Below are 55040 nucleotides of genomic sequence, written 5' to 3'. Positions count from 1 at the left end.
TCGCGCCGGACCTCCCCTGCGAGGACGAGAGCGCCGGGCTGCCGGAGTTCGCGGACGTCGTCGTCGAGGCGATCGGTGATCGCCGCACCCGCCGCGACCTCGTCGTCGTCGGGCATTCCTTCGGCGGCTTCACCGCACCGCTGATCGCGGACCGTCTGCCGGTCGCGGAGCTCGTCTACGTCGCCGCGATGATCCCGGCTCCCGGCGAGCGCCCCGGCGGCTGGTGGGCCCGCACCGGCTACGAGGCGGCGGTCGCGGAGCAGGCGGCCCTCGACGGCGGACTGACCGGGAACGAGGACCCGTACGTCAGCTTTCTGGGCGGGGTGCCCGACGAGCTGGCACAGGAGGCGATGCACCGGTCCCGTGGGCAGGCCGACGCGTCCTCGGCGGCGCCGTGGCCGCTCGCCGCGCATCCACAGGTGCCGACCCGAGCACTCGTCGCCCGGGATGACCGCTTCTTCCCTGCCGACTTCCTGCGCCGCGTGACCCGCGAGCGTCTGGGGATCGAGGCCGAGGAGATCCCGGGCTGCCACTGCGCCATGCTCAGCCATCCCCGGGAGCTGGCCGCTGCGCTGGAGCTCAGCCTGCGCTGAGCAGGGCGACGAGTGCCGCGAGCACGTCGTCGCGACTCCCCCGCCCGTCGATGCGTCGCATCGCGGGACGGTGCGCGAGCACCACCTCGATGGACCGCACGAGATCCGCGGCATCGACCGGCCCGACGAAGCGGTCGTTCGCCGCCTGTTCAGGACGGTCCGGCGCCGCCCGCCTGCCCGCGAGCCGCTGTGCGAGGGTCTCCTCGTCGACCACGAGCGCCGCCTCCACGAACCGCGCCCCGCAGTCCGCGGCGAGCTGCTCGAGCTCCTCGAGGAACGCGGTGCGCGCGAGGTACTGCCCGAGGATCACGTCGTACCCGTCGGCGAGGTGCTGCCGGATCAGTGCGACCGCGAGCCGCCGGGCCTGCAGCCCGGACGCCTGCAGGTCCTCATCCCATCCGCCGAGGGCGTGCTTGAGCGTGTCGATGTCCAGGGCGAGGGCCAGCGGGCGCTGCGCCACGAGCAGCGCGGCGAGGGTCGACTTCCCGCTGCCGGGGGCACCGCTGAGCAGCACCAGGGCCGGGACCGAGGCAGAGGCAGAGGCAGAGGCAGAGGGCGAGATTAGCGAGTTCTGGGTCATCTCAGGCCTCCGAGACCACGAGCACGAGCGAACCCTCGTACTGCGGGAGATTGCGCAGCTCGCCGTGCTTCGCATCCCAGGTGCCCTCGAGGAGGTCCACGGTGAGCTGCTGGGTGAAGCGGGCGATGACGGCAGGCTCCACGAAGCTCCACGCCGAGCAGGCGAGCTGCGCCTCGACGTCGAGCAGGCGCTCCGGGCGTCCGTAGTAGGCCTCGGTGAACCCGTCGGTGCAGGCCTGCGGGATCGCCACCACATTGCTCGAGACCTTCCCGCCGAGCCCTTCGGCGAGTGCCTCCAGAGAGGGATAGCGACGCGCCTCGACAGCGAGCACCTCGGGCGCGTACTCGCGCACCCAGAACTCCTCGACCCTGGTCGGATCGCAGGTCAGGATCACCACGGGGCCACGGGTCACGCGGCGCATCTCGCGCAGCCCCGCGCCGACGTCCCGCCATTGGTGGACGCTGAACGTGGCCATCGAGGCGTCGAAGGAGTCGTCGGCGAACGGCAGCTGCTCCGCGGTGGCATCCACCGCGCGCGGCAGCTCCGCGGGTCGCTGGGCGCGCATCACCGCCGAGGGCTCCACCGCGGTCACCTCACGGCCTGCGGGCTCATAGGACCCTGCTCCCGCCCCGACGTTCAGCACGGTGCGCGCCTCCCCGAGCGCGTCCGTGATCACGGAGGCGACCCGCGGATCGGGCCGCCGGTATCGGGAGTACGAGGAGCCGATCTCCCCATAGTCCGCGTCGCCTGCGCTGCCATCTCTCGCTCGTGTGCCCATGCCGCTCACAGTAGCCACCGGGGCGTGCGCAGTCAGCGGCGCTCGGCGATGAGCGCGGCGTGGGGGCGGGCGCCGGGGTCCTCGCGGCGCTCGAGGGAGACGACGTCGAAGCCTGCGTCCTCGAGCAGCTGCGCCATCGTCTCCGCCGGCCAGAACCACGCCGGGGCCATCGCATGCGCGAAAGATTCCTGACGGCGGCCGTCGAAGAAGCCCAGCAGCAGCGATCCCGCAGGCCGCAGTGCTGCGCGGAGCTGTGCGAGGACGTCCGCGAGCTCTCCCGGCTCGAGATGGATCAGCGAGTACCAGGCGAGGATCCCGCCCCACGATCCTGCGTGCACGGTGCGCAGGGACCCTCCCGCCAGCTCCGCGAAGGACCCGACGTCGTACCCGATCCCAGGATGGTTGCGGCGTGCGATCTCGACGAACTCCGGGACCGGATCGATCCCCCGGGCCTCGTGACCGAGGGCGGCCAGATGCGCGGTCCAGTGACCGGGCCCGCAGCCGGCATCGAGGATCGGCCCCTCGACGGCCGACGCCCAGGAGTCGATGCGCACCCGATCCTCGGGTGCCATCGCCTCGATCGTGCCGAGCAGGTCGGCGTACTCCTGCGCGCGGGTGGCGTAGGCCTCGATGGTGGTCATCGGAGTCCCCCGATTCTTACAACCTGCTCCCAGAGGATCTCGGCACAGCGAGCCGGCGACGCCGTCTCCGGGGTCCTCAACAGACGCTCCGCCGGAAGGAGTGAACGCAGTACCGCGGCATCCGTGGCGGCATCCGCGATCAGGGCATCATGCTCGCCGCGGGAACGCAGACGGTCGGCACGTACAGAGTCCTCCACCTCCCATCCGAGCAACGCAGGATCTGCAGGCTCGTCGACCCCGGGAACCTGGTCCAGCAGGACGACGGGGAAGTCGGCGCGCGTGACGAACCCGGCGATCTGGGCCCAGAGGCGGTTGTAGGCCGGCCAGATGTGCGCAGCCGCCGGATCGGCGATGGGGACGCCGAGCAGTGCCCCATCCTCGAGGATCTCGTCGATGTCCGCGACGACCGCACGACCGCGCGCGACCTCCACGAGGTGCGGCAGCACGGTGGACTTCCCCGTCCCCGGCGGCGCCGCGATGCGGATCAGGCTGGGAAGCTTCGCAATGGGGTGCGATGTCATCGGCCGTTTCCCTCCGGTCCTGCCATCGTCTCCGCGCTCGGAGATCCGTGCTCCTACAGTAGTGCGATGACCGAGCACCCTGAGCTGGCTCTCGACGGCGGCAATGCGACCGAGGGCGTGGTGCGCGTCGGCGACACCGTGCGCAAGCCCTGGGAGCCGACCACGCCCGCCGTCCAGGAGCTGATGCGCACCGTCGCGGCGGCGGGGATCGACGTGCCCGAGCCGCGGGGCCGCGACGACCGCGGGCGACAGATCCAGGAGTTCGTGCCCGGATCTCTCGCTCTGCACTCACCCCCGCTCACCCTCGCCGAGCTGGGCCGCGTCGGCGCGCTGATCCGCGCGATCCACGACGCCTGTGAGGGGTTCATGCCGTCGGCCCCCGCTCCCTGGGAGCCGCTGCTCCCCATGCCCGGAGGAGAGACGGATCTGGTGTGCCACGGGGACCTCACCCCGTGGAACCTGATCCTCGGCGAGCGCTGGGTGTTCATCGACTGGGACGGCGCGGCCCCGAGCACCCGGCTCTGGGATCTCGCCTACTCGGCGCAGGCCTTCACCCTCAACGACGCCTCCGCCGAACCCGAGGAGTCCGCCGTGCGCCTCGCGGCCCTCGTGGACGGCTACGGGGCGGGCGAGGAGCTGCGTGCTGCCCTCCCCCGCGCGATGGCGGAGCGCACCGAGGCGATGTTCGAGCTGCTGCGGAGCTCGAACATCGCCGATCGCGACCCCTGGGGATCGATGTTCACCCAGGGCCACGGCGAGCACTGGCGCCGGGCCGCGGACTACGTCGCCGAGCATCAGGCCCGCTGGGCTAGCGCCCTGAGCTGTTAGGGCCGACGGGCCCCGTCAACCCTCAGCCCACGCTCGCCCGGGGCGCTCCGATCCCCGGATCGATCTGCGGCACCTCGCCCGCTCCGGGCCGGATGTCGATGTCGAAGATGTCCAGCGGCAGATACACCGTCGCGCAGGCGTTGGGGATGTCCACGACCCCGGAGAACCGGCCCTCGATCGGAGCGGCGCCGAGCAGCAGGTAGGCCTGTTCCTTCGACCAGCCGAACATGGACAGATAGTCGATCGCGTGCAGGCAGGCCCGCTGGTAGGCGAGGTGCGAGTCGAGATAGCGCTGCTCGCCGTCGAGGGTCACCGAGGTGCCCGAGAAGGAAAGCCACTGGCTGTGCTGCGGCGCCGTGTTGCCGGGCATGAAGATCGCGTTCTCGGAGACGTTGTACTTCTCCATGCCTCCCTTGATGACGTCGACATGGAGGTCGAGGAAGCCGCCCATCTCGATGCCGCCGCAGAAGGTGATCTCCCCGTCGCCCTGACTGAAGTGCAGATCGCCCACGGAGAAGTTCGCGCCGTCCACGAACACCGGATAGAAGATCCGGGTGCCCTTGGTGAGGTTCTTGATGTCCTGGTTGCCGCCGTTCTCGCGCGGCGGGGCGGTGCGGGCGCCCTCCCCGGCGACCCGGTCACGGTCCCCCTCGCTCACTCCGCCGAGGATCGCGCCGTCCGGCTCTGGCGGCAGGGCGAGGGCGGGGACGCGGTCCGGCTCGGTGGCGATGAGCGCGCCCTCACGCGCGTTCCAGGTTGTCAGCAGCTCCGGGGAGGGCGCGGTGCCCATGAGCCCGGGATGGATCATGCCGGTGAACTCGACGCCGGGGACGTGGCGGGAGGTCGTGCGGTCGCCGCGGAAATCCCACACCGCCTTGTACGCATCGGGGAACTCGTCGGTGAGGAAGCTGCCGCCGTTGCGCTTGGCGAAGATGCCCGTGTAGCCCCAGCCCTGACCGGCCAGCGGCCCGGAGTCCTCCTGCGGGATCGGGCCGACGTCGAGGATGTCCACCACGAGCAGGTCGCCGGGCTTGGCGCCCTCGATGCGGAACGGGCCGGAGAGGGTGTGGACCGTGTGCAGCGGGGCCGAGGCGATGTCCTCGGCGGAGTCGTCGTTCTTGATGTAGCCGTCGAACCATTCGCGGCAGTCCACGCGGAAGGTGTCCCCGGGGCGCACGCTCACCGCGGGCGGGATGTCGGGGTGCCAGCGGTTGTGTCCCAGGATCTTCTGGTCGGTGAAGGGCTTGGTGGAATCCAGCGGGAAGACGTTCTCGGGCATGATCTCTCCTTCCACAGCGATGGGCCGCGGGCCGGCGCCATCAGGTCCAGGGGCGCCTCAGGGGCGCGGCAGCCGCGCGTGGCGCGGATCGTGCGTGGTGCGGGCGGGGCGCGGGGCTCCGCGTCCGGGCACCTGGTCGACGACCGTGGGCGCGTGCGCACTCGACTCGGTGCGGTCGATGAGCTGGGCTCGCGCGGAGCCGAGATGGCCGAGCGCCGGTGAGCTGATCAGCCGGGTCGCCGCGCTGCCGCACTCGGGGCATGGCGCACTGCGCTCCGACGCCGCCATCGACAGCAGCAGTTCATGCAGGTGGGAGTTCTCGCAGCGGAATTCGTAGAGGGGCACGACGACCTCCATGTGATGCAGTTCATAGATGACGCCCACCGTAGCCCGTCCGGGTCGGCGCCGGGCGGAATTCGGCGCTGGCACCGCTCGCCCGCCAGCCCCGTTCGTCTGTCGGACCCCCTGCGTAGGTTCGCGACATGACCACGACAGGACCGGTCCTCGCGCACCCCTCGACAGGCGGCACCGCTCAGGACGAGCGGGAGCAGATTCGCGCCCTCCTCCTCGAGCGGCGTCCGGAGCTCGCCCAATACCTGCAGGTCGGCCCGAGCGGCGCCCTGCTCCTGCCCATGTCGGCTGGTCGCGGGATCGAGATCGGGAGGATGCGCCGACGGGGGCGGGCGCGCTGGGTCGTCGTGGTGCCGGAGGCCGACGGGGCACGTCTGCGGGAACCCGCGTCCGTGCTGGCCGCGGCGCGCATCGCCCTCGCCGCGTGGGATCAGGAGTCGGGCGGGCGCCTCAGCGTCCGGTGACGAGGTCCGCCAACAGCTCGACCTGACTCGCGAGCAGCTGCTCGCCCACGGCGGCGGCATCCGCCCCCAGCTGGCGGAACACGTGGGCGCTGATGACTCCGACCAGGCTGCTCCACGCGGTCACGGCCCGCACGCCGACCTCGGCGTCGGCCTGCACGCCGAACTCGGCGAAGTGGGCTTCCAGCAGCGTCTGCACCTCGGGGTCGACGTACAGGGTGCGGTGCTTGTCGGCAGAAGTTCCAGCGCCTGACGCACCCACTGCCACTGCCCCTGCGCCTGCGTCTGCGTCTGCGTCTGCGTCTGCCGCGATCATGAGCATGCGCGCCATGACCCGGGTGCCATCGGCGTTGGTGCTCTCCGCCGGGGCGTCGTAGCCGCTCACCGGCGTGCCGTACAGCAGGGTCCAGCGCTCGGGGTGCGCGAGGGCCCAGCGGACCATCGCCGTGGCCAGCGCATGGAAGCGCGCCTGCGGATCAGCGCCGACTTCCGCCTCCGAGCCAGCTTCCACCTCGGCGAGCGCCGCGTCGACGGCGTCGGCGAGGTCGGTGTAGGCGTCGACGATGAGCAGCGTGAGCAGCTCGTCCCGACAGCTCACGTAACGGTAGACCGCAGAGGAGACCATGCCCAGGCCGCGCGCGATCTCGCGCACGCTGAGCTCCCCCGCCCCGCACTCGGCGAGCTGGGCGTTCCCGAGCTCGACGATGCGCGCCATCGTGCGCTCCCGAGCCACCGCTCGCGGCGTGGCCGACTTTCTCGTCGCAGTCCCGTCGGCCGTCGTCGCAGTCCCGTCAGCAGTCATGTCGACATCCTCCCACACATCGAGAGCACTGCTCTCGACTCTCAACCGAGAGCAGTGTTCACTGTTATCGACAGCACCGAGAGCAGTGCTCACACTTGAGGAGTCACCATGCATCATCTCGTCATCGGAGAAGGACAGATCGGCCGCGCGATCATCGAGCGCGCCCTCACGGACGGCGACAGCGTCACCGTGCTGCGACGCAGCGAGGTCGCCCCGACCCCGGGCATCGACCGTGTCGCGGGCGACGTGCTCGACCCGGCTGCCCTCCAGACCGCGCTCCTCGGAGCCGACGCCGTCCACGCCACCTTCCACGCCGCCTACGACGCCCGCATCTGGCGACGCGAACTGCCTCCACGCGAGCTCGCCGTGCTCGAGGCCGCCGCCGAACGGGGCATCCCCGTCGTCTTCCCGGAATCGATGTACGCCTTCCAGGGTGGGGCCTCGAATCTCGCCGAAGGGGCGGATCGCACGCCGCTGGATGCGAAGGGCGAGGTGCGCGTCGCGCTGCTCGAACAGCGCCGGCTCCATACCGCGCGCACCCTGAGCCTCGTCGCCTCGGACCTCGTGGGCCCGACCGCCGTGGGCACCGGCGCGGCCGTGGCCAGCGCCATGGTCATCGAGCGGATCGCCGCCGGGCACCGTCCGATCGTGGCGGGCGCTCCCGACGCCCCGCACACGCTCACCCACATCCCAGATCTCGCGCGCGCCATGCTCCACGCGGCGCGGCACGCCGAGCGCCTCGCCCCGACGGGGGACGCGGTGCTCCACGCCCCGTCGGCCGCAGCACGTTCCCCGCGTGAGCTCATCGCCCTCGCCTCGGACCTGCTGGACCAGCCGGTCCGTCGGCCGCTGCGGATCCCGCTGTTCGCCCTGCGCACGCTGTCCGGGGTGGTCACCTTCGCCCGAGAGCTGTCCGGCATCTCGAAGCTCTGGTATGAGCCCTCCGTGCTGCAGCCCGGCATCCTCACCGCCCAGGAGGGCCTCGAGCCGACGCCGTGGCCCGAGGCCGTGCGGGCCACGGCAGAGCGTGCCGCAGCGGTGACGTCCGGGGCCGTCACGACACAGACCTCCTCGAGCGCCCCCTTGGCCTCGTGAGCCACCCGCCCGAGGGAGGCGACTGCTAGCGTCACGGCCATGAGCGAGCACACCGGCACCACAGCGGACGCAGCGACGACTCGAGACACCGCGACGCACGACGAATCCGCGACGCACGACGATTCCGTGACCCCCTCGGGCGGCAGCGCATCGCGTCACCTCGACGTCCTCATCGAGCGTCCCTGGCGCGCCGTCTACGAGTACGCGAGCGATCCGCGGAACCTCCCCCGCTGGGCCGCCGGCCTCGCCGGCAGCGAGGTGCAGCGCGAGGTCTCCCAGTGGTCGATGAACTCCCCGATGGGGAGGGTGCTGGTGAGCTTCGTGCCGGAGAACGAGTACGGGGTCCTCGATCACACGGTCACCCTCCCCACCGGCGAGTCCGTGCTGAACCCGGTGCGGGTGCTGCCGCTGGACGACCAGCGCAGCGAAGTCGTCTTCACCCTGCGTCGAGGCACGATGACCGATGCAGAGTTCGCCGACGACGCCGAGGCCGTCGCGGCGGACCTCGCGACGCTCAAGAGCATCCTCGAGACGAGCTGAGGGCAGCTCGGAGCTCCGGGCCGCTGTCGATCCTGCCGATCCCGTTCGACGACAGGGTGAGGACGGCGAGAGACGCCGCCTCGCAAGGAGGATGACCCTGATGGCCCGTTGCACCGAGACGCCGGCGCAGCCGATCGACCAGCCAGCGCGCCCCAAGGCCCAGCAGCCCGTCGCCGCGCCCCCTGTCGTGGGCCGCGACGACTTCGAGGAAGCGCTCGCCGCGCAGGTCACTCTGGAGAAGGAGGTGACCCGGGCGAACGATCGCGCCTCCGCCGCGCGTCGCCGCCTGCCCATGGTCGAGGTCCCCGACTACGAGTTCACCGGCGAGGACGGTCCCGTGCGCCTCTCGGAGCTGTTCGCCGGGCGCTATCTCCTGCTGGTGCAGAACGTCATGTACGGCACCCACTGGGACGAGGGCTGCCCGAGCTGCACCTGGGCGGTGGACAACCTGCCGGCGAACATGGGCCGCCTGGACGAGGAGGAGATCTCCTTCGCGATGATCTCCGAGGCGCCCATCGACAAGCTCCGCGCCTGGCGCGAGAAGCAGGGCTGGCCGCACACCTGGGTCTCCTCGGCCGGAACCGGCTACCACGGGGACTGGGGATGGACGCTGACCAGCAAGGACGACAGCTATTCGGGCCCCGTCCCCGGCTACTCGTACTTCCTGCTGCGTGAGGGGACGGTCTACCTCACGTACGCGACCTATGCCCGCGGCACGGAGGCGATCCTGCCGGTCCCGCACATCATGGATCGCACCGTCTACGGCCGCCAGCAGGCCTGGGAGGATTCCCCTGCCGCCTGGCCGCAGTACCCCACCTACGGGTGAGCACACCCGGGCCGGGAAACGGCTGCGGGCGGCGGGCGGCGGGCTGCGGGCTGCCGCCGAGATGCTGGCGGGTCATGTCGGCAGATGTCGGGCCAGCCCGACAATTCCTGACCGGGTGACAGGATGGGGCCGACGACGGTCCGACGACAGAGTTGAGACATGAACACCATGACCATGACCCCACCTGTCGACGCCCCGTCGGCCCAGCGCTGGTCCGTCGGCCGCTGGGCGGCGCGGATCGGCCGCGTCCTGCTCTACGTCATCATCTCCTTCGTGCTCGGGACCCTCGGGTTCAGCGTGGTCCTCACCCTGCTGGCTCTCGGCGCGGGCACCGCCGTGATCTGGATCGGACTGCCGATCCTCGTCGGCGCCGTGCTCACGACCCGCGGCTTCGCCGCCGCCGGCCGCACCCTCGGCTCCAGCCTGCTCGGCACGGACCTGCCGACGCCGGCTCCCAAGCAGGCACCGGAAGGTGCTGGCTGGGGCCGACGTCTGGTCACCCCGCTCACCGACCCTCAGTCCTGGCTCGATGCGCTGTGGATCCTGACGAACTTCCTGCTGTCCCTGATCACCTTCCCGCTCGCACTGCTGTGGACCCTCGGGTCGATCGCCGTCGTCGGCGGCCCCGTTTCCGCGCTGGTCCTGGACCGCACGCTGCCGGACTCGGGCAACAACGGTCTCGGCGCGCTGATGGGGTTCACCGGTCAGTCCGCCCTCGCCGCCGACATCGCCGTGCAGTTCGCGGCTGGCCTGTTCTTCCTGCTCACCGTGGGCCTGGTGATGCGGGGACTCGGCGCCGCCCACGGTGGGCTCGCCCGCGGCCTGCTCAGCTCCCGCTATGAGACGCAGCAGCGCCTGCTGCGCACGCAGGAGTCCCGCGCCGCCGGGCGCACCGCAGAGTCCACCGCGCTGCGCCGCCTCGAGCGCGACCTGCACGACGGACCTCAGCAGCGCCTCGTCCGGGCCACGATGGACCTGGCCCGAGCCGAATCCCTCGCCGCCGAGAATCCGGAGAAGGCCGGCGAGGTGATGCGCGGGGCCCGCGAGCAGCTGGGTCTGACGCTCGATGACCTGCGTCGGCTCTCGCGCGGCATCGCCCCGCCGATCCTCGTGGACCGGGGCCTCGCCGCCGCGCTCACCGAGCTCGCCGCCATCTCCCCGGTGCGCACCACGATCGAGTGCCCGGACCTGAAGCTGCCCGAGCATGTCGAGATCGGCATCTACTACGTGGTCTCGGAGTCGCTCACGAACGCCGCGAAGCACTCCGAGGCGCAGAAGATCCAGGTGGAGGTGGCCCGGATCGGGGATGATGCCCGGGTGAGGATCGAGGACGACGGCCGCGGCGGGGCCGAGCTGCGCACCGGCGGCGGGCTGGCCGGGCTGGCCGGCCGGGTCGCCTCCCTCGAGGGCACGTTCCGCGTCGACTCTCCCGTGGGTCACGGCACCCGGGTGGAGGCGGTGATCCCGTGCGCATCGTGATCGCTGATGATTCCGCACTGCTGCGCGAGGGCCTGAGACTGCTGCTCGAGGATGCCGGACACGAGGTGGTGGGCACGGCCGCCACCGGCACCGAGCTGGTGGTGCGCGCCCTGGAGATCCGCCCGGACCTGGTGATCTCCGATATCCGGATGCCCCCGAGCCATACCGACGAAGGACTGCGGGCCGCGCAGGAGATCCGACGTTCGTGGCCGGAGGCGCCGATCCTGCTGCTCAGCCAGTACGTGGTGGTCAGCTATGCGACCGAGCTGATCGAGACCGGCGAGAGCGCCACGGGCTACCTGCTCAAGGACCGCGTGTTCGACATCCGTTCGTTCCTCGAATCGATCGAGCGCGTCGCCGCCGGCGGTGTGGCGATCGACCCGGACGTGGTGGGCCAGGTGATCTCCTCACGCCGGCGCACGCCGCTGGACGACCTCACCCCGCGCGAGCGAGAGGTGCTCGAGCTCATGGGCGAGGGCCTCACCAACGCCGGGATCTCCGAGCGGCTGTTCATCAGCGGCGGAGCCGTGGAGAAGCACACCCAGCGGCTGTTCGCGAAGCTCGGCCTGAGCGAAGGGTCGAGCGTGCACCGGCGGGTCACGGCCGTGCTGACGCTGCTGGGGCAGTGACCCCAGCCCGTTCAGAGCTCACCGGTCGGGCCGCCCTGCAGATCTTCCGGGGCGAACTGCATATCCTCCGGGGCGCCCCGCAGAACTTCCGGGGCGCCCCGCAGAACTTCCGGGGTGCCCCCGCAGATCTTTTGGGGCGATCTGCGGGCCATGCGCGGCGTCAAGGGCGTCACTCGTTCAGGCATTCTTTCCTCCCCACCAGAAGTTATCCACAAATCCCCGTGGTCCCGCGTGGAGAAACGCACCAGCTCCCTGGCGCGGTGCGGGTGGCCCACAAAACATACACTTACATACGCGACACATAGACAGAACATTCATGCAGGCAGATCGCCCATTAGGTGGATCCGGCACTCCTGATCCCGTGTCGCCTCGCTCTGCACAGCGCTCTGACCTTTCCTCCACACACCCCTGTTATCCACAAACTTTATCCACACCATTCTCGTCATCCACATTCCGGCTCGAGCACTTCCTTCGCCCCCAAGAAACACCTACGCTCGAGATATGGAAGAACGACCCGCAGGAGAGCAGGCCGACGAGGAGCCCGGATCGGGCGATGACCCGTCGGCCGGCGATCTCCTGTGCGACGTCGCCGCCCATGTCGCCGCCCTCGAGGCGAGTCCCGGGGCCCGGAACCTTCTCTCCGAGATCCTCGCGGCCACGCTGCAGGCCTTCACTCGGACCACCTCGGTCCGTGACCCCCTGCCCGCCACGGCGCCGCACTCCGCGGAGGAATCGCTCGCGATCCTCGGCGGTCTCGATCACCTGCGATCGTCGCTGGCCGCCATCGAGGCCACCTGGCAGGTCCACGCCGAGCAGAGGATCCGTGAGGCGGATCGACGTGAAGGGGCCTCCACCGCCGCCCAAGGGAAGGGTGCGGCGTCCGAGGTAGGGATCGCCGGCCGTGTCTCCCCGGCGTCGGCGTCCTTCTCCCTCGCGTCGGCCCACAGATTGGTGCAGCACCTGCCGGGCACCTTCGGCCGGCTCTGGGACGGGCGGCTGCCGGTCCGTCAGGCTGCCACGGTGGCGAGCACGCTCGCCGCCGCGGATCCGGAGACCTGCGCAGCTATCGACAAGCTGATCAGCGAGGACCCGCTGTCCTTGGCCGGGAAGGGCGACCGTCAGCTGCGGTCCGACCTCCAACGCATGATCCAGCAGCTGGAACCGGAGAGATCCCGCGATCGTGCTGAGCGCGCCGCCCGCGCCCGGCACGTCACGATGACTCCGCTGGCCGACGGCATGGCCCGTGTGAACGCGGTGCTGCGTGGTGTCGACGCGGCCGGCCTGATGAAGTCCCTGCAGCGAGGCGCCGAGTCCCTGCGCGCCGCAGGGTCCAAGCACTCCGTGCCCGCACTCGAAGCGGACCTCCTCGTGGGCGCCGTGCTCGAGCGCTCCGACCCTCCACCCGCTGGCGAGGATCGCGTTCGCAGGTCACCCGGTCTCGAGCTCGGCATCGTCATCACGGACACCGCGCTGCTGGGTCGCGACAACGAGGCCGAATCCGCTCAGCTCGAGGGCTACGGCACGATCCCGGCCCACGTCATCACCGACACCCTGCGCGGTACTCCCCCGGGCCACCTGCGCAGCTCCGCAGAGGACCATCCCGACGAGGAGGTCAGCGCCTTCTACCGGCGCCTCTACACCTCCCCGAGCACGGGTGAGCTGGTGGGGATGGAGTCCCGGGCCCGCGCCTTCCCGGCTGGACTGGCCCGGATGATCCGGTGGCGCGACGTCACCTGTCGCACGCCCTGGTGCACCGCGATCATCCGCCAGATCGACCATGTCGAGCCGCATCACCGCGGCGGCCCGACCAGCTATGCCAACGGCCAGGGGCTGTGCACACGATGCAATCTCGCCAAGGAGCTCGGACTCTGGACGCTGACACCCTGCGACACGCCCCCGGCACCGGAATCTCCCGGAGCCGGCTGGGCCTGGAGCAGTCCCCACGGCGCGTACGGTCTATCCCCCATGCCTCGACTGATCGACCGGCAGGAACCAGCCGGCACCCCACCTCCGGCGAATCCACCTGCCACGACACCCCCGACGGAGGACCCCGACCCGCCGGATCCCGCAGCAGGGTCAGGACCCTCGGAGCCGCCGGAGAGCCCTCCGGCTCCTGTCGCCGCCTTCCACCGAAGGGAATCCCAAGCCACGGCCACCATTGATACGAATCCTGGGGGCCAGGGCGGCCGGAGTCGCAACCGCGACCGCATCGCAGTGCGGAACTGTCCATCGACAGAGCCTCCGGACGGCCGAAGGGTCGCCATGAGGCCTCGGAGACCTAGAACGCGTGGGAGGCCTGGCCCGCGTGGGGGACCTGGTCCGCCAGGGTCACTGAGAGTCAGCCCAGCTTCCGGGCGAGGGTCGTGATGACGTGCCAGTGCTTCTTGTCGGCCAGGAAACGGCCGTCCTCATCGCGCACGGTGCGGTCGATGATCTGGAAGCCGCGAAACATCGCGTCGATCTCGTGCAGCGGGAGGGTCGCGATGTCGGGACGGTCGGCCCAGGTGTCGTTCGTGCCGAACAGGTCCACAGCCATCACTCCTCCGCGAGGGAGCGCCGCCACCAGCTTCGTCCAGGTCCGTGCCAGGGCGTCACGCCCGAGCAGGCCGAGGGTGTAGGTCGAGTACACGATCTGCGCGGTCGGGAATTCCTCGACGTCGGCGATATCGACATGATGGAAGTCCACCGAGCCGCTCATCCGCTCGTTCTCGATGAGGCGACCCGCGATCGTGTCATCGGTGTCATAGGCGTGCACGGTCCAGCCGCGTCGCGCGAACTGCAGCGAATCCGCTCCGGCACCAGCACCGAGGTCGAGGACGGTGCCGGGTTGTCGATCGCCACCAGCCGCAGCGATCGCTTTCGCTACGAGACGGCGAGCAGGACGGCCCGCCGCGTGGACGTTCAATGCAGCCCAATCCACTTTCTCCGCCGTATCCATGCTTCTCAGGCTGGACGACCGTTAGCCCGGTTTCAACTTCCCGTGACGCAGGACGCCCTGTGTTTCGTCACGGGCGAACATTCGGCGCCCCCAGGTCACACCGTCAGCACCCCATGTCGCCGCCTAGGATGCTCCCATGTCTGTCGTCCCCTTGCGCATCGCCGCGATCTCCCTGCACACCTCGCCTCTCGAGGAGCCTGGTGGAGCCGACGCAGGCGGGATGAACGTCGTGGTCCTCGAGCAGGCCCGAGCGCTGGCCCGGCTCGGCCACGAGATCGATCTGTTCACCCGCCGTCGGGATCCCGACGCGCCCGCCGTGGTCGAGGTGGAAGCCGGCATCCGTCTGCACCATCTCGATGCCGGTCCGGCGCGACCGATCGCCAAGAGCGCGATGGAACAGGCGATCGGGCCCTTCCGTGACGCCCTCGGCTCGGCGCTCGCCGAGGGGTCCTACGACCTGGTCCATTCCCATCATTGGTTCAGCGGTGTCGCGGCGCTGCCCGTCGCCTGCGAGCTCGGACTCCCCCACCTGCAGTCCTTCCACTCCGTCGCCGCCCCCGACGGCTCCGAGGGCCTCGACGCCGGTGAGCCCGCAGAATCCGTCGGCCGCATCCCCGGCGAACGCTTCGTGGCCCAGGGCTCCGACCTCGTCGTCGCCGTCTCCGAGGCGGAGGCACGCACCGTCGCCGAGCGCTATGGCGTACCCGGCGACCGCCTCACGGTGGTCCGGCCCGGGGTCGATGTGGACCGTTTCCGTCCCTGCGACGACGTCGACGCCCGTCGGGAGCGGCCAACCCTCCTGTTCACCGCACGCCTGCAGCCGCTCAAGGCCCCCGATCTCGCCCTCGAGGTGCTCGCCCATCTCGACCCCGATCTCGGAGCACGCCTGGTGCTCGCCGGCGGCGTCTCCCAGGACTTCGAGGACTACCTCGCCGAGCTCCAGGACCGGGCCCGCGAGCTGGGCCTCGAGGACCGCGTCGAGTTCGTCGGCTCGTTGGGCCGCGACGAGCTCGCCGAGGCGATGCGCTGCGCCGGGGCCCTGCTGCTGACGAGCTGGTCGGAGACCTTCGGCCTCGTCGCTCTCGAAGCGCAGGCCAGCGGGACCCCGGTCATCGCCTGGCGCTGCGCCGGAGGGGTGCAGGAGGCGGTCGGCCCGGAAGGGGTCGTGCTGGGCAGCCGTGACCCCGACGTCTGGGCCGAAGCCGTCCAGAATCTGCTGGCCGACGCCGACACCTACGCGAGCGCTGTGCGCTCCGCCCGCGAGTTCGCCGCCTCCCGCACCTGGGACGCCGCGGCCGAGACCCTCTCCGCGCTGTACACCAGCGTGCTCGACACCGATCCCGTCGTGGGAGGCACCGCATGACCACTGATCCCTGGATGCTCCTCGAGGACGCCGCCACGGTGCTCGCCGTGCATGCCCATCCTGATGACGAATCCCTTTCCACCGGAGCTCTGCTGGCCTCGCTCGCCGGCGCCGGGACACGCGTGGAGCTCCTCACCGCGACCCGCGGCGAGGAAGGGGAGGTCGTCCCCGGCTCCGTGCCGCCCGAGGACACCCGGCCGCTCGAACAGATCCGCGACGCCGAGATCGACGCCGCCACCTCGATCCTCGGGATCGCGGCCCGCTGCATGCTCGGCACCGCGCCCGCCCTCGCCGCGGGCGTCGCACCGCGCACCTACCGCGATTCGGGCATGCAGTGGATCCGCGAGGGGCTCGCCGGTCCCTCCGACACCGCCGGCGCGGACAGCTTCACCCATCGACCGCTCGAGGAGGCGGTCGACGACCTCGTGGCCCTGATCCAGGAGCGCCGGCCGGATGCCGTCATCGGGTACGACGACGAGGGCACCTACGGGCATCCCGATCACGTGCGCGCCCATCACGTCACCGCGGCGGCCTGCGCGCGCACCGGGACTCCGATGATCGAGGTCTCCAGCGCACCGGATCCCGCGGCCGACGCCGGCTTCACCTGGCGGGATCACCCTCGCGTGGCCGACATCGTCCGCCGCGCCGTGGACTCGTACCGCACCCAGCTCACGGTCGTGGGCTGGGCCGACGAGGAGCAGAGCGCCGGCGGGACCGAGAGCGCCGGCGGAATCAAGAGCACGACCGCAGGCGAGAACAAGAGCACGACCGCAGGCGAGAAGACGGGTATCTCGATCCGTCATGTCGGCGGCCAGGACGACGTCGTGCTGCTGCGGACGGGACTCCGTGTGCGGCGGTGAGCACAGCCTGCGGGGGGGGGTGAACTCAGCCTGCGGGAGCGAACTCAGCCTGCGGGAGCGAGTGTTCTCAGAGGGTGATGTCCAGCAGCGTCGGGCGGTGATCCGATGCCCCGGACAGTCGGTCCTCATCGACCCGGCGGGTCGAGGTCACCGCCCGCGCGTCGCGCACCGTCACCCCCGGCGTGGTGAGGATGGCGTCGATGCGTCGCACCGGCCCACGGGCCGGGAAGGTGTGCTCGCTCTGCGGAGCCGGATCGGTCAGCAGCGGCTCGAGCGCGGAGCGGGCCGGACCGTCGGCCGTCTCGTTGAGATCCCCGCCGACGATCGCCGGCGTCCCCGCACCGCGCACGAGCTGCGCGAGATGGGCGGCATGGCGCAGGCGGTTGTCCTCCTGCAGGGCCAGATGCGTCGAGAGGACCATCACCGACCCGCCGCCGGGCACCGAGAGCCGTACTGCGGCCACCCCGCGGGGGTAGGTCGAGTTCAGGTCCGTGATGGTCTGCTCGACCGCGTGGGTCCCCCGGCGGATCACCTGCGCGGCGACCTCATCGGTCGCGAGGATCGCGAGGCCTCGACCCCCGAACCCACCCAGCAGGATCTTCCGGTCGATCTGCCGCGCGAACCAGGACAGGCGCGTGGTCGGCAGCACGAACCGGGGCGCCTCCTGGACCAGCAGCACATCGGGCTCGAGGTCCTGCACCGCCTCGATCAGGGCCGGCAGGTCCCCCCGCAGCTCCCAGAGGTTCCAGGACACGATCCGCAGATCCCACGGGCCCGATGTGCTCAGCATGCTCAGTCCTCTTCCTGGTCGATCCGCGTGCAGCTCAGTTCGCGTGCTGTTCAGTGTTCCTCCTGCTCAGTCCGCGTGCTGCTCAGTCGGCGTTCTGCTCAGTCGGCGTGCTGTTCAGTCCTCGTCGTCGGCCGGGGCGGTCAACGATCCGAGCAGCCGGTCGATCAGGCCCCTCAGCTCGTCGGTCTCGTAGCCGGGCCAGCCGAACAGCACGCGGCGCCACTCCGGCGGCACGGCCTTCGGTCCCAGCGCAGCACCGATCAGAGCCCCGGTGATGCACGCGACCGTGTCCGTGTCGTAGCCGGCGCGGGCCGCGGACTCGAGCGCCGCGACCAGCGTGTCCCGCTGCGCGAACTTGTCCTCGGGCAGCGGCATCACCCCGGCGATCGCCGCCCAGGACGCCTGGAACGCCCCGACCACCCAGCCGTTGCGTCGGAAGAACGCGGGGGTGCCCCGCTCGGCCTCCTCGATCCGCGAGGTCCACAGGTCCCGGCGCTCCGCATCCAGCCGATCCAGGCCGCGGCGCACGTCGATCTCGCCCGTGAGGACCGCGTGTCGCACCGCGAAACCCCACAGCATGCAGGCCTCGGTCGCATCGGGATGGACATGTGTCAGACGACACACCGCGTCGATTCCCGCGGCTGCGTCGTCGTCCGAGGCCAGCAGATAGGGCATCACCGCGGCATGGGTGCGCATGAGCGAACCGTTGCCCGCCGAGGCCTCCAGCTCCTCGTACGCCGAGATCGCCGCCGCTCGGAAGTCGCGGGCCCGCGGGGCGTAGTGGTCCTCGGTACGGGCGCGGTCGGTGGCCCGCCGGATGACCTGCGAGGTGAGCGCACCGATATCGGGAGTGCCCAGCGACCAGGAGTACCACTCGCGGGCGATCTGGTCCTGCGCGGACTCGACCCGCAGGTCATGGCGGTCCGAGGCCGAGACCGCCGCTTCCAGCACCACGATCGCCATCGACGTGTCGTCCGTCCACTCCCCCGGCTGCCAGTCGAGGATGCCGCCGCCGATCATGTCGATGTCCTCGGACTCGACCACCGGGGCCTGGAACTCATAGGGGGCGCCGAGCGCATCCCCGGTGGCCGCGGCGATCACGGAACCGGCGGCGCGCCGACGCTGCTCAGGGGTCAGGCCCGTCTCCGTGTGCGGTGCGGCATTGATCATCACCTGATCATCGTTCCACACCGTCCTGGGGCACCCTGACCCCAGTACCCTGGTGAGGACTTCGAAGGAGCTCCATGACCGACACCCCCGGCACCCCCGGATCCACTGATCCGCACCGCGCCGATCAGCAGGCTCATCCCCACGCTGATGCCCCTGCCGACTCCCCTGCCGATCTCCACGCCGATCCGCATACCGATCCCCATGCCGATCCCCATGCCGATCCGCATGATCACACCGGTCACGACCACCCGCCCACCGGGGCGGACCTCGTGCGGGACCTCGTCAAGAGCCTGTCGGTGCTCGCGCTGGTGATCCCGGTGATCGGGGTGCTCCTGCTGATCGCGATCCTGCCGTTCGCGCCCACCAGCCCGGTGGTCCTGCTGCTCGGCATCGCCCTGGGCGCCGGCCACCTCGCCTCCCTCGTCGCGACCAGCCTGTTCGTGGCCCGCACCCGCACGCAGCTGGCTGTGAACCCCGGCCTGCTCGCCGTGCGCAGCGGCGTCGAGGAGGCCCTGCGCCTCGCGGCCGTGCTGCTGGCCCTGCTGCTCTGGCCCGGCGACATCCGCGCCGAGCTCGGCGTGTGGATCGGCGCCGGTGCCGCCCTCGTCTGGATCGCCCTGGCCACCGCTCAGACCGTCTCCACACGGCGTCGCATCGCCCGCCCCTCGGACTGGTCCAAGGACGCCGTCTCCACACTGCTCAACGAGCGCGTGGGCGCCCGCTCGACCATGCTGATGCGCCTGCTGGACATCGTCGGCACCGTCACCTTCCAGGTCGGGGCGACAGTCCTCGTGATCCTCTCCCCCGTGCTGGTGATCGGCACGGCAGTCCTCTCGATCGCCTCTGGTCTGTCCACCCTCGTGCTCCAACGACGCTCCCCGGCAGAGCGGGCCCGCACCCCCTGGGCGTACGCCCCGCTCACGATCGGGCTGCTCACCCTGGCGCTCGGATCGCTGGGCCTGATCACCCTCTGATCCTTCTCAGATCTTTCTCTCTGATCCTTCTCAAATCCTTCTCTGATCCGCAGTTCTTCCACCCCTCGACCACGCAGGAGCCGATGATGACCGCTGCACCCACCGAACCGACCCGCTCGGGACTCGCCCTCACCGAGATCGACCCCGACATCCGCCTCCAGGACGATCTCTTCGGCCATGTCAACGGACACTGGCTGGCCACCCACGAGATGCCCGCCGATCGCTCGAGCGACGGCGCCTTCCACCAGCTGCGGGACCTCTCCGAGGAGCGGGTGCGCGAGATCATCGAAGAGGCCGCTGCTGATCTGGGCGACAGCACGGGCGACGCGAGCGACCAGAGCGACCTGAGCGATGGGATCGTGCCGAGCACGGACCACGCCCGCGTCGGCGCCCTGTACCGGATGTTCATGGACACCGAGGCGATCGAGAGCGCGGGCATCGCGCCGCTCGAGGAGCTGCTGGCCACGATCGGCGCGAGCGCGGACCTCGCGGCCATCACCCGCACCATGGCCGCCCCGGATTCCGGTGCCAGCGCCCTGCTCGCCTACGTCTGGACCGACGACCACGACTCCACCAGCTACCAGGTGAAGCTCCACCAGGGCGGCCTGGGTCTGCCGGACGAGTCCTACTACCGCGAGGAGCACTACGCCGAGATCCGGGAGGCCTACGTCGCCCATCTCGCGAACCTCGCCGCTCTCGGCGGCCTGCCGGGCCGCGAGGGGCTGCTCGCCGGGGACGCCGCCGCCCTCGCCGCCGCCGTGATGGACTTCGAGACCCGCCTGGCCGCCTGCCACGTCGACGTGGTGCGCCTGCGCGACAGCGAGAAGTCCTACAACCCGATGGACGCCGCCCAGCGCCGCGAGCTCGCCCCCTCCTTCGAGTGGGACGCGTTCATCGAGGGCACCGGCGCCCCGACGACGGCCTTCGAGGTCGTCTCCGTCGGCCAGCCGGAGTTCGTCTCCGCCGCGGCCGAGCTGCTCGCCGGCGAGGACCTCGACGTGCTGCGCACCTGGCTCTCCGTCCACACGGTCTCCGGCTACGCCCCCTACCTGCCCGCCGCTCTGGTCGAGGAGGACTTCGCCTTCGCCGGGCGGGTGCTCTCCGGCGCCGAGGAGCTGCGCGAGCGCTGGAAGCGCGGCGTCTCCTTCGTGGAGGGCGCCGTGGGCTTCGCCGTGGGCAAGGAGTACGTGAGCCGTCACTTCCCACCCGCCCACAAGGAGCGCATGAGCGTGCTGGTCGACGCCCTCATGGACGCCTACCGCAGCTCGATCCAGCAGCTGGAGTGGATGACTCCGGCGACCCGCGAGAAGGCGCTCGCGAAGCTCGAGAAGTTCACCCCGAAGATCGGGTACCCCGACTCCTGGCGCGACTACGAAGGCTTCGAGATCGTCCCCGGCGATCTGGTCGCGACGGTGCGCGCCTCGCGCCGCTTCGACGCCGAGTTCGAGTACGCCAAGGTGGGCGGCCCGATCGACGAGACCGAGTGGCACATGACCCCGCAGACGGTCAACGCGTACTACAACCCCGGCCGCAACGAGATCGTGTTCCCCGCCGCGATCCTGCAGCCGCCCTTCTTCGACGCCGAGGCCGAGGACGCCGTGAACTTCGGCGGCATCGGCGCCGTGATCGGCCACGAGGTGGGACACGGCTTCGACGACCAGGGCTCGAAGTACGACGGCGACGGCAACCTCGCCTCCTGGTGGACCCCGGAGGACCGCGAGGCGTTCGACGAGCGCGCCGCGACCCTCATCGCCCAGTACTCCGAGCTCTCCCCGCGCGAGCTCGACGACTCCCATCGTGTCAACGGCGCGCTCACCATCGGCGAGAACATCGGCGATCTGGGCGGGCTGTCCATCGCCGTGAAGGCGTACCTCGCGACCTCCGGCGCCGACGCCCCGGAGCTCGACGGCTTCACCGGCCTGCAGCGGGTGTTCCTGTCCTGGGCCACCGTGTGGCGCGGCATGAACCGCCCGCAGGAGGGCATCCGTCGCCTCGCCGTGGACCCGCACGCCCCGATGGAGTTCCGCTGCAACACGGTGGTGGGCCACCTCGCCGAGTTCCATGAGGCCTTCGACGTGCGCGAGGGCGACGGGATGTACCGCGCCCCCGAGGACCGGGTGACGATCTGGTGATCATCGACCTCTCGACGGGCGTGCTGTGAGGCCCGACGCCCCGTTCTACGTCGGCACCACCCGGCCCTCCCGGATCGGCTGGACCCGCATCGGCCTGACGGTGCTGGCCGGCGTGATCGCCACGCTGCTGATGTCCTCGCGCAGCAGCGTGGCCGCCGGCCTCCTGATCGCGTTCCTGTTCGTCCTGCTCACGCTGTGGACCTGGATGGGTCAGCATGCGCGGTTCGTGGTCGACGAGCGCGGCCTCACAGTGAGCCTCGGCGGCTTCCTGCCGCGCAAGCCCTGGCCGCTGGCGGACTTCCGCACCGTGCAGTACCGCACGCTGGGGGCCTCCACGGTCGGGGTGACGCTCGGCGGGTACGGCTGGCGTCGGGGCCGGGCCTCCGCGTCCACGGCCGCGGAGCTCACCCCCGTCGGCAGCCGGAAGATCTACACGACCGGCCAGGCGCAGCAGCCGTACCGGCTGCTGGTGACCCGCGCAGGGAAGATGGTCGAGATCGTCGGGCGCTCGGGGACGAACTATGTGATCTCCCCCGTGGACACCGAGGCGACCGCCGCCGCGATCGACCAGGCGATCCGCGCCCGTCGGTGAGACGGCTAGACTGGCGGGGTCATCCACTGACAGGGGAGCACCGCCACGGTGCTGAGAGTGCGCGAACCTGCGCAGACCTTCGAACCTGATCCGGCTCGCACCGGCGTAGGGAGTCGGGACATCCGCGCGGGGCCACCGGTCCTGTGCGCCCCTTCCGTGCAGATGGAAGGAGAAGTGATGACGCGTTTCCGCACCCTCGATCTGATGGTCACCGTGCTGATCGGGGCGGCCTTCGGGGTCGCCTACCTGGGATACGCGCAGCTGTACACGCTGATCGGTCCGTTCACCGCCGCCTTCAAGCCGGCCGAGGGGCTGCTCGCCGGGATCTGGTTCCTGCCGGGAATCCTCGCCGCGCTGCTCGTGCGCAAGCCGGGCGCGGCCCTGTTCGCCGGGCTGCTCGCCGCGGTGCTCTCGATGCTGCTGGGAAGCCAGTGGGGCTGGGGCACCGCGATCTCCGGCCTGATGCAGGGCGGCGGCGTCGAGCTCGCCTTCCTGCTCACCCGCTACCGCCGTTTCTCGCTCCCGGTCGCGATCCTGGGCGGGCTGCTCGCCGCCGTCCTGGAATGGGGCTGGGAGAAGGTCGCCTACTATCCCGAGATGAGCTGGCCGTTCTCCCTGGCCATGCTGGGAGCGTTCCTGGTCTCCGGGGCGCTGCTGTGCGGCGTGCTGGGCTGGGCGGCGTCCCGCGCCCTGGCGGCGACCGGCGCGGTGGACTCCCTGCCCTCCGGACGTGAGCATGCCCGCATCGCCGAGGCCTGAGACGGCGAGCTCCCCGATCACCCCGCTCTCCCCGTTCAGCTCGATCACCCCGATCTCTCCAGTGGCGCTGGAGGGCCTCACCTGGCGTCCCTTCACCCGGCGGGAGCCGACGATCGCCGGGCTGGATCTGGTGATCCCTCCCGGCCAGCGGGTGCTGCTGGCCGGGGCGAGCGGGAGCGGCAAGTCGACGGTGCTGCGCGCCCTCGCGGGTCTGCTGGACGAGGAGACCGGCGAGGGCGGCGGGCTCGTCCCGCCCCCGCATCGACCCGGCGAGCGCGGGCTGCTGCTGCAGAACCCGGCCCATGCGCTGGTGGCCGCGAGCATCACGAGGGATGCCGCCTTCGGCCCCGAGAACGCCGCCCTGGACCGCCCGGAGATCCACCGTCGCGCCGCGGACGCCCTCGCGTCGGCCCGGGTGGACCTGGACCCCTCCCGCGCCCCGCTGGATGCCAGCGGCGGGCAGCAGCAGCGCATCGCCCTGGCCGGGTCGCTCGCGCTGGGTCCCGATCTGCTGCTGCTCGACGAGCCGACGAGCATGCTCGACGCCGCGACCGCGCAGGAGGTGCGCACGGCGATCCTCGAGGCCGCCGAGTGCCGCACCCTCGTGCTCGCCGAGCACCACATCGACCCCTGGCTCCCCCACGTCGACCGCCTGGTGGTGCTGGGACCGCAGGCCCGGATCCTCGCCGACGGGGCCCCGGAGCAGGTGCTGCGGGAGCAGCGGGAGGTGCTGGTCGAGGCGGGGGTGCTGGTCGAAACGGGGGTGCTGGAGGACGTCGCGACGTCGGCTGCACCGCAGCACGGGGCCCCGGCAGAGGCACCCGAAGGTGCTCCGGTGGCATCACTGCACGGGGTGACGGTGCCGCAGCGCGGCCTCCGCACGCCGGTCGATCTAGCGGTCCACGCCGGGCGGTTGACCGTGCTCACCGGTCCCAGCGGGGCGGGCAAGACGACTCTCCTGCGCACGCTGCTCGGGGCAGGTGCCCCGGAGAGCGGCACCGTGGCCCGCCCGCCGCGCGAGAAGATCGCGTCGGTCCCCCAGGACCCCGAGCACTCCTTCGTCGCCACCACCGTGCGCGACGAGCTGCTGGCCTCCCCCTGGGCGGACGACGAGGACCTGATCGACGAGCTGCTCGCGCGCGCCGATCTCGCCCCTCTCGCCCGGGCCCATCCCTCCCGGCTCTCCGGCGGGGAGCAGCGCCGCGTCGCGATCGCCGCAGCCCTGGCCCAGCAGCCGTCCCTGCTGGTGCTCGACGAGCCGACGGTGGGCCTCGACGCCCGCCGCCGACGTGCCGTGCTGGACCTGCTGGACGAGGCGAGCCGACGGGGCTGCGCCGTGCTGGTCGCCACCCACGACCCGGAGCTGATCGCGCGGGCCGACGACCGTCTTGTGCTGCCGGGCACCGCGCAGGACGAGCTGCCCCCGGTCCCCCGCCGGCGGATCCCGGCCGACGCCTTGAACCCGCTGACGCTGAGCCTGATCGGGATCCTCGCCGCGATCGGCTCCTTCGCCGTGCACAGCTGGCAGGGCGGGCTGCTCGCCCTCGTGCCGATCGTGGTGCTGGCGCCGCTGGCCGTGCGCTCGGTGCGGGGGGCGGCGCTCCGTCTCACCCCGATCCTGCTCTCCGCCGCGGGCCTCGCCTGGACCACGGCGCTGCTGGGCGACGCCCCCGCGCTGTCCGGACCGGCGTGGCTGCTGGGCCTGCGGGAGGCCGCGCGGATCACGGTGTTCGTCGCCCCGGGCGTGCTGGCGCTGGGCAGCGTCGAGGCCACCGCCCTCGGGGACGCGCTCGGTGGTCGACTGCGCCTTCCCGCCCGGCCGGTCGCCGCCGCCGTGGTCGCGCTGGTGCGCGCAGGGCACCTGGGCCGGCAGTGGGAGATCATCGTCCGCACCCGCATCCAGCGCGGGCTCGGTTCCGCGGCCTCGCCGCGGCTGCTCGCGAGCGCGACCCTCGCCCTGCTGGTGGTCACGCTGCGCGGCGCGGAGCAGCAGGCGCTCGCGATGGACGCCCGCGGCTTCGCGACCGCGACGCATCGCACCTGGGCGGAGCCCAGCCGGTTCGGCCGGGCCGACGTGCTCGGGCTGCTGCTCGCGATCGGGGTCCTGGTCTGGCCGCTGCTGGCCGAACTGCTCGTCACCCGCTGAGGCGACACGGGCCGGTGGTGGCCGTAGCCTGGGGCGATGAACCAGAACCCAGAGGGTCCCGGGCCGCTGCCGGAGGAAACACCAGCACAGGACGAGGCGGTCGTCGCGCTCGCCCAGTCGATGCTCGACGCCGCCCGACGCGGGGACTCCGCGCAGCTGCTGCCGCTGATCGACCAGGGAGCCCCGGTGGACCTGCGCGACGGCGACGGCAACTCCCCGCTCATGCTCGCCGCCTATCACGGGCATGCAGAGCTCGTGGCTGAGCTCGCGGCCCGCGGTGCCGATGTGGACCTGGCCAACGACCGCGGTCAGTCACCGCTCGCGGGCGTCGCCTTCAAGGGCTACACCGACGTCGCACAGACGCTGCTGCAGGCCGGGGCCGACGCCGATCTCGGTGCCCCCAGCGCCCGCGAGACCGCCCAGTACTTCCAGCGTGCGGAGATCATCACGCTGCTCGAGCAGCAGGGCTGACGCTCGGTCGAGGTGGGCTGACGCTCAGTCGAGGTGGGCTGACGCTCAGTCGAGGTGGGTTGCGGCTCAGTCGCTCGGGTGGCGGAACACCATCGGCACGTGCTCGATCCCGGCCTCGAGGAACACAGGCCCGACGGTCTCGAAGCCCATCCCCTGGTACCAGGTCTCGAGGTAGGCCTGACCGTCGATGTGCACCGGCTGCTCCGGGGCGAGCTGAGCGGTGAGATCGAGGGCGGCGCGCATGATGCGGCCACCGAATCCCGCGCGACGCTCCTGCGCCCGCACCGCCATCCGCCCGATGCGCATCGACCCATCGCTCTCCCGCAGCACCCGCACGTGCGCGGCGGGCTCCCCCTCCAGTCCCGCGGCGTCCGCCTCGGAGCCCGGCACCTCGATCCACAGCAGGGTCGTGGTCGGCTCCAGGTCCCGGCCGTCGAGGTCCGGATCGGTGGCCTCCTGCTCGATCGAGAAGACGTCCTGGCGCAGCTTCGCCAGCAGGTACAGCGTGCGGGGATCGATGTCGGCGACAGCCGACCGCTGGAGCCGGAGGCGGGTGTCGGGGGCGCGAGGTGCTGCGGTCATGGCGACACGGTACGGGACAGCCGGTCACAGGCCGGTCTCGGAGCGGTCTCGGAAAGCAGCATCGAGATGCTCGTGACCGCAGGTGGGCGCCGCTGACCCCGCTCAGGAGTTCTGCGCGACCAGTCGCGCCATCGCCGCGCGCCACTGCTCCACCATGCGCGGGCCGCCATGGCCCTCGTCCTCGATCATCACGAGCTCGCTGCCCGGCCACGCCCGGTGCAGCTCCCAGGCGGTGATCGCCGGGCCGGAGACGTCTCGCCTCCCGTGGATCAGCACGCCCGGGATCCCGGCCAGACGGGGCATCCCGCCGAGAAGTCCGGAGCCCGGTTCCGCGCCCCAGGGCACCGCCCAGTCGGCGACGAAGCCGTCGTGCGCCCAGTAGTGGGTGACCAGACGGGCGAACGCACGACGTTCGACGCGCTGCTGCTCGTCGGCCGGTTCCTGCGGGCGCGAGATCTCGACCGCGCCGGTGCCGATCCGGATGTGCTCGTCCTCCCAGGTCATCCAGGCCTCCGCGGCGGCGTCGACGAGTGCCGGGTCAGCATCGGGGTCGCTGGGCGTGAGCAGCCGACGATAGGCCTCGACCAGGCGCTGTCCCGTGGCCCGGCAGTAGGAGGTGTGCCGCTCGGCGAAGGTGGCCAGGGCGTCCCACCCTTCCGGGAACACGGCCCCGATCCCCTCGGTGATCCAGTCCACCTCCCGACGGCTGGTGCTGGTGACCGCGAACAGCACCACCCCGAGCACCCGCTCCGGGTGCGCCTGGGCGTAGGCCAGCGCCAGGGTGCTCCCCCACGAGACGCCCTCGACGATCCAGGCAGAGATCCCGAGGTGCTCGCGCAGCAGCTCGAGGTCCGCGACGAGGTGGGTTGTGGTGTTCGCCGAGAGATCGGTCCCGCCGACGTCTCCGGCCGACGGGGTGGAGCGTCCCGCGCCCCGCTGGGAGAGGCCGATGATCCGAGCCCGGTCGGCCGGGGCGCTGCGTCGGTAGCCGGGGCTCAGGCGACCGCCCGGCCCGCCGTGGAGGTAGAGGACGGGCACGCCGTCGCGGTTCCCGCTCTCCTCCCAGAAGATCTCGTGACCGTCGCCGACGGCGAGCAGGCCGTCGGCGAGGACAGGGAGAGGCGCAGGGCCCGAGGTGCCCATCCGACCTGACGTGTTCATCCGGGGAGTCTACGGACGCTCCGCGAGTGCCCAGGGCGCCGCCGGGTGCTCCCGGGTCCAGGTCGCGCGGCGGGAGCGGATGCTCTGGCAGCGGGGGCACCAGAACACGGTGCGGGCGGCCATGTCGGCGCTGCGGATCACGGTGCCGCAGACACGGCACGGCAGGGTCTGGCGGTGGTAGACGTAGAACGACTTCTCGCGGGGCACGACGTCCGGGTCCTCGTCGCCGTTCTGGCGGGTGCCGCGGGAGCGCTCGAGGATCCGCGCCTCGATGTCGCGGTGCTCGGGCTGGGTGGTGACGATGCGGCCGGTGGCCGCCCCGTACTCCATGAGCGGCACCAGATCCTCCCAGATCCCCTCGACCATCCCGCGGGTCAGATCGCGGCCCGGCACGGTCGGGTCCAGTCGGGCGCGGAACAGCACCTCGGCGCGGTAGATGTTCCCGACCCCCGCGATGACGTCCTGGTTCATCAGCAGCACCCCGATCGCGGTGCGGGAGGCGAGCACCCGGTCCACGAAGCGGCGCGGGTCCGCATCGGCCCGCAGCGGATCCGGTCCCAGACGGTCGATCACGGCCTGCCTGCCGGCGGCGTCGACCACTTCGCAGGCGGCGGGGCCGGTGAGATCGGCGAGGCCGTGGGCACCGGCGATCCGCAGACGTGTCGTCGGCCGCGGCACGATCCGCCGCCAGTCCACGACACCACCGTCGGCTCCGCCGTCGAGACCCTCCTCGCGCTCCCCGACCCGCACCCGCGGGGCGCCGATCGCGTGCGCGGAGGCGAAGCCCTCGTCCCCGGCGAAGGTCCACGAGCCGTACAGGCCCAGGTGCACGCGCGCATACCTCGTCACCGCAGCGCCCGCCTCGACGGAGGCGTCCGGGACGAAGGCGAGGAAGAGGTGCTTGCCCACGGCCTCGGCGTCCGCGAGCACCCAGCCGTCGAGGTCCGCCGCCTCGGAGAATCTGCCCTGCGGGCTGGACGTGCGGACCCTCTGATCGCCGAAACCGGCCCGCAGCGCCGCTGCGAGCCGGTGGACGGTGTGCCCCTCGGGCATCAGGCGCCTGCGGGCGCGGCTGCGGTGTCGGACCCGTAGCCGCCGGTCTCCTCGTAGCGGGCCATGAGGTCGATGCGGCGCTGGTGGCGCTCCTCGCCGGTGAACGGCTCGGCGAGGAACAGGTCGATGAGGGCCTCGAGCTCGTCCTCGGAGTGCTGGCGCGCCCCGACGGAGATCACGTTGGCGTCGTTGTGCTGGCGGGCCAGGCGCGCGGTGTCCTCGTTCCAGACCAGGGCGGCGCGCACCCCCGTCACCTTGTTCGCGGCGATCTGCTCACCGTTGCCGGAGCCACCGATGACGATTCCCAGCGAGCCGGCATCCGCCACGACGGCCTCGCCGACATCGGTGCAGAACGGCGGGTAGTCGTCGAGGGCGTCGAAGGCGTGGGCACCGTGGTCGGTGACCTCGTGGCCCTTGTTCTGCAGCGCTGCGACCAGGCGGTTCTTCAGCTCGAAGCCGGCGTGGTCGGTACCGATGTGCACATGCATGGGGTGATGTCTCTTTCTCTGGTTCTCAGCAGGACTGTTCTCAGAAGCGGCGACGACGGGCGTCGCGGTCAGCGGTCAGCGGTCAGCTGAAGTCGATGCCGCCGGTGCGGGAGCGCTTGAGCTCATAGAAGCCGTCGAGGGTGGACAGCGTCTCCAGAGCGTCGAAGAGGCGACCGGCGTCCTCGCCCTTGGGCGACGGAGACACGACGGGGCCGAAGTAGGCGGTGCCGGACTGAGCGGTTCCTGTGTCGCCGAAGGAGATGACCGGGGTGCCGACCTCGTCGCCGACCCGGGAGATCGCGCTGTCGTGCGAGGCGCGCAGGGCGACGTCGGTCGCGTCGCCGGCGACCGGCTCGTAGACGTCGATGAGCTCGGCGGGCAGCTCGGCGGCCTCGAGGGCGGCGACGGCGACCGCACGACGGTCTTCCTGCTGACCGCCGACGTGATACCGCTCACCCCAGGCGGTGTACCAGCGTGCGAAGGCCTCGGAGCCCTGCGTGCTCACGATCTGGATCGCGAGCCGTGCCGGGCCCCAGGAGTCGTCGAGCATCCGGCGGTAGTCCGCATCCAGATCGCGGCCCTCGTTGAGCACGGAGAGCGACATGACCGAGTAGGTCGGAGCGATATCGCGCACCGTCGCGGCGTGGAGCAGCCACCGGCTGGTCATCCAGGCGAAGGGGCAGACAGGATCGACGAAGAGCTCGACAGGACGTGCACTCACGGCAGGATTCCTTCCCTCAGGGCAATGACAGGACCATTCTCTCACCGCCCCCGGGGAAATGCTGTTGCGCCTTCTGCTCCGTGGCTGTTGGATCATCAGGTGCTCCTCGCGTCGTCCCCCACCCCTTCCGCCCCCGCTCCCACGCGCGGGGTGATGCGCTCGATCGTCCGCAACCACCGCCGCTCGATCCCCTGGATCATGGCGCTCTCCTTCGTCGTCGAGGGCGTGGACATGCTGGTCCCCGTCCTCATGGGCCTGATCATCGACGCGGGGATCGTGCAGGGCAGCCTGCGGATCACCGTGGGCGGCGCGATCGGCATCTTCGTGCTGCGCCTGCTGAGCACCTGGGCCTGGACGGTCATGTTCGAGGCCAGCCAGCGCGCCCGGATGTTCGAGCGTCACCGGTTGCGCGTCGCCGTGACCGCGGCGGTGCTGGACCCGCGCTCCCGCCAGGTCGAGCGGCCCGCCGGCGAGGTGCTCTCCATCGCCACCTCGGACGCCGACAAGGCCTCGGACATCATGGACATGCTGCCCTGGGCCTTCCCCGCCTCGGCCGTGGTCGTGGCCGCGGGCGTCTGGCTCGCGATCCTCGACCTGTGGCTGGGCTTCGCAACGCTCGTGGGGATCATCGTCATGGTCGTCGTGGTGCGGGTGATCAGCCCAGTGCTGTCCGCGCGCTACGACGCCCAGCAGTCGAAGTCGGCCGACGCCGCCGCGACCGCGACGGACCTGGTCCATGGCCTGCGCGTGCTCCAGGGCCTCGGGGTGCAGAGCAGGGCGCGCGCCCAGTACCGCCGTCGCTCCCGCACGGCGCTCGACGCCGCGCTGGTCAACGCCCGCTTCTCCGGAGTCTCGAGCGGTCTGACCACCCTGGTCACCGCGGCCATGATGGCGGCCGTCGTGATCATCGCGTCCCAGCGGACCGTCGCCGGAGACATGACCATCGGCACCCTCATCGCCGTGGTGGGCGTGGCCCGCTCGAACATGGGCATGCTGCAGGGCCTCTCGGGGCTGCCCGTGTGGTGGGCGAGCATGTCCACCTCCGCGCGGCGCGTCCGGGACCTGCTGGCCGATCTGGGCCGGGAGATCGACGACCCCGAGCTCGCCGTGGAGCGCCTGGCGCTCGCGCGTGACGAGCGCGGGGAGCGGAGCCCCGGCGAGCGCCGTCCGGGAACCGGTGGCCTGCAGCTGCGCGGCCCCGACAGCGGATCCCTGCGGGGCCTGGACCTCACCGTGCCCGATGGAGAGGTCGTCGCCATCGCCTGCGCTGATGCCCGGGACGCCGATGCGCTGATCGAGGCGATCGCCGGCCGCACCGAGCAGCCTGTCGTGCTCCTGGGCGGCGACGAGGTCACCCCGGGGAACCGCTTCACCACCCGGGCGGACCTGCTCGTCGAGCCCCACGTCGTGGACCTGTTCGACGGCACGCTGCGCGAGCAGCTCGCGACCCGTGCCCCCGAATCGGTGCTCGCCCCGCCCACGGACGGCTCCGATCCCGATGCCTGGGCCGATGCCGCCCTGCACGCGGCCGGCGCCGACGACCTGCTGCGGATTCTGCCCGAGGGCTATGACACCCGCATCCTGGACCGCGGCGCGAACCTCTCCGGCGGGCAGCGTCAGCGCATCGCCCTGGCCCGAGCGGTCGCCGCCGATGCGCCCGTGCTCGTGCTGCACGACCCGACCACCGCGGTCGACGCCGTCACCGAGCAGGCGATCGCCGAGGCCCTGGTGGCCGCGCGTCGCGCCCCCGACCGCGCGACGCTGCTGGTGACGAGGTCGCCCGCGCTGCTGCGCGCGGCCGATCGCGTCTCCTTCGTCAGCGCCGGCGGCCTGGCCGGGCACGGCACCCACGACGACCTCATGGACCACGACGACTACCGGAAGATGGTGCAGCGATGACCGCCGACCTCAGCATCGTCGACTGGGACGCCGACCCCGAGGAGCTGCTGGAGAGCGACGCCACCGCGCGTCGCCAGCTCGACGAGCACGCCCAGATCCTGCCCATCGCCACCGTCGGCGTCTCGGTCCGCCATCTCGCCGGCAGGCTGCGCCGCTTCTGGCTGATGACGACGCTGACCCTGCTGGTCGTGACCGCCGGCGCGGTCGCCGCGGCGTGGATGCCGCGCCTGATCGGCACCACCGTCGACCTGGTCCAGAACGGGGCCGGCTCCGACGCGATCTGGCGCCAGGGCGCCCTGATCATGCTCGCCGGGGTGCTGCAGGCCGCCTTCTCCGCGCTCGGATGGGCGCTGGTCAGCGGTCTCGGACAGCGGGTGCTCGCCGGGATGCGCGAGGACGTCATTGACCGTGCCCTCGACCTCCCTGCCCAGAGCATGGAGGTCACCGGGATCGGCGACGCCCTCTCCCGGGTCGCCGACGACGTCGACGTCACCGCCCGCGCGGTCAACAACGTGGTCCCGAACCTGATCCAGATGGGCTTCTACGTCACCGTGACCCTGGTCGGCATGGTGGCCCTCTCCCCCTGGCTGCTGCTCCTCGTGGTGCTCGTGGTGCCGATGTACCTGATCAGCGCCCTGTGGTATCTGCGCAAGACCGCCCCCATCTACCGGCGCGAGCGCGTCGCGATGGGCGCCCGCGCCCAGGGTCTGCTCTCGGCCATCCACGGCATCCCCACCGTCCACGCCTACGGCATCGAACGTCGCGAGACCCGTCACGTCGCCGTCCTCTCGGAGACGGCCGCCGTGCTCGGCATGCGCGTCATGACCCTCGTGACCCGCCTGGTGAAGATCGTGGTGTGGCCGGAGAACCTCTCGATCGCCCTGGTGCTCGTGCTGGGCTACGTCATGGTCCACGTGGGCGGCGCACCGATCGGCCTGGTCACCGCGGCCGCGCTGTACCTGATCAGCCTGCTCTGGCCGATGATGAACCTCATCTTCTCCCTGGACGACGTGCAGTCCGCGGCGGCGAGCCTGACCCGGATGGTGGGAGTCATCGAGTCGATCGACCTGGCCTCCTCCCCCGGTGACGAGAAGCCCCTGGACGCGTCGATCCGCCTCGAGGACGTCTCTCACGCGTACGGCACCGACCAGGACGGCGAGGAGCGGATCGTGCTGCGGCCGATCGACCTCGACATCGCCCCCGGCGAGGTGGTGTCCCTGGTGGGTGCCTCCGGCGCCGGCAAGTCGACGCTCGCGGCGATCATCGCCGGAACCCTCGAGCCCCGTCATGGCCGGGTGCTGCATGGCGGCGCGGACCTCACCCGGGCCGACATCGAAGCGGGCCGCGCCCATTCCTCGATCGTCAGCCAGGACGTCCACGTGTTCCGGGGGACCCTGCGCGAGGATCTCCGCCTGGCGAGCCCGACGGCGACCGACGAGGAGCTGTGGGCGGCGCTGGAGCGGGTGGACGCCACGGTCTGGGCCGATCGCCTCCCGCGCGGTCTGGACACCGAGGTCGGCGAGAAGGGCGAGCGGCTCACGGCCGAGCAGTCCCAGCAGCTGGCCCTGGCCCGCATCTCCCTCCAGGACCCGGCGGTGCTGGTGCTCGACGAGGCCACGGCCGACGAGGGCTCCTCCGGAGCCCGAGTGCTCGAGCGCGCCGCCCTCGAGGTGGCCAGGGGTCGCACCACGATCATCGTCGCCCACCGTCTGTCCCAGGCGATGGTCGCCGACCGCATCCTGGTGATGGCCGACGGCAGCGTCGTGGAGCAGGGGTCCCATGACGAGCTCGTCGGGCGCGGCGGGGTCTACGCCCGGCTGTGGGAGGCCTGGGCCGGCTGAGTCGGCTGGGCTGGCTGAGGCGGCTGAGTTGGCTGTCAGCGGCGCCGCAGGCGCAGCACCAGCACCGCGGCCACCCCGGTCACCGCCGCCATCAGCGTGAGCAGACCGGCCGCGACGAACAGGGCGACGCGCCCCAGAGCGCCGTCGAGACCGAGGAACCCGCCCGGGGAGGAGCCCGAGGTGGTGTCCCCGAGCTCGAGCACGGTGCCGTCGGCGGCATCCGCTGCGACATCCCCCTCGACCTCGAGGGTGAGGATGAGGGTGACCGGCTCGTCACCGGCGGGGTCGGCGCCGGCCGCCCGCTGCAGGCGGTGGAGCTGGATCGTGTGCGTCCCGGGCAGCCAGGCGGACTGCACCCCGGACAGCTCCGAGCTGCGGTTGCCGCGATCCACCGGGGCGGGCATACCGCCGCCGACGATCGAATCGTAGTCGGACAGCTGCCAGGAGCCGCCGCCGACCGTCACGGTCTCCCGCGCGGCGTTGAAGGCGAGGAGGGAGAGCTCCCCCGCACCCTCGGGCTGGGAGGTGATCTCGGTGCGCCACCGCAGACGCTGCCCCTCCTGCACCGGGATCCGGACCAGTCCGCTCTCCCCCGGCACCAGCTCGACGACGTACGAGCCGGGCTCGAGCGGGGTCGCCGACGCGAAGGAGCGGCCCAGCTCGATGGGCTCGTCCGTGGTCGGGGCGACCGGTGAGGCGCCGTCGTCCTCGATCTCCTCGTCCACCGACGGTGACCCGCCGCCGATGCCCGAAGGCTGGATCGCGACCTGGATCTCCACCGGCAGGGGCTCGTCGGCCGCGCGCAGCCCGGTGCGGGTGACCTGGACGAACAGCTCGGTGCCCGTGCACCCGTCCGGGCCCACCGCGCCGGAGATCGCGCTGGTGGTGATCGGGCCGTCGCCGGTCATCGTCGCGCCGGAGCTGGACGCGCCGCCGTCGTCGCAGCTGTCGCCCCCGGCTGTCAGGTAGGAGATCCGCAGGTCCAGGCCCTCGTAGCCCTCGGGCAGGCCGTCGGGGTAGGGCGGCGCGGCGATCGTCGCGGCGGTGCGCACCCGCTGCCCGTCCTCGACCGTGACCCGGTAGTACTTCGTGGTGCCGTCCCCGAACTCCTCCTGCGCGCCCTGCGCGAAGCTGTCGAGGTGGATCCCGGGCGCGACGGCCACCGCCTGGGCGAGGGATCCTCCGCCCTCGACCTGCTCCCCGTCGGCCGCATAGGCGTAGGCGGGCAGCTCGGCGTCGGGGGTCGGGTCCGCGAGTGCCGCAGTCGGCGCAGCGACCAGGACGGGACCGCCGACGAGCAGGGAACCGCCGACCAGCACGAGGGACGCCGCGAGCAGAGCGGACAGCGGCCCACGGTGGTCTGCTCGGCGGGTCATACGCGCTCCTCGGGGTCGGTCGGGGCATCGGGTTCGGGGCGGCCCGGCAGGTCAGGGCGGCACGGCAGGTCAAGGCGATCAGGGCGGTCAAGACGGTCAGGACGGTCAGGACGGTCAGGACCTGCGGGCGACATCCTATTTGCCATCTCGAACGCTGCCGTCACCTCCGGGTGCGGTGCCCTAGCATGACCACCATCATGTCCGATGTCATCGCCGGCCGCATCGAGCTGCTCGATCCCCTCGCCCGAGGCGCCTCCGGGTCGCTCTGGCGTGCGATCGATCGGCGGTACGGCGCGATCTGCGCGGCCAAGGTCATGCGTCAGCGCGACGGCGCCGAGGTGCTGCGCTTCGTGCGCGAGCAGACGGTCGGCACCGCCCAGGGCCTGGGCGCCCACCCGCACCTCCTGCCCCCGTACACCTGGGTCGCGGAGGACGACACGGTCGTGCTGGTGATGCCCCTCGTGCACGGCGGCACCTTGGCCGGGGCCCTCGCCGACCACGGGGCGCTGTCCCCCTCGCTGGTGGCACAGCTGCTGCGGCAGCTCCTGGACGCCCTCGCCGCGATGCACGCCTCCCAGTGGGTGCACCGCGACGTGAAGCCCGCGAACCTGCTGCTCGATGCCACCGGGGACGGTGCTCCGCACCTGCTGCTCGCGGACTTCGGCATCGCGCTGCACGTGAGCGACGTGCGCCTGACCGAGACCGGCTTCGTGCACGGCACACCCGGTTTCATGGCCCCGGAGATCCTCGCGGGCGGAGGGACCTCCGCCGCACAGGACGTGTGGGCGGCGGCGGCCTGCGCGCTCGAAGCCCTCGCCCCGCTGCCTCCGCGGGAGCGCCCCTCGCCGTCGACGGCTCCGCAGAGGGTCACCGACGCCCTGTCAGGCAGCTCCGATCCAGCGGCGGCACCACTCGGGGAGCTCCTGCGCGCGATGCTCGCGACGGATCCGGCCCGGCGCCCGTCGGCCGCGCGGGCCCGCGACACGATCCCTCTCCTGGCGGAGCCCGTCTCCGCCTGGTCCCGCACCGCCGAGGGCGAGCGCTTCGAGGTCGTCGACCGGATCGAGGCGGGCGGCGAGCTGCGTGAGGTGCCGCTGGACGGTCCGGCGTCGCTCGCCGGCCTCGCACCCGGCCTCCATGAGCGGCTCCAGGCCCGATCGGGGCCGGCCGGCGGTTCTGTCGGCTCCGCGGGTTCCGCCGGGGCCGACGGGCGCAGCGCTCCGAGCCCGGATCGTCGCCCTGCCCCTGGTCCACAGCGCACGGCCGCGGGTCCGCAGCGCACGGCCGCGGGTCCCCAGGGCGCCACGGAGCTGTTCGTGCACGAGGCGACCCCTCAGGATCCCCACGCCCAGCGGCCCGTCCCGAACCACGTCCCGAACCACGTCCCGGACGACGCCCCGAACCAGGTCCCGGACGACGCACGACCCTCACCCCGTCCCTCACCGACGCAGGCACCCCGCTCCCGGCGCGGTGCCTGGGTCGGAGTGCTTCTGCTGATGATCTCGCTGCTGTGCCTGATCGGTGCCGGCGCGCTCGTGTGGACGGCCCTGGGCTGACCCCTGGCACAGGGAGTGGCACCGAGGCAGAGGTGAGCAGAGCTTCAGGAGCTGCTGGGGCGAGCGCTCGAGTGACCGAGCCGGCTCGTCGGGCGCTGCTGGTGCGCCCAGGGCGTCACCGCCCGGCGCGCACCAGCCCGGACTCGTAGGCGGCGACCACGAGCTGGGTGCGATCGCGGAGCATCAGCTTGGAGAGCATGCGGGAGACATGGGACTTCACCGTCTGCTCGGCCATCACCAGCTCCTGGGCGATCTCCCGGTTCGCGAGCCCGCGCGCCACCAGCAGCAGCACGTCGATCTCGCGCTCCGTGAGCGCCGCCAGGCTCGCCTCGTCCCGCGCGCTGCGCTCAGGACGCGCCACGAAATCGGCGATTAGAGCCCGGGTGACGCGGGGCGCGAGCAACGAATCGCCACCCGCGACGACACGCACCGCCTGGACGAGCTCGTCGGGTGTGGAATCCTTGAGCAGGAACCCGCTCGCCCCGGCCCGCAGCGCGGCGAACACATACTCATCGGCATCGAAGGTGGTCAGCATGATGATCTTCGGAGGCGTCCCCGGCATCGCGAGCACCATGCGGGTCGCATCCAGGCCCCCGACGTGCGGCATGCGGATATCCATCAGCACCACATCGGGGCGCAGACGGCGCACCACCTCGACGATCCCGGCCCCGTCACCCGCAGTGCCCACCACCTCGATCCCGTCCTGCGCATTCAGCAGCGCCTCGAAGCCGCCACGGATCATCGACTGGTCGTCGACGATCAGCACACGGATGACAGCCTGCTCAGGGGGAACCATGGCGCCACAGTATCCCCGCTTCCCGAGAGGACCCCTGGGTGTTCCTCGTTCCTGATCGACACAGCCTGCGCCGCCTGGGCCACGACCTCGCCTTCGTGCTGCCGGGCCTCGCCCTGACCCTGCTCGCGATCGCGGTGCTGCTGCCCCTGGCCGCGATCTCCGCCGCCCTCGCCATCGTCTGGATCGGAGTGGTGCTGTTCCCGCTCACCCTGGCTCTGGCCTCGGTGTACGCGCAGCTCGATCGTGCCCGCCTGAGGCGCTGGGGCGTCGAGATCAAGCCTCCGAGCTATCGGCCCCGAGGGCGCGGTCCCCGCGGACTGTTGCGTCTGGTCACCGATCCGCGTCGCTGGCTCGACCTGGCCTTCGAGGCCCTCATCGCCCTCCCGGTGCGCGTGCTGACCGTCGGGGTCACGCTCGCCTGGGCGGCGCTCGCCCTGGCCGGCCTCAGCTACTGGCTGTGGGGGCGGGCGCTGCCACCAGGCGGCACCCCGGTTCCCGGCCAGTGGTCCCTCGCCCTGGTCCTCGGCCTCGCACTGGCCCTCTCCTTCCCGGCGATGGTGCGTGCGCTGGCGCTCCTGGACGTCGTGGTCTCCGTGCCGCTGCTCGGCGGGGCGGTCCCGGGATCCCGCCGCCGCGGCTCTCCCGCACCGCCCAAGGTGCTCACCGTCGACGCCGGGCTGCGGGAAGGTGCATGGACCTGGATGACGGTCGCCTTCATCAGCTTCGTGCTGGTGGTGGTGAGCTGGCCGGTCACGGCCAGCCTGTACTCCGTGCACCCGGCCGTGGCGATGCTGGTGTCGATCGCCGCCGCCCTCGCCGGAGTGCTGGCCGTGCGATGGCCGTGGGCCGGACTCTCCCTGAGCATCGTCGCAGCGGCCGCGACGATCCTGGTCACGGCGTCGGCCTCGGAGGGCCTCCCCTGGCCGTGGCCGGTGACCGCCCTGCTGGCCCACTGCCTGACCCTCGCCGTGCTGGCGGTCTTCCACCGCTGGTTCTGGGCGGTCTCGACCTGGTCCGGCGGCGCTCTGCTCACCCTCATCTCCCTGATGATCTCGGAACCCGCCATCCGGGCGGACGACTCGCTGCGAGTCGTCACCACCAACGGCGTGGTGCTGGTGGCGATCAGCGGCGGCGTGGTGCTGCTGGGGATCACCGTGCGCCAGTGGCTGCTGATCAGCTCGCAGGTCGAGGAGGCGCAGTCCCGGGGCGCCGACCAGATGCGTCGGCGCTACGAGCTCGAGGAGCGCAGCCGCATCGCGCGCGAGCTGCACGACGTGGTGGCGCATTCGATGTCGGTCATCACCGTGCAGGCGGGCACCGCGAAGTTCCGGCTCTCGGGTCTCGATGCCCAGACCGAGCAGGAGTTCGAGGACATCGCCGCCTCCTCCCGGCAGGCGCTCGGGGAGATGCGTTCGCTGCTGGCGACCCTGCGCACCGACGACGCCCTCGACGACATGCCGATGCCCGGTCTGGCCGACGTCGCCGAGCTGGTCGAGGCGAGCCGCGCCACGGGTGCCTCGATCAGCGCCGACCTGGTCGCGGTGGAGGTCCCCCCGACAGTCGGCCTGACCGCCTATCGGGTGGTGCAGGAAGCGATGAGCAACGCGTTGCGCCATGCGCACGGCGCCGCGATCGCGGTGTCGGTCTCTGTCTCCGAGGCCCCGCAGAGAGCACTGCTGGTGGACGTCTCCAATGTCGCGCCCGAGTCCGAGCAGGACCATATCCCCGGATCCGGGCTGGGTCTGGCAGGCATCCACGAGCGGGTCTCCGCCCTCGGGGGCTCCGTGCACGCAGGGCCCACGCCCGACGGCGGATATGCGATCTCCGCGCAGATCCCGATCGTGCACCCCCTACCCCGGTAGGGGGTGCAGGTTCGCTCCGAGGAGGGACGCAAGGAGGTATGCCTCAGCAGTAGCGTCATCGGCATGACGACCACTGCACAGCGGCCTCCGGCCCAGACTCGGCCTCCGGTCCGGTCTCGGGCCGCAGCCCAGACCAAGGACTACTTCGAGCTCTCGCAGCGGGTGAAGGACGCCGGCCTGATGGGTCGCAACGTCCGCTCCTACATCCTTCGCACCGTGCTCCTGGGCCTTGCCCTCGTGGGTGCCTTCGTGCTGCTGCTGACCCTGGGCAGCACCTGGTGGCAGCTCGCCGTCGCCGCGCTCTTCGGGATCCTCTTCACGCAGGCCGCGTTCATCGGCCATGACGCCGCGCACCAGCAGGTCTTCTCCTCCGGCAAGCGCAACGCCTGGTTCTCCCGCATCATCGGGAACCTCGTGGTGGGACTGGCCATCGCCTGGTGGACCCGCAAGCACAACAAGCACCATGCGAACCCCAACACCGTGGGCCGCGACGGCGACATCGCCGGCGGGGTGCTGGTGTTCGTGCCCGAGGAGCAGGCCCAGCGCACCGGCTTCATGGCCTGGTTCGCGAAGCGACAGGGCTGGGCCTTCTTCCCGATCCTCACCCTGTTCGGCTTCGTGCTGCACTACGAGGGGATCACGGCCCTGCTCAAGAACGAGAAGGTCAAGCACCGCAAGGTCGAGATGGCGCTCGTGCTGGTGCGCGTCATCGGGTTCCCCGCGATCGTGCTCTCCACCCTGGGGCTCGGCATGGGCCTGGCCTTCCTCGGTGTGCAGATGGCCGTCTTCGGGGTCTACATGGGCTCCTCCTTCGCACCGAACCACAAGGGCATGCCGCTGATCCCCAAGGGACTCGAGGTCGACTTCCTGCGCCGCCAGGTCCTCACCAGCCGCAACATCAAGGGCGGCCTGCTGATGAACTGGGCGATGGGCGGGCTGGACCTGCAGATCGAGCACCACCTGTTCCCCCGCATGCCCTCGGCGAACCTCCGCAAGGCGAAGCCGATCGTCAAGCAGTTCTGCGCCGAGCGCGGGATCATCTACACCGAGACAAACCTGATCACGTCCTACGGGATCATCATCAAGTACCTCAACCGGGTGGGCCTCGGCCACGCCGATCCGATGGACTGCCCGCTGGCCGCCCAGCTGCGCGGCGCCTCCGCCGCCTGACCGGTCGTCGCCTGGCTGTCGTCGCCTGACGCGCTCGCGGGGCCGTCACCTCGGTGGCGGCCCCGCAGTCGTCTCCCGGGCCGGGCGCTGCCACCCGGAACCGGCGCGCCGCCCGCACGGTCCCGGGGCAGGCGGTATGGTCGCCCCATACGCCTACCCCTTCACGGGCAGAGCAGCCCCGGCCCGATGGCCGGTCGGTACGGGGCGTCCGTGGAGGCCGATCCGGCCGGGATCACCACCATGTCTTCCTCCCCACGCTGGTCGCCTGGCGACCAGGTGACCTGGACCTACTACACCTCTCAGCACTCCACCCGCACCGTCCGCCCCGGCACCGTCGTGCTGGACGACGACCGCGGCATGGCGCTCTGGATCGCGCCCGGCACCGAGGTGCTGCTGCCCGTCCTCGAGTCCGGTGCAGCGCTGCGCCGCGCCGGTGACGAGGGGATGTTCACCGCGCCCCGGCTGCAGTCCAAGCAGCTGTGGACCGGGAACGGCATCCTCATGATCGCCCTGCCGGACAAGCCGTACTCCGTGTGGCTGTTCTACAAGGACGACGGCTCGCTGGGCTGCTACTACATCAACCTCGAGACCCCGTACGAGCGCACCGACGAAGGGGTACGTACCCGGGACCTCGTGCTCGACCTGGTCGTGCTGCCGCGCCGCGACTGGCACTACAAGGACGAGGACGAGCTGGAGGGCGCCGAGCGCACCGGGTACTTCTCCCCCGAAGAGATCGAGTCCATCCGGGCCGCGGGCCGCGAGGCCGAGCAGCACATCGCCGCCTGGTCCTACCCCTTCTCCGCCGGATACGAGTACTTCTTCCCGGATCCGAAGTGGCCCGTGCCGTCCCTGCCCGAGCACTACACCTGGGATCTCGACCTCACGCGACGGTGACGTGTTCGCGCTGGGCTCGGCTGGGCTCGGCTGGGCTCGGCTGGGCTCGGCTGGGCTCGGCTGGGCTCGGCTGGGCTCGGCTGGGCTCGGCTGGGCTCGGCTGGGCTGATCAGGTCAGCTGCTGGGCGAAGATCTCCGCGAACCGGGTCCCGGGTGCGAGGAGCTGCTCGTAGGTGCCGGCCTCCACGATCCGGCCCTCTTCCAGCACATGGATGCGGTCCATGCCGCGCAGCGTCCACGCCCGGTGCGAGACGACGATCGTGATGTGCCCGGCCGCCGTCTCCCGCAGCTGGGCGAAGACCTCCTGTTCCGCCTCGGCGTCGATCGCCGACGTGGGCTCGTCGAGCACACGGATCCCCGCGCCGCGCAGGTGGATCCGAGCCAGGGCGATCCGCTGCCATTGCCCTCCGGAGAGGCCCACCCCGTCGAACTGCGGGCCGAGCATCGTGTCCAGGCCCTCCGGGAGGCGGCGGACGAGATCGCCCGCGCGCGCCGCATCCAGGGCCTGCCAGATCTCCTCGTCGGCCACGTCGTCCCGCGGGGTGCCCAGGGCGACCGCGTCGCGCACCGTCATCTCGTAGCGGCCGAACTCCTGGGTGACCAGACCGAAGCGCCCCAGGCGCTCGGCAGCCGAGAGCTCGCCGGCGTCGACTCCGTCGATCTCGACGACGCCGTGTCCGACGCCGCCGGAATCGAGCTCGACGATGCCCATCAGGGCGGAGACCAGCGTGGTCTTGCCCGCGCCGTTGACGCCGACCAGGGCGATCATCTCCCCCGCCTCGGCGCGGAGGCTCGCATCCTGTACAGCGGGCCTCGCGCCGCCGGGATAGGTGATCGACAGTCCGTGCGCCTCGAGGGAGCCGACGTCGCGGACGACGTGCTGCGTGGGCGCGGTGTCTGCGAGCCCCTCCAGCTCACGGAAGCGGACGATCTTCGGGGCCACGGAGATGACATCGCCGAGCGCGAACCCCGCCCCGCGTGTGGCCTGCAGTCCGGCGATCACGCCGAGCACGCCCGCTATGAGTCCTCCGGACCCGGCTCCTGCATTCAGCACGGCGATCAGCGCGCCGCCGAGAAGCAGAGCCGTGGCGACGCCCCCGAGCAGTTCGCCCTTCAGGAGCCGTGCATAGGTGCGGTCGAGGATCTCGGTCGCGCGGCCGTGCGCGTCGTTCGCTTTCGCCGCCACCTTGGGGCCGGTGCCGAGCGTCGCGAGCTCGCTCGCTGTACGACGGTCGATGAGCTGGTCGAGCAGGTAGCGGGCACGGAAGGCGTGGCGGGTCTCCTCCTCGAACTGCTCGTCCTGCATCCGCGCCGCCCACGAGAACGTGATCAGACTGGGGACGAGGGCGAGGACCACGAGTCCCGCCGCGAGCGCGGAGAACGGCAGGAGCGCTGCACCCAGAGCGATCGCGGCGACGATCGCGGACAGCGCGCTGATCACGGAGATCGGGCCGCGGGCCAGCTCGAAGGTGCTGTTCCTCCCGCCTTCCACGAGGGCGTGGACGCGGGAGTCGGCGATCCGCCTCGGGGTGAGCACCGCTGCGGTCGCCGCGGTGCGTCGCACGAGGTCCGAGCGCAGTCGCAGGCTCGCGCGCTGACCGGTCAGGTTCTCCGCGCTCGAGACCACCTGACTCAGACCGACCAGGGCTGTCAGCACCAGCACCGGCACGAGTGCATCCGTCCAGGTCGACCCTGCCGCGGACTCCACGACCCAGGCGACCACGCTCACCTGCGCCGCCGGGATCAGCGCCAGAAGGAGCGAGGCGAGAGCCGCCAGGGCCACCCATCTCGGATTGCTCCGCACCGCCTGGCGCAGGCTCCAGAACGCACCTCCGAGGATGACTCGAGGCCCGAGAGCGCGCGGGGAAGCTTCATTGTCATCCTGGGTCGGCTTGGTCGGACCTTACCCACCTACGGCCGAGGTGTCCGAGGAATATCGGCCGCACTCAGCACGTCCCGTTGCCCGTTCGGCCAGGATCATCCCGGTGACGGTGGCAGGATGGACACCATGGCATCCGAGAACCTCACGCGCGACGAAGCGCGCAGCCGCGCTTCGTTCCTCAGCACCGACTCCTACGACATCCGGCTGGACCTGACCACGGGCCCGGAGACGTTCCTGACCGAGACCACCATCCGTTTCTCGTCCACCACGGCGCAGGAGACGTTCGTGGACCTGATCGCGAAGGCGGTGCAGGAGATCGAGCTCAACGGCGAGCTGCTGGCCGATCCCGCCTCCCGCTTCGACGGCGCCAGGGTGCGACTGCCCGCCCTCGCCGAGGGCGAGAACGTGCTGCGGATCCTCGCCGAGGGGAACTACATGAACACCGGCGAGGGTCTGCACCGCTTCGTGGATCCGGTCGACGACGAGGTGTACCTCTACTCCCAGTTCGAGGTCTCCGACGCCCGCCGCATGTTCGCCTGCTTCGAACAGCCCGACCTCAAGGGCACCTTCCAGCTCACGGTCACCGCCCCCGAGCACTGGCGAGTCATCTCCAACGCCCCGACCCCGAACCCGTCCCCCGCCGCGGACGGCACGGCTGCTGGGAGCGCCACCTGGTCCTTCGATCCCACCGAGCGGATCTCCACCTACCTCGTCGCGCTGATCGCCGGCAACTACCAGGGCGGCACCGGGGCGATCACCACCCGCGACGGCCGCACCGTGCCGATGGGCGTCTTCGCCCGCGCCTCCCTCGCCGAGCACGTCGACGCACAGAACGTCATCGACGTGACCAAGGCCGGCATCGACTTCTACGAGGAGGCCTTCGACCAGGACTTCCCGTTCCGCAAGTACGACCAGATCTTCGTCCCGGAATACAACATGGGAGCGATGGAGAACCCCGGCGCGATCACCTACGTGGAGTCGTATGTGTTCCGCTCCGAGGTCTCCGACGCGGTGCGCGAGCGCCGCGACCTCACGATCCTCCACGAGCTCGCCCACATGTGGTTCGGCGACCTGGTCACCATGCGCTGGTGGGACGACCTGTGGCTGAACGAGTCCTTCGCCGAGTACGCCTCCACGCTCGCCAGCGCCGAGGTCACCCGCTGGACGGACTCCTGGACCACCTTCGCCCTCTCCGAGAAGGGCTGGGCCTACCAGCAGGACCAGCTCCCCTCCACCCACCCGATCGTCGCCGACATGGTCGACTTCGAGGCGGTCGAGACCAACTTCGACGGCATCACCTACGCCAAGGGCGCCTCGGTGCTGCGCCAGCTGGTCGCCTATGTGGGCCGGGACGAGTTCTTCGCCGGGGTGCGCGCCTACTTCGCCAAGCACGCCTGGGGCAACACGGAGCTCACGGATCTGCTGGTCGAGCTCGAGGCCACCAGCGGACGCGAGCTCAGCACCTGGTCGAAGCTGTGGCTGCAGACCGCCGGCGTCAACACCCTGCGCCCGTTGATCGAACGCGCCGAGGACGGCACGGTGACCAGCTTCGCGATCCAGCAGACCGCTCCCCCGGAGCACCCGACTCTGCGCCCCCACCGTCTGCAGGTGGGCGGATTCTCCCTCGAGGGCGGCACGCTCGCCCGCACGTCGTCCGTGGAGATCGACGTCGACGGCGACCTCACCGACGTGCCCGACCTCGTCGGGAAGCGCGCCGACCTGTGGCTCGTCAACGACGGCGACCTCGCCTACGCCAAGGTGCGCCTGGACGACGACTCCCTCGCCGTCGCCATGGATCACCTGCGCGATCTGGACGATCCGCTGGCCCGCACCCTGCTGTGGTCCTCCGCCTGGGACATGGTGCGCGACGGCGAGCTGCCCAGCCGCCGGTACCAGCAGCTCGTGCTCGCCAACATCACCGGCGAGGACTCCTCCTCCGTGGTGCGCACCCTGCTGCAGCAGCTCGAGACCGTCGCCGGTCCCTACGCCGCCCCGGATCAGCGCATCCGGCGCACACTCGATGCCGCGAGCGCGGTGTGGGAGCTCGCCCAGGGCGCCGACGAAGGGTCCGACGCCCAGCTCCAGTTCGTGGAGTCCTTCGCCCGGCTCGCCCGCTCCGACGAGCACCGCGGGACCCTCGAGGGTCTCCTGGGCGGATCGATCACGCTCCCCGGCCGGAGCATCGACACCGATCTGCGCTGGAAGCTCGTGATCTCCCTCGCCGTGCTCGGCGGGATCGACGTCGCCGGCATCGACGAGCAGCTCGCCTCCGACGACACCCAGTCCGGCCGCAAGAGCGCCCTGACCGCGAAGGCCGCCCTGCCCACGGAGGTCTCCAAGGCGAAGGCCTGGCGGCGCACCATGGAGAAGGACACCCTGGCCAACGAGTCGATCACCGCCGTCATCCTGGGCTTCCGGCGCGTGGTCGACGAGTCGCTGATCGCGCCGTACCGCCAGCGGTACTTCGCGGCGATCAGCACGGTGTGGGCGGAGCGGTCCAACGAGATCGCCAACCGTCTCGTCTCGGGCTACTTCCCCTCCTCCTACGGGGGGCAGGGAGTGCTCGACGACGCCGATGCGTGGCTCGCCGACGCGGAGGAGGCCCCCTTCGGACTGCGACGCATCATCATCGAGGGCCGCGACACCGTGGCCCGGCAGGAGAGGGTCCGCGACGCGGACGTCGGCTGATCCCCACGGGGATCCGTTGAGTCCCTCTCGGATCGGCTGGGTCTCTGTCGGATCGGCTGAGCACCTGGACGCCGACGGGCGCCGCGCACCGGTCTGGTGCACGACGCCCGTCGGCCGTCTGCGCCTGTCAGCCGTCGGCGCCCGTCAGCCGTCTGCGCGTGTCGGCCGTCTGGGCACAGCGGCGGGAAGCGCCCGATGAGTGCCTTGTGCTCAGGCGTCGAGCGCCTTCTCGAGGAGCGGGATCATCTTCTCGACCGCGTACTTGGTGGAGAGCACGGAACCCAGCGAATAGGCCGAGGAGAGATCGCCGTCGATGACGACGGCGCGGCCGTCGGCGACCGCCGGGATCTCCTTCCACTGCGGGTCCTCGGTGATCTCGGTGGTCTCGATGTAGATCGGGAACGCGACGATGAGATCGGCGTCGAGGAGGTCGAGCTGCTCGGCGGAGATGTCGACGCTGAAGCCGGACGCCGCAGCCGGGAGCTCCGCGATCGTCGGCGACAGCACGAACCCGAGGCGCTCGAGGAACTCCACCCGCTCGGTGCCCTCGACATAGGCGCCCCAGCCCTCGGAGGTACGGGTTGCGGCGGCGACGCTCAGGCCCTTCCACTGCTCATGATGCGCGGCGGCCTCCACGAAGAGGGTGTCGATCTCGCGCTGGAGGGCGTCGGCCGCGTCCGGGACCCCGAGCGCCGTCGCGATCATCGTCAGCTGCTGCTCGGGGGTCGTGAGGTAGTTCTCCCCGCCGGAGGGGACTCCCACGGTGGGGGCGATCTGGGAGAGCCGGTCGTAGCGGTCCTGGTCCCCCGAGCTCTTCACGTCGAGGATGAGGTCCGGCTCCAGAGCTGCGATCGCCTCGTAGGAGGGCTCGAGCGTCTCGATGAGCGTCGGCGCCGTGTCATACAGGCCCGCGGCCCAGGGCCCGACGCCCTCTCCGCCGAACGCCAGCCAGTCGGACGCGCCGACGGGCTGGACGCCCAGGGACAGCGCGGTCTCCGCGTCGCCCCATCCCAGCGCGACGATGCGCTGGGGAGTGGCCTCGACGGTGATCTCGCCGAAGGCCGTATCGATCGTCGCCGGGAACGCCCCGCCCTCGGATCCTGCGCGGGTCGGGCCGTCGGCGGAGGTCTCCGCCGTGGAATCGCTGCACGCGGCGAGCACCAGGCCGGAGCCGGCAGCGAGGACAGCGGCGAAGGAACGGCGAGAGATCATGGTGGGTGCTCCGTGAGGTGTGGGATGGTCCCGGGTGAACCGTAGGCGAGGTTACCCTTACCCTTCAGGGGGCCAACAGGCCCCTCAGCCCCTCGGGAAGCAGATTGTGACCGGACGCTCACCCCTCACGGCCCCGCGCCGCGCCCGCCTCGGGAGCGCCGGACCGCGCCCGCGGCGCCTGGTCGCGACAGGCCTCGCGCTGGTCGCGCTGGTCCTGCTCTGCGCGGCGAGTCTCTACGTCGGCTCGCGCCTGGTGCCCCCGGCGACGGTGAGCCGGATCCTCGTCGACTCGCTCACACATCTGGGGTCCGGGCAGTCCTCGCCGGAGCGCGCGCAGGCGCTCGGCGTCGTCGCCCAGGACTATTCGGCCGTGGTCGACCTCCGCCTGCCCCGCACGGTGATCGCCCTGAGCGCGGGCGCCGCCCTCGGGGTGGCCGGCGCGCTGATGCAGGTGCTGACCCGCAACCCGCTGGCCGAGCCGGGGATCCTCGGCGTGAACGCCGGTGCGGCCTTCGCGATCGTGCTCGTGATCGTGCTCCTGGGGGTCTCCTCCCCCGTCGTCTTCGTCGCCGCGTCCCTGGTGGGCGCCTTCGTGGCGACCCTCGCCGTGTTCCTGATCGGCACCCTGGGCGCCGGGGTGATCACCCCCGAACGGCTCACCCTCGCCGGGGTGGCGATCGGGGCGGTGCTCGCCGGCATCACCTCCGCCTTCCGGCTATCGAACCCGCAGGAGTACTCGATCCTGCTGAGCTGGGAGAGCGGGAACCTCGCGCAGCGCGGCTGGGAGACGGCACTGCCTGCGCTGCCGGTGGTGCTGGCCGGTCTCGTGCTCGCCCTCGCGCTCGCCGGGCCGATGAACGCGCTCCTGCTCGGCGAGGACATGGCCGCCTCGCTCGGGGCGGACGTACGACGCACCCGCTTCCTGCTGGTCCTCGCGATCACGCTCCTGGCCGGGTCGGCGACCGCCCTGGCCGGGCCGATCGTGTTCCTGGGCCTGATGGCCCCGCACGTGGCGCGCTGGATCGTGGGCCCCGACCAGACCCGGCTGCTGCCCCTGGCCGCACTGCTGTCCGCGGTGATCATGGTGCTCGCCGACGTCATCGCCCGCGTGGTGATGTGGCCGGGCGAGGTGCCCGTGGGCATCGTCAGCGCCCTGCTCGGCGCCCCGGTGCTGATCGTGCTGGTCCGACGGCGACGGGCGAGCGGGCTGTGAGCGCCGCGAAGAGCGCACCGACCGCGAAGACCGCACGGACCGCGAGGACGGCGATCACCGCGCGCCGCACCCGCGCCGCCGTCGTCTGCGCGGTGCTGGTGCTGATCGCCCTGGCCCTGTCCCTGATCGCCCTGTCCCGCGGAGATTTCCCGTTGACCCTGCCCGAGCTGCTCGAGGCCCTCACCGGCCGCGGCGGCTTCGCGAGCACGATCGTGTTGCAGTGGCGGCTGCCCCGGGCCCTCGCCGCCGTGGTGTTCGGGGCCGCGCTGGCCCTGTCCGGGGCGATCTTCCAGACCCTCACCCGCAACCCGCTGGGCTCCCCCGACGTGCTGGGCTTCTCCACCGGCGCCTACACCGGCGTGCTGCTGCTGACCCTCGTCGCACCCCCTGCCGCGGCCGGCCTGCTCGGCGGCGCGGCCACGACCGTCGGCGCCCTCGTCGGCGGGATCGGCTCCGCCGTGATCGTGTACCTGCTGGCGCGCCGCGACGGCGTGCAGGGATTCCGGCTGATCGTGGTCGGCATCGCGATGTCCGCCATGCTCAACGCGGTCAACGTGTGGATCCTGCTGCAGGCTCAGGACGAGGTCGCCATGGCCGCGAGCATGTGGGGCGCGGGCACGCTGTCCCTCATCGACTGGGCCGGGCTGATCCCCGTGCTGATCCTGCTGATCGTCGTCGTGCCCCTGCTGATCCTCTGCGTCCCCCTCCTGCGCCAGCTCGAGCTGGGCGACGACGTCGCCTCCGTGCACGGGGTCGCCGTGGAGCGCACCCGGCGCCGGATCCTGCTGCTCGCGGTGGTGCTGGTGGCCGCGGTCACCGCCCTGTCCGGGCCGATCGCCTTCGTGGCGCTGTCCGCCCCGCAGCTCGCCAAGCGCCTGGTGCGCGGCACCGGTATCCCGCTCGCGGCGAGCGCTGCGATGGGGGCGGTGCTGCTCAGCGGCGCCGACCTCGTCACCCAGCACGTGCTGCCCACCGCGCTGCCCGTGGGCGTGGTGACCATCGTGCTCGGTGGTCTGTATCTCGTGGGTCTCCTGCTCGCTCCGGCTCTCCAGGCTCTGCGCACGGGTGGGCGTTATGGTCAGGACCATGCCTGATGAACCCTTCGACATCGGAACCCTGCTCTCCAGCCCCGGCACCGACGAGGCGCTGTCCGTGATGGATCAGCTCGTGCGGTGGGTGACCAGCAGCGGCCTGCTGATCGTGGTGATCCTCGTCGTCGCGACTCTCGCGACCATGGTCGCCAGCTGGCTGCTGCGACGCTTCTTCCGCACCATGGCCGATTCCGGCACGAAGCTCTCGAGCGTGGCCGGCTCGGTCGTCAAGCGCGACGCGCGCGCCCAGAAGGCCGCGCAGGCACGACGCGAACAGCGGGCCGAGACCCTCTCCAGCGTGGCCCGCAATGTCGCGCACCTCATGATCTGGGCTGTGGCACTGGTCATGATCCTGGACAAGATCGGGGTGAACATCGCCCCGGTCATCGCCTCGCTCGGGGTGATCGGCCTGGCCGCCGGTATCGGTGCCCAGACGATCATCAAGGATGTCGTCGCCGGCATCGTCATGCTGTTCGAGGACATCGTCGCCGTGGGCGACTACGTGGACCTCGAGTACGCCGAGGGCACCGTGGTGGGGATCAACCTGCGCGTGACCCAGGTGCGCGGGATCGACGGCGTGCTGTGGACCGTGCGCAACGGCGAGATCATCCGGGTCGGCAACTACTCGCGCGGCTACTCCAACGCCGTGGTGGTGCTGGACATCGATGCGGACGCCGACGACGACATCGTCACCGACGTGCTCACCTCCGTCACGGACGAGCTGAAGCAGGACAAGGACTGGTCGCACCTGGTCCAGTCCGGCGCGAACATCAGCGGCATGCTCGACGTGGACGGCAATCGCTACCAGCGCCGCGTGATCATCCAGACCTCGCCCGGCGAGCAGTGGGGCGTGGAGCGCGAGCTGCGCGGCCGCATCCGGGCCGCCTTCGCCGCGGCCGACGTCTCCTTCGCCCAGCCCCGCTTCGCCGACATCGCCCAGCCGTGATCTGCCCAGCCGTGATCTGTTCCCACCCCCAGGAGCTCCCATGACGACCCCGCCCGCTCAGATCAGCTTCTACGAGGCCGTCGGCGGCCACCCCACGTTCGAGGCGCTCATCGACCGCTTCTACGAGGGCGTCGCCGAGGATCCCCTGCTGCGCCCGATGTACCCGGAGGAGGACCTCACCGGGGCGAAGGACCGCTTCCGCACGTTCCTCGAGCAGTACTGGGGCGGGCCCAAGACCTATGGCGAGCAGCGCGGCCACCCGCGGCTGCGCATGCGCCACGCCCCGTTCCCGGTCTCACCGTCGGCCCGGGACGCCTGGCTGCGGCACATGCGCGACGCGATCGACTCCCTCGACCTGCCGCCTCTGCACGCCGACACCCTGTGGGACTACATGGACCGCGCGGCGCACTCGACGGTGAACACGGTCGACGGCGGCGAGGCCCCCGCGGCCGGGCGGACCATCCCGGATCACCTGACCTGAGGGGATCCGACGCCCGGGCATGCCGACCGGGCGGGCCTGCAGATGGACCCGGCATGCGGATCCACCGGGGCGAGCCCGTCAGTCGCGGAAGGTGAGCCCCTCGCCCTGGAACCGCTCGAGCTGCGCGCGGGTCTCGGGGTCCAGCCGTACCGGGGTGCCGGCCTCGGCATCGACCATCACCACCACCGTGCGGGCGCGGGCGTAGGGCGCAGCGCCCTCGGGATCATCGCGCGTGAGCACGAGGTAGTCCACGCTCAGGCTCGCCCCGCCGAGGCGGGAGATCCACAGGCGCACCACGGCCCCGTCGCGCCGGTGGCCCATCGATCGCACGTACTCGATCCGCTGCGAGGCGATCACGGTGCTGATCGACGAGCCGACCCCGCCGCCGGGCAGCGCGGCAGCCGGCGCCGGGGCGCCGAGCGCGATCTGCTCCTCGGGCGCCGGCCAGAAGGCGCCGATGCGGGCCTCCTCCAGCAGCCGCACCATGGCGGCGTTGTTCACGTGCCCGTAGGCGTCCAGGTCCGTCCAGCGCACGGGGACGGCGATGTCGACATGCGCCGCATCCTGGACCTGCTCGTCCCGGGGAGCCGCGGCAGGATGATCACGATGGTTCGTCGGTGAGGTGTCGGCCATGGTCAGCATCGTATTGCCTGCGTCGGCCCATGCCGTCCAGCCTCGGGATGGACCAGTACGATCAGTGCCATGAGCGAACCCCTCCATGACCCGGCGGCCGTCGCGGCCGGCCTGATCGAGCTGCTGGACCCGCGCGCGATCGAGATCGCCCCGGACTTCGCCACGCCCGCGACCGTGGCCGCCTTCGAGGCGGACTCCTCCCCCCAGCCCGGCGGCCATGTGTTCGGCGGGCAGGTGATGGGCCAGGCCGTCACCGCCGTGGGCCGCACGGTGCCCGAGGGGCGCCGCATCCATTCCATGTACTCGTACTTCCTCGCCCCGGGCGATCCGGCGCATCCGATCCGCTTCCAGGTCGATGCGCTGCGCGACGGGAACTCCTTCTCGGTGCGTCGCGTGCTGGCCACCCAGCCGGGCCGGACCCGGGCCGACGGGACCAGCGAGGGCGAGCGCACCATCCTCGCGATGACCGCCTCGTTCCAGGAGCAGCAGGAAGGGCTCGAGCACCAGGAGCGCGCTCCGGAGGCACCGGACCCCGAGGGGCTGCCGACCACCGCCCAGGTGCTCGAGGGGATCGACCATCCGGTGGCCCGCTACTGGGCCACGCAGCGACCGATCGACATCCGCCACGTCACCGACCCGATCTATCTGCGCCCGGATACCACCTCGGAGTCCACGGACGCCACCGAGACGCAGATGGTGTGGATGCGCATGATCGCCCCGGTCCAGGCGGAGCCGCTGCTCCACGACGCGATCCTCGCCTTCGCGAGCGACTACACGCCCTTCGAGCCGATCCTGCGCCGACAGGGCCTGAGCTGGATGACGCCCGGGCTGCGCATGGCCACGATCGACCACGCGATCTGGTGGCACCGGCACGTGGATGCCAACGAGTGGCTGCTGTACGTGCAGCGCTCCCCCTCGGCCTCCGGCGGGCGCGGCCTGACCCACGGCCAGCTGTTCGACCGCGCCGGCGACCTCGTCGCGACCGTCACCCAGGAGGGCATGATCCGGGTGAAGGACGGCGCCTGAGCCGTCAGGGCGGAGCCATCGGGACAGAGCCGTCAGGACAGAGCCGTCAGGGCAGAGCCGCGACGACACCCCGAGCCACACCCGCGGGGTCCTCGGCGTCCATGATCGCGCGCACGAGGGCCACCCCGGCGATCCCGGTCCCGGCGAGCGCCGGGACGTCAGCGGGGGTGATGCCGCCGATCGCGACGACCGGGAGCCGCGTCGCCGCGACGAGGGCCGCGCAGCCGTCCACGCCGAGGGGCTCGCGACCGGAGTCCTTCGTCGGGGTGGGACGGAACGGGCCGGCGCCGACGTAGTCGAGCAGGTGGTGGATCTCCTCGGCCCCGCGCACGGTCGCCGGGGTCCCCGTGGTCAGGCCGATGATCGCCTCCGGCCCGAGGAGCGCGCGGGCCTCGGCCACGGGCAGGTCGTCCTGGCCCAGGTGGACGCCGTGCACCTCGGCGCCCCGACGCCCCGCCGCGAAGGCCACGTCGGCGCGGTCGTCCACGACGACCCGGGTTGTGGGCCTCGCCTCGTGGACGGCCGCCGCGATGGCGCAGGTGAGCTCGAGCAGCTCAGCGGTCGAGGCGTCCTTGGCGCGGACTTGGATCATCCCGGCACCGCCTGCGGCTGCGGCGGCGGCGACCTCCACGGTGCGCCGGTCCGTTCCGGAGGTCACCAGATAGCAGCGCAGGTCCAGCGCTCCCTGCCGGGTCATCTCCCCACCTCGTCCAGGGCGTCGAGCAGGTGCATGCGGAAGGAGCCAGGCCGGGAGGAGCGCTCCTGCGCCGTCTCTCCCGCCAGGGCCATCCAGGTGCTCGCGGCGAGCGCCGCGGTGAGATCGTCGGGCTCGACAGCCCGGCAGGCCGCGGTCAGCGCGGCGAGCAGGCATCCGGTGCCGGTCACCATGGTGAGCAGGGGTGTCCCGCGCTCGAGACGGGAGCGACGCTCGGCGGACACGATCAGGTCGACGGCACCCGAGACCGCGACAGCGCCGCCGGTGCGGGCCGCGATCCGGGAGGCGGCGTGCTCCGCGCACCCGGTCTCCGCGCCGGAATCCGCTCCGCGACCACCGTTCCCCTCGCCGGCCAGGGCGCGCACCTCGGAGGCATTGCCCCGCACCACCGCCGGGCGGGAGGCGAGCAGGGCGCGGGCCAGCGGGGTGCGCACCGGGGCGATCCCGATCGCCGTCGGGTCCAGCACCCAGGGTCGCCCGTCCCGCACCGCCAACTCGACGGTCGCCGGTATGCCGTCCATCGCGTCCGTGGAGAGAGTTCCGAGGTTCACCACGAGCGCGTCGGCGAGGGTGGTGAGGGTCGGAGCCTCCTGGAGGGTCTCGGTCATCATCGGCCGAGCGCCTGCGGCGAGCAGGCCGTCCGCGACGATGCCCATGGAGACCGTCGCGGTCAGGCAGTGCACGAGCGGTTCGCGCCGCCGGACCGCCTCGAGGACATGGGCGACCTCGGCGAGATCGGGGTCGTGCTGCAGGCTTGTCATCGGGCGGGCTCCTTCGGGGACGGCGAGGCGCTGGCGGGGCCCCGCCCGGCGGTATCTCCACTGCCAGCAGGTTCGAGGCTGGCGACGGTGTCGAGGTCGGCGTCGAGCTCTCCCGGCCCGAGCCGTGGCCCGAGTGCGGCACCGAGGGTGAGGAGCACGCCGCCGAGGGCGATCAGCGCCATCACGGACCCGTCGCGGCCGAGAAGGGACTCGATCCCCGGCAGATAGAACGGATACAGCGCCGGGATCACGAGGGAGAGGCTGTAGCCCATCCCGTAGCCGGTGGACCGGACCTCCGTCGGGAACCGCTCGGAGAGGTAGGCAGCGACGGGCCCGTAGGCGGAGACGGTGAGGACCTGCAGCAGGGCAGCGAATGCCGCCGCTCTGCCGACGCTCGGCGCGGTGACCGCGAGCCACCACAGGAGCGGGCCAAGCACGGCGGCGGCGACGCCCCAGACCAGGAACACCCGGCGTCGGCCGATGCGGGTCGACAGGTGCCCGGCGAACGCCATCACGATCGCCTGGGCGATCGAGGCGATCCCGATGGCGAGGGAGACCCCGGTGGCGGGCAGCCCGGTATCCGTCGCGAGGCGACCGGTCAGCAGCAGCACGGTGGTGTTCGTGAGCAGCCACAGCCCGGTCATCAGCGCGAAGACCTGCCAGAACGTCCTGGCCCACCGGCCGGTGAGCAGATCGCGCAGCCCGGCTCGCGGCCGCGCGGCGGCGGTCCTGTCCTGCTCCCTGCGGGCCTGCCGGTGGAAGACCGGGGCGTCGGCCACCTGCCGGCTGTAGTAGATCAGCATGCCGAGCGAGGCGAGCGCCCCGAGCACGAACAGCAGCCGCCAGCCCCAGGCGGCGTAGGCATCCGGCCCGAGGATCACCAGCAGCATCGCGACGGCGAAGGCGATGCTCGCCTGCGCCCAGGGGGCCATCGAGAGGATGAGACCGCTCATCAGCCCGCGGCGGCGCGGCCTCGACCACTCCATAGCCAGCGGGATCGCGGCGGAGTACTCGCCGGCCACGAAGATGCCGCCGAGGAACCGCAGGGCCAGGATCAGCCCGATCGTGCCAGCCCCGAGCACCTCGTGGGTGGGCATGGCGGCGATCGCGAGCGCGCACGCGGCGGTTCCGGCGATCGCGACCCGGGTGGTGCGGGTGCGCCCGAGCCGATCGGAGATGCGACCGAAGACGATGCCACCGATCGGCCGACCGAACAGCATCGCGACGACGATCAGGGAGCCCGTCGAGGCCGCCGCCGCCGCCGGACCGGCGAGCACGATCATCGCGGGGGCCAGCGCCGCGAGCGGGAGGAACACATGGATGTTGTCGATCCAGTTGCCGACCACTCCGGCCCGCAGTGCTGCCCGCCCCTGGGGAGGGAGTCGCTCGACATCG

General features: G+C 71.6%; 52 protein-coding genes and 1 riboswitch (2 of these 53 running past the window's edge). Of the genes, 29 read left to right on the top strand and 23 right to left on the bottom strand.

Features of this window, described 5'->3' with window-relative positions:
* On the top strand, positions 1–593 hold the 3' portion of the coding sequence (locus ACT3UL_RS13575) for an alpha/beta fold hydrolase (protein ID WP_444578803.1). 106 nt of this gene lie to the left of the window's left edge; 593 of the gene's 699 nt are visible here — the last part of the coding sequence; its start codon lies off the left edge, out of view; it ends in the stop codon at positions 591–593.
* Here ACT3UL_RS13575 and ACT3UL_RS13570 read toward each other — a convergent pair.
* From ACT3UL_RS13570 to ACT3UL_RS13555, 4 genes are read right to left on the bottom strand one after another with little or no spacing between them, the layout of a single operon-like run.
* On the bottom strand, positions 580–1173 hold the full coding sequence (locus tag ACT3UL_RS13570) for an AAA family ATPase (RefSeq protein ID WP_444578779.1): 594 nt from the start codon (positions 1171–1173) through the stop codon (positions 580–582). The two genes, ACT3UL_RS13575 and ACT3UL_RS13570, sit on opposite strands and share 14 nt — an antisense overlap.
* 1 nt (position 1174) lies before the next feature.
* Positions 1175–1951, bottom strand: coding sequence for a class I SAM-dependent methyltransferase (locus tag ACT3UL_RS13565; protein ID WP_444578778.1), 777 nt, complete (start codon positions 1949–1951; stop codon positions 1175–1177).
* 32 nt (positions 1952–1983) lie between these two features.
* A complete protein-coding gene (locus ACT3UL_RS13560; protein WP_444578777.1) occupies positions 1984–2592 on the bottom strand; it encodes a class I SAM-dependent DNA methyltransferase in 609 nt (202 codons plus the stop codon).
* Positions 2589–3113, bottom strand: a complete 525-nt coding sequence (locus tag ACT3UL_RS13555) for a hypothetical protein (RefSeq protein WP_444578776.1) — start codon at positions 3111–3113, stop codon at positions 2589–2591. Before ACT3UL_RS13555 ends, ACT3UL_RS13560 begins: the two co-directional genes overlap by 4 nt.
* Before the next feature lie 66 nt (positions 3114–3179).
* On the opposite strand from ACT3UL_RS13555, the gene ACT3UL_RS13550 reads away from it, so the two are divergent.
* Positions 3180–3941 carry a phosphotransferase gene (locus ACT3UL_RS13550; RefSeq protein ID WP_444578775.1) on the top strand — a complete coding sequence of 254 codons (762 nt, stop codon included), beginning with the start codon at positions 3180–3182 and terminating at the stop codon, positions 3939–3941.
* A gap of 22 nt (positions 3942–3963) precedes the next feature.
* Here the strand turns inward: ACT3UL_RS13550 and fmdA are convergent, their stop codons facing one another.
* Both fmdA and ACT3UL_RS13540 read right to left on the bottom strand, forming a co-directional pair.
* Positions 3964–5220 carry a formamidase gene (gene fmdA, locus ACT3UL_RS13545; protein ID WP_444578774.1) on the bottom strand — a complete coding sequence of 419 codons (1257 nt, stop codon included), beginning with the start codon at positions 5218–5220 and terminating at the stop codon, positions 3964–3966.
* 57 nt (positions 5221–5277) lie between these two features.
* Positions 5278–5565 (bottom strand): FmdB family zinc ribbon protein, encoded by a 288-nt coding sequence (locus tag ACT3UL_RS13540; RefSeq protein ID WP_444578773.1) that lies wholly within the window; start codon positions 5563–5565, stop codon positions 5278–5280.
* Between the two features lie 137 nt (positions 5566–5702).
* Between ACT3UL_RS13540 and ACT3UL_RS13535 the strand changes: the two genes are divergently transcribed.
* Positions 5703–6035 (top strand): hypothetical protein, encoded by a 333-nt coding sequence (locus ACT3UL_RS13535; RefSeq protein ID WP_444578772.1) that lies wholly within the window; start codon positions 5703–5705, stop codon positions 6033–6035.
* On the opposite strand, the gene ACT3UL_RS13530 is transcribed toward ACT3UL_RS13535, so the two are convergent.
* A complete protein-coding gene (locus ACT3UL_RS13530; RefSeq protein WP_444578771.1) occupies positions 6022–6834 on the bottom strand; it encodes a TetR/AcrR family transcriptional regulator in 813 nt (270 codons plus the stop codon). The genes ACT3UL_RS13535 and ACT3UL_RS13530 overlap by 14 nt on opposite strands.
* Before the next feature lie 108 nt (positions 6835–6942).
* On the opposite strand from ACT3UL_RS13530, the gene ACT3UL_RS13525 reads away from it, so the two are divergent.
* From ACT3UL_RS13525 to ACT3UL_RS13500, 6 genes are all read left to right on the top strand, one after another.
* A complete protein-coding gene (locus ACT3UL_RS13525) occupies positions 6943–7929 on the top strand; it encodes an NAD-dependent epimerase/dehydratase family protein (RefSeq protein ID WP_444578770.1) in 987 nt (328 codons plus the stop codon).
* Between the two features lie 39 nt (positions 7930–7968).
* Positions 7969–8469, top strand: a complete 501-nt coding sequence (locus tag ACT3UL_RS13520) for an SRPBCC family protein (protein ID WP_444578769.1) — start codon at positions 7969–7971, stop codon at positions 8467–8469.
* A 100-nt stretch (positions 8470–8569) separates the two neighbouring features.
* The gene (locus ACT3UL_RS13515) at positions 8570–9295 is read left to right on the top strand and encodes a DUF899 family protein (protein ID WP_444578768.1); all 726 of its coding nucleotides are present in this window, start codon (positions 8570–8572) and stop codon (positions 9293–9295) included.
* A gap of 159 nt (positions 9296–9454) precedes the next feature.
* Positions 9455–10774, top strand: a complete 1320-nt coding sequence (locus ACT3UL_RS13510) for a sensor histidine kinase (protein WP_444578767.1) — start codon at positions 9455–9457, stop codon at positions 10772–10774.
* Complete coding sequence (locus ACT3UL_RS13505; protein WP_343925667.1) at positions 10762–11403, top strand: response regulator transcription factor; 642 nt, start codon at positions 10762–10764, stop codon at positions 11401–11403. Before ACT3UL_RS13510 ends, ACT3UL_RS13505 begins: the two co-directional genes overlap by 13 nt.
* Positions 11404–11904: 501 nt before the next feature.
* Positions 11905–13770 carry an HNH endonuclease gene (locus ACT3UL_RS13500; RefSeq protein WP_444578766.1) on the top strand — a complete coding sequence of 622 codons (1866 nt, stop codon included), beginning with the start codon at positions 11905–11907 and terminating at the stop codon, positions 13768–13770.
* Here ACT3UL_RS13500 and ACT3UL_RS13495 read toward each other — a convergent pair.
* The gene (locus tag ACT3UL_RS13495) at positions 13742–14341 is read right to left on the bottom strand and encodes a class I SAM-dependent methyltransferase (protein ID WP_343925663.1); all 600 of its coding nucleotides are present in this window, start codon (positions 14339–14341) and stop codon (positions 13742–13744) included. The two genes, ACT3UL_RS13500 and ACT3UL_RS13495, sit on opposite strands and share 29 nt — an antisense overlap.
* A 136-nt stretch (positions 14342–14477) precedes the next feature.
* On the opposite strand from ACT3UL_RS13495, the gene ACT3UL_RS13490 reads away from it, so the two are divergent.
* Positions 14478–15704 (top strand): glycosyltransferase, encoded by a 1227-nt coding sequence (locus tag ACT3UL_RS13490; protein WP_443398055.1) that lies wholly within the window; start codon positions 14478–14480, stop codon positions 15702–15704.
* Positions 15701–16564, top strand: a complete 864-nt coding sequence (locus ACT3UL_RS13485; RefSeq protein WP_444578765.1) for a PIG-L deacetylase family protein — start codon at positions 15701–15703, stop codon at positions 16562–16564. Before ACT3UL_RS13490 ends, ACT3UL_RS13485 begins: the two co-directional genes overlap by 4 nt.
* A 67-nt stretch (positions 16565–16631) precedes the next feature.
* Here ACT3UL_RS13485 and ACT3UL_RS13480 read toward each other — a convergent pair whose 3' ends face one another.
* Both ACT3UL_RS13480 and ACT3UL_RS13475 read right to left on the bottom strand, forming a co-directional pair.
* Positions 16632–17354, bottom strand: a complete 723-nt coding sequence (locus ACT3UL_RS13480; protein ID WP_444578764.1) for an endonuclease/exonuclease/phosphatase family protein — start codon at positions 17352–17354, stop codon at positions 16632–16634.
* Between the two features lie 114 nt (positions 17355–17468).
* Complete coding sequence (locus tag ACT3UL_RS13475) at positions 17469–18524, bottom strand: ADP-ribosylglycohydrolase family protein (protein ID WP_343925655.1); 1056 nt, start codon at positions 18522–18524, stop codon at positions 17469–17471.
* 74 nt (positions 18525–18598) lie between these two features.
* On the opposite strand from ACT3UL_RS13475, the gene ACT3UL_RS13470 reads away from it, so the two are divergent.
* The 6 genes from ACT3UL_RS13470 (at position 18599) to ACT3UL_RS13445 (ending at position 25598) form a co-directional block, all read left to right on the top strand.
* Positions 18599–19498, top strand: coding sequence for a hypothetical protein (locus tag ACT3UL_RS13470; protein WP_444578763.1), 900 nt, complete (start codon positions 18599–18601; stop codon positions 19496–19498).
* Between the two features lie 86 nt (positions 19499–19584).
* Positions 19585–21630 carry a M13 family metallopeptidase gene (locus ACT3UL_RS13465; protein WP_444578762.1) on the top strand — a complete coding sequence of 682 codons (2046 nt, stop codon included), beginning with the start codon at positions 19585–19587 and terminating at the stop codon, positions 21628–21630.
* 25 nt (positions 21631–21655) lie between these two features.
* Positions 21656–22222 carry a hypothetical protein gene (locus ACT3UL_RS13460; RefSeq protein WP_443402840.1) on the top strand — a complete coding sequence of 189 codons (567 nt, stop codon included), beginning with the start codon at positions 21656–21658 and terminating at the stop codon, positions 22220–22222.
* 21 nt (positions 22223–22243) lie between these two features.
* Positions 22244–22351, top strand: a riboswitch (TPP riboswitch).
* Between the two features lie 48 nt (positions 22352–22399).
* Positions 22400–22981 carry an ECF transporter S component gene (locus ACT3UL_RS13455; RefSeq protein ID WP_444578761.1) on the top strand — a complete coding sequence of 194 codons (582 nt, stop codon included), beginning with the start codon at positions 22400–22402 and terminating at the stop codon, positions 22979–22981.
* Positions 22959–25127 carry an ATP-binding cassette domain-containing protein gene (locus ACT3UL_RS13450; protein WP_444578802.1) on the top strand — a complete coding sequence of 723 codons (2169 nt, stop codon included), beginning with the start codon at positions 22959–22961 and terminating at the stop codon, positions 25125–25127. Before ACT3UL_RS13455 ends, ACT3UL_RS13450 begins: the two co-directional genes overlap by 23 nt.
* Positions 25128–25163: 36 nt before the next feature.
* Positions 25164–25598 (top strand): ankyrin repeat domain-containing protein, encoded by a 435-nt coding sequence (locus ACT3UL_RS13445; protein WP_444578760.1) that lies wholly within the window; start codon positions 25164–25166, stop codon positions 25596–25598.
* 66 nt (positions 25599–25664) lie between these two features.
* Here the strand turns inward: ACT3UL_RS13445 and ACT3UL_RS13440 are convergent, their stop codons facing one another.
* From ACT3UL_RS13440 to ACT3UL_RS13420, 5 genes are all read right to left on the bottom strand, one after another.
* Positions 25665–26180 (bottom strand): GNAT family N-acetyltransferase, encoded by a 516-nt coding sequence (locus tag ACT3UL_RS13440; RefSeq protein ID WP_444578759.1) that lies wholly within the window; start codon positions 26178–26180, stop codon positions 25665–25667.
* Positions 26181–26282: 102 nt separating this feature from the next.
* Complete coding sequence (locus ACT3UL_RS13435; protein ID WP_444578758.1) at positions 26283–27341, bottom strand: alpha/beta fold hydrolase; 1059 nt, start codon at positions 27339–27341, stop codon at positions 26283–26285.
* 9 nt (positions 27342–27350) lie between these two features.
* Complete coding sequence (locus ACT3UL_RS13430) at positions 27351–28394, bottom strand: Fpg/Nei family DNA glycosylase (RefSeq protein ID WP_444578757.1); 1044 nt, start codon at positions 28392–28394, stop codon at positions 27351–27353.
* Entirely contained in the window at positions 28394–28882 is a 489-nt protein-coding gene (locus tag ACT3UL_RS13425) for a ribose-5-phosphate isomerase (protein WP_444578756.1), read from the bottom strand. The genes ACT3UL_RS13430 and ACT3UL_RS13425 overlap by 1 nt, the downstream gene beginning before the upstream one ends.
* Before the next feature lie 82 nt (positions 28883–28964).
* Complete coding sequence (locus ACT3UL_RS13420) at positions 28965–29603, bottom strand: mycothiol-dependent nitroreductase Rv2466c family protein (protein WP_444578755.1); 639 nt, start codon at positions 29601–29603, stop codon at positions 28965–28967.
* A 153-nt stretch (positions 29604–29756) separates the two neighbouring features.
* Between ACT3UL_RS13420 and ACT3UL_RS13415 the strand changes: the two genes are divergently transcribed.
* Together ACT3UL_RS13415 and ACT3UL_RS13410 are read left to right on the top strand one after the other, a co-directional pair.
* Entirely contained in the window at positions 29757–31502 is a 1746-nt protein-coding gene (locus ACT3UL_RS13415; RefSeq protein ID WP_444578754.1) for an ABC transporter transmembrane domain-containing protein, read from the top strand.
* Positions 31499–33343: an ABC transporter ATP-binding protein gene (locus tag ACT3UL_RS13410; protein ID WP_444578753.1), complete on the top strand. Its 1845-nt coding sequence runs from the start codon at positions 31499–31501 to the stop codon at positions 33341–33343. Before ACT3UL_RS13415 ends, ACT3UL_RS13410 begins: the two co-directional genes overlap by 4 nt.
* A gap of 35 nt (positions 33344–33378) precedes the next feature.
* On the opposite strand, the gene ACT3UL_RS13405 is transcribed toward ACT3UL_RS13410, so the two are convergent.
* Positions 33379–34719 carry a hypothetical protein gene (locus ACT3UL_RS13405; protein ID WP_444578752.1) on the bottom strand — a complete coding sequence of 447 codons (1341 nt, stop codon included), beginning with the start codon at positions 34717–34719 and terminating at the stop codon, positions 33379–33381.
* Positions 34720–34904: 185 nt separating this feature from the next.
* Here ACT3UL_RS13405 and ACT3UL_RS13400 point away from each other — a divergent pair, with 185 nt between their 5' ends.
* Positions 34905–36275 (top strand): protein kinase domain-containing protein, encoded by a 1371-nt coding sequence (locus ACT3UL_RS13400; RefSeq protein ID WP_444578751.1) that lies wholly within the window; start codon positions 34905–34907, stop codon positions 36273–36275.
* A gap of 115 nt (positions 36276–36390) precedes the next feature.
* On the opposite strand, the gene ACT3UL_RS13395 is transcribed toward ACT3UL_RS13400, so the two are convergent.
* Positions 36391–37071 (bottom strand): response regulator, encoded by a 681-nt coding sequence (locus tag ACT3UL_RS13395; RefSeq protein WP_444578750.1) that lies wholly within the window; start codon positions 37069–37071, stop codon positions 36391–36393.
* A 38-nt stretch (positions 37072–37109) separates the two neighbouring features.
* On the opposite strand from ACT3UL_RS13395, the gene ACT3UL_RS13390 reads away from it, so the two are divergent.
* The 3 genes from ACT3UL_RS13390 (at position 37110) to ACT3UL_RS13380 (ending at position 40997) form a co-directional block, all read left to right on the top strand.
* Positions 37110–38933 (top strand): histidine kinase, encoded by a 1824-nt coding sequence (locus ACT3UL_RS13390; protein ID WP_444578749.1) that lies wholly within the window; start codon positions 37110–37112, stop codon positions 38931–38933.
* A 63-nt stretch (positions 38934–38996) separates the two neighbouring features.
* A complete protein-coding gene (locus tag ACT3UL_RS13385; protein WP_444578748.1) occupies positions 38997–40103 on the top strand; it encodes a fatty acid desaturase family protein in 1107 nt (368 codons plus the stop codon).
* A 240-nt stretch (positions 40104–40343) separates the two neighbouring features.
* Positions 40344–40997, top strand: coding sequence for a DUF402 domain-containing protein (locus ACT3UL_RS13380; protein ID WP_444578747.1), 654 nt, complete (start codon positions 40344–40346; stop codon positions 40995–40997).
* 109 nt (positions 40998–41106) lie between these two features.
* Here the strand turns inward: ACT3UL_RS13380 and ACT3UL_RS13375 are convergent, their stop codons facing one another.
* Positions 41107–42780 (bottom strand): ATP-binding cassette domain-containing protein, encoded by a 1674-nt coding sequence (locus ACT3UL_RS13375; protein ID WP_444578746.1) that lies wholly within the window; start codon positions 42778–42780, stop codon positions 41107–41109.
* A 225-nt stretch (positions 42781–43005) separates the two neighbouring features.
* Here ACT3UL_RS13375 and pepN point away from each other — a divergent pair, with 225 nt between their 5' ends.
* Positions 43006–45567, top strand: a complete 2562-nt coding sequence (pepN, locus tag ACT3UL_RS13370; RefSeq protein ID WP_444578745.1) for an aminopeptidase N — start codon at positions 43006–43008, stop codon at positions 45565–45567.
* A gap of 210 nt (positions 45568–45777) precedes the next feature.
* Here pepN and ACT3UL_RS13365 read toward each other — a convergent pair whose 3' ends face one another.
* On the bottom strand, positions 45778–46779 hold the full coding sequence (locus ACT3UL_RS13365; protein ID WP_444578744.1) for an ABC transporter substrate-binding protein: 1002 nt from the start codon (positions 46777–46779) through the stop codon (positions 45778–45780).
* A gap of 106 nt (positions 46780–46885) precedes the next feature.
* Between ACT3UL_RS13365 and ACT3UL_RS13360 the strand changes: the two genes are divergently transcribed.
* The 4 genes from ACT3UL_RS13360 to ACT3UL_RS13345 are packed head-to-tail and all read left to right on the top strand — an operon-like array spanning position 46886 to position 50510.
* On the top strand, positions 46886–47992 hold the full coding sequence (locus tag ACT3UL_RS13360) for a FecCD family ABC transporter permease (protein WP_444578743.1): 1107 nt from the start codon (positions 46886–46888) through the stop codon (positions 47990–47992).
* The gene (locus tag ACT3UL_RS13355; RefSeq protein WP_444578742.1) at positions 47989–49086 is read left to right on the top strand and encodes a FecCD family ABC transporter permease; all 1098 of its coding nucleotides are present in this window, start codon (positions 47989–47991) and stop codon (positions 49084–49086) included. The genes ACT3UL_RS13360 and ACT3UL_RS13355 overlap by 4 nt, the downstream gene beginning before the upstream one ends.
* Positions 49079–50029 carry a mechanosensitive ion channel family protein gene (locus ACT3UL_RS13350; RefSeq protein WP_444578741.1) on the top strand — a complete coding sequence of 317 codons (951 nt, stop codon included), beginning with the start codon at positions 49079–49081 and terminating at the stop codon, positions 50027–50029. Before ACT3UL_RS13355 ends, ACT3UL_RS13350 begins: the two co-directional genes overlap by 8 nt.
* A gap of 40 nt (positions 50030–50069) precedes the next feature.
* Entirely contained in the window at positions 50070–50510 is a 441-nt protein-coding gene (locus ACT3UL_RS13345; RefSeq protein WP_444578740.1) for a globin, read from the top strand.
* Between the two features lie 78 nt (positions 50511–50588).
* Here the strand turns inward: ACT3UL_RS13345 and ACT3UL_RS13340 are convergent, their stop codons facing one another.
* Complete coding sequence (locus ACT3UL_RS13340) at positions 50589–51143, bottom strand: acyl-CoA thioesterase (protein WP_444578739.1); 555 nt, start codon at positions 51141–51143, stop codon at positions 50589–50591.
* Between the two features lie 69 nt (positions 51144–51212).
* On the opposite strand from ACT3UL_RS13340, the gene ACT3UL_RS13335 reads away from it, so the two are divergent.
* Positions 51213–52169, top strand: coding sequence for an acyl-CoA thioesterase (locus ACT3UL_RS13335; RefSeq protein WP_444578738.1), 957 nt, complete (start codon positions 51213–51215; stop codon positions 52167–52169).
* Between the two features lie 46 nt (positions 52170–52215).
* Here ACT3UL_RS13335 and ACT3UL_RS13330 read toward each other — a convergent pair whose 3' ends face one another.
* The 3 genes in view from ACT3UL_RS13330 to ACT3UL_RS13320 are tightly spaced (each overlapping or abutting the next) and all read right to left on the bottom strand, a layout consistent with a single transcriptional unit that may run on beyond the window.
* Positions 52216–52866 carry a thiamine phosphate synthase gene (locus ACT3UL_RS13330; RefSeq protein ID WP_444578737.1) on the bottom strand — a complete coding sequence of 217 codons (651 nt, stop codon included), beginning with the start codon at positions 52864–52866 and terminating at the stop codon, positions 52216–52218.
* On the bottom strand, positions 52863–53645 hold the full coding sequence (thiM, locus tag ACT3UL_RS13325; RefSeq protein ID WP_444578736.1) for a hydroxyethylthiazole kinase: 783 nt from the start codon (positions 53643–53645) through the stop codon (positions 52863–52865). The genes ACT3UL_RS13330 and thiM overlap by 4 nt, the downstream gene beginning before the upstream one ends.
* Positions 53642–55040 carry the 3' portion of an MFS transporter gene (locus ACT3UL_RS13320; protein WP_444578735.1) on the bottom strand. 26 nt of this gene lie beyond the right edge of the window, so only the last 1399 of its 1425 coding nucleotides appear in the window; the start codon falls outside the window, past its right edge — the gene reads right to left on this strand; it ends in the stop codon at positions 53642–53644. The genes thiM and ACT3UL_RS13320 overlap by 4 nt, the downstream gene beginning before the upstream one ends.

It is taken from the genome of Brachybacterium sp. 107, assembly GCF_052379725.1.
GTDB lineage: Bacteria > Actinomycetota > Actinomycetes > Actinomycetales > Dermabacteraceae > Brachybacterium.
Note: the sequence above shows the minus strand (reverse complement) of the source record. Positions and strands in the feature narration are given on the sequence as shown.

What these genes read in the sequence shown, in the direction of transcription:
- ACT3UL_RS13510 (WP_444578767.1), top strand. Translation starts at nt 9,455, where the DNA reads ATGAACACCATGACCATGACCCCACCTGTCGACGCCCCGTCGGCCCAG.
- ACT3UL_RS13445 (WP_444578760.1), top strand. Translation starts at nt 25,164, where the DNA reads ATGAACCAGAACCCAGAGGGTCCCGGGCCGCTGCCGGAGGAAACACCA.
- ACT3UL_RS13515 (WP_444578768.1), top strand. Translation starts at nt 8,570, where the DNA reads ATGGCCCGTTGCACCGAGACGCCGGCGCAGCCGATCGACCAGCCAGCG.
- ACT3UL_RS13380 (WP_444578747.1), top strand. Translation starts at nt 40,344, where the DNA reads ATGTCTTCCTCCCCACGCTGGTCGCCTGGCGACCAGGTGACCTGGACC.
- ACT3UL_RS13410 (WP_444578753.1), top strand. Translation starts at nt 31,499, where the DNA reads ATGACCGCCGACCTCAGCATCGTCGACTGGGACGCCGACCCCGAGGAG.
- ACT3UL_RS13565 (WP_444578778.1), bottom strand. Translation starts at nt 1,951, where the DNA reads ATGGGCACACGAGCGAGAGATGGCAGCGCAGGCGACGCGGACTATGGG.
- ACT3UL_RS13490 (WP_443398055.1), top strand. Translation starts at nt 14,478, where the DNA reads ATGTCTGTCGTCCCCTTGCGCATCGCCGCGATCTCCCTGCACACCTCG.
- ACT3UL_RS13405 (WP_444578752.1), bottom strand. Translation starts at nt 34,719, where the DNA reads ATGACCCGCCGAGCAGACCACCGTGGGCCGCTGTCCGCTCTGCTCGCG.
- ACT3UL_RS13395 (WP_444578750.1), bottom strand. Translation starts at nt 37,071, where the DNA reads ATGGTTCCCCCTGAGCAGGCTGTCATCCGTGTGCTGATCGTCGACGAC.
- ACT3UL_RS13345 (WP_444578740.1), top strand. Translation starts at nt 50,070, where the DNA reads ATGACGACCCCGCCCGCTCAGATCAGCTTCTACGAGGCCGTCGGCGGC.
- ACT3UL_RS13340 (WP_444578739.1), bottom strand. Translation starts at nt 51,143, where the DNA reads ATGGCCGACACCTCACCGACGAACCATCGTGATCATCCTGCCGCGGCT.
- ACT3UL_RS13365 (WP_444578744.1), bottom strand. Translation starts at nt 46,779, where the DNA reads ATGATCTCTCGCCGTTCCTTCGCCGCTGTCCTCGCTGCCGGCTCCGGC.
- ACT3UL_RS13475 (WP_343925655.1), bottom strand. Translation starts at nt 18,524, where the DNA reads ATGATCAATGCCGCACCGCACACGGAGACGGGCCTGACCCCTGAGCAG.
- ACT3UL_RS13450 (WP_444578802.1), top strand. Translation starts at nt 22,959, where the DNA reads ATGCCCGCATCGCCGAGGCCTGAGACGGCGAGCTCCCCGATCACCCCG.
- ACT3UL_RS13335 (WP_444578738.1), top strand. Translation starts at nt 51,213, where the DNA reads ATGAGCGAACCCCTCCATGACCCGGCGGCCGTCGCGGCCGGCCTGATC.
- ACT3UL_RS13415 (WP_444578754.1), top strand. Translation starts at nt 29,757, where the DNA reads ATGCGCTCGATCGTCCGCAACCACCGCCGCTCGATCCCCTGGATCATG.
- ACT3UL_RS13350 (WP_444578741.1), top strand. Translation starts at nt 49,079, where the DNA reads ATGCCTGATGAACCCTTCGACATCGGAACCCTGCTCTCCAGCCCCGGC.
- ACT3UL_RS13560 (WP_444578777.1), bottom strand. Translation starts at nt 2,592, where the DNA reads ATGACCACCATCGAGGCCTACGCCACCCGCGCGCAGGAGTACGCCGAC.
- ACT3UL_RS13440 (WP_444578759.1), bottom strand. Translation starts at nt 26,180, where the DNA reads ATGACCGCAGCACCTCGCGCCCCCGACACCCGCCTCCGGCTCCAGCGG.
- ACT3UL_RS13465 (WP_444578762.1), top strand. Translation starts at nt 19,585, where the DNA reads ATGACCGCTGCACCCACCGAACCGACCCGCTCGGGACTCGCCCTCACC.
- ACT3UL_RS13430 (WP_444578757.1), bottom strand. Translation starts at nt 28,394, where the DNA reads ATGCCCGAGGGGCACACCGTCCACCGGCTCGCAGCGGCGCTGCGGGCC.
- ACT3UL_RS13530 (WP_444578771.1), bottom strand. Translation starts at nt 6,834, where the DNA reads ATGACTGCTGACGGGACTGCGACGACGGCCGACGGGACTGCGACGAGA.
- ACT3UL_RS13485 (WP_444578765.1), top strand. Translation starts at nt 15,701, where the DNA reads ATGACCACTGATCCCTGGATGCTCCTCGAGGACGCCGCCACGGTGCTC.
- ACT3UL_RS13495 (WP_343925663.1), bottom strand. Translation starts at nt 14,341, where the DNA reads ATGGATACGGCGGAGAAAGTGGATTGGGCTGCATTGAACGTCCACGCG.
- pepN (WP_444578745.1), top strand. Translation starts at nt 43,006, where the DNA reads ATGGCATCCGAGAACCTCACGCGCGACGAAGCGCGCAGCCGCGCTTCG.
- ACT3UL_RS13455 (WP_444578761.1), top strand. Translation starts at nt 22,400, where the DNA reads ATGACGCGTTTCCGCACCCTCGATCTGATGGTCACCGTGCTGATCGGG.
- ACT3UL_RS13525 (WP_444578770.1), top strand. Translation starts at nt 6,943, where the DNA reads ATGCATCATCTCGTCATCGGAGAAGGACAGATCGGCCGCGCGATCATC.
- ACT3UL_RS13435 (WP_444578758.1), bottom strand. Translation starts at nt 27,341, where the DNA reads ATGAACACGTCAGGTCGGATGGGCACCTCGGGCCCTGCGCCTCTCCCT.
- ACT3UL_RS13500 (WP_444578766.1), top strand. Translation starts at nt 11,905, where the DNA reads ATGGAAGAACGACCCGCAGGAGAGCAGGCCGACGAGGAGCCCGGATCG.
- ACT3UL_RS13330 (WP_444578737.1), bottom strand. Translation starts at nt 52,866, where the DNA reads ATGACCCGGCAGGGAGCGCTGGACCTGCGCTGCTATCTGGTGACCTCC.
- ACT3UL_RS13400 (WP_444578751.1), top strand. Translation starts at nt 34,905, where the DNA reads ATGACCACCATCATGTCCGATGTCATCGCCGGCCGCATCGAGCTGCTC.
- ACT3UL_RS13570 (WP_444578779.1), bottom strand. Translation starts at nt 1,173, where the DNA reads ATGACCCAGAACTCGCTAATCTCGCCCTCTGCCTCTGCCTCTGCCTCT.
- ACT3UL_RS13480 (WP_444578764.1), bottom strand. Translation starts at nt 17,354, where the DNA reads ATGCTGAGCACATCGGGCCCGTGGGATCTGCGGATCGTGTCCTGGAAC.
- ACT3UL_RS13535 (WP_444578772.1), top strand. Translation starts at nt 5,703, where the DNA reads ATGACCACGACAGGACCGGTCCTCGCGCACCCCTCGACAGGCGGCACC.
- ACT3UL_RS13550 (WP_444578775.1), top strand. Translation starts at nt 3,180, where the DNA reads ATGACCGAGCACCCTGAGCTGGCTCTCGACGGCGGCAATGCGACCGAG.
- ACT3UL_RS13555 (WP_444578776.1), bottom strand. Translation starts at nt 3,113, where the DNA reads ATGACATCGCACCCCATTGCGAAGCTTCCCAGCCTGATCCGCATCGCG.
- fmdA (WP_444578774.1), bottom strand. Translation starts at nt 5,220, where the DNA reads ATGCCCGAGAACGTCTTCCCGCTGGATTCCACCAAGCCCTTCACCGAC.
- ACT3UL_RS13470 (WP_444578763.1), top strand. Translation starts at nt 18,599, where the DNA reads ATGACCGACACCCCCGGCACCCCCGGATCCACTGATCCGCACCGCGCC.
- thiM (WP_444578736.1), bottom strand. Translation starts at nt 53,645, where the DNA reads ATGACAAGCCTGCAGCACGACCCCGATCTCGCCGAGGTCGCCCATGTC.
- ACT3UL_RS13425 (WP_444578756.1), bottom strand. Translation starts at nt 28,882, where the DNA reads ATGCATGTGCACATCGGTACCGACCACGCCGGCTTCGAGCTGAAGAAC.
- ACT3UL_RS13520 (WP_444578769.1), top strand. Translation starts at nt 7,969, where the DNA reads ATGAGCGAGCACACCGGCACCACAGCGGACGCAGCGACGACTCGAGAC.
- ACT3UL_RS13385 (WP_444578748.1), top strand. Translation starts at nt 38,997, where the DNA reads ATGACGACCACTGCACAGCGGCCTCCGGCCCAGACTCGGCCTCCGGTC.